The organism is Yoonia sp. (assembly GCF_017854565.1).
Lineage (GTDB): Bacteria > Pseudomonadota > Alphaproteobacteria > Rhodobacterales > Rhodobacteraceae > Yoonia.
Genome location: NZ_JAFMHJ010000026.1, coordinates 1 through 49074 on the forward strand (window position 1 = coordinate 1; position 49074 = coordinate 49074).

The window sequence follows — 49074 nt, forward strand, 5'->3', positions numbered from 1 at the left end:
TCAATCCCGGTTCAGCGTTTTATCCGCACTTTGAATATCCGCACGAGGCACATGTCATGCATCCTTCGACCATCCGCAGCTCGTAAGAGCCACAGGCCGAACAGGCCTTGCCACGTGGTTTGCCGTTTATTGCAACAACGCCAGCCTGTGGGTCCGACTTTAACCCCAGGCCTTCGCCGGCCAGAAACCCAGTCGAGATCATGTGCTTTTCGATCACCCCACCGATGGCCGCCAGAATTGAGGGGACGTATTTGCCCTGCATCCAGGCACCGCCGCGCGGATCGAACACCGCTTTGAGTTCTTCAACCACAAACGACACATCGCCACCGCGCCGGAACACGGCGCTGATCATCCGGGTCAGGGCCACGGTCCAGGCGAAATGCTCCATGTTCTTTGAGTTGATGAAAACCTCAAACGGGCGCCGGTGGCCCGCAATTACCAGATCGTTGATGGTGATATAGATTGCATGTTCCGAATCCGGCCACTTGAGTTTATAAGTCGCCCCATCCAATTCGGTGGGCCGGTCCAACGGTTCGGACATATAGACCACCTCGGCGCCCTCACTCCCGTCCCGGACCTGATCCGGGACCTCTGACGGGGATGCCTCCTCTGACACCGACAGGACCGACCCTGTCACGTCGTTGGGCCGGTACGTAGTACAACCTTTGCAGCCTTGATCCCACGCCGCCATATAGACATCTTTGAAATCATCAAAGCTGATGTCTTCGGGGCAGTTGATGGTTTTCGAAATGCTGCTGTCGATCCACTTTTGCGCGGCGGCCTGCATGCGGACGTGATCCAGCGGGGCCAGCGTTTGGGCGTTGACGAAATAATCGGGCAACGGCGCATCGCCCTTGAGGTCGCGCCACATCTGGACGGCATAATCGACGACCTCTTCCTCCGTCCGCGACCCGTCTTTTTGCAATACCTTGCGGGTATAGGCATAGGCAAAGACCGGCTCGATCCCCGACGACACATTGCCTGCATAAAGGCTGATTGTGCCCGTTGGCGCGATCGACGTCAAAAGCGCATTTCGTATGCCATGCTGACGGATCGCGTCCCTTACATCTGCATCCATGTGCTGCATTGCACCGCTGGCCAGGAACTTGTCCGCGTCGAACAAGGGGAACGCGCCTTTTTCCTTGGCCAAATCGACCGACGCCAGATAGGCGGCGCGGGCGATCGCGTGCATCCAGCGATCGGTCTGACGCGCCGCTTGTGTGGTTCCATAGCGCTGACCGACCATCAACAGCGCATCAGCCAGACCGGTAACGCCCAGACCAATCCGGCGCTTTGCCTTTGCTTCGGCCTGCTGTGCCGGCAGCGGAAAGCGCGAGACATCCACGACGTTGTCCATCATCCGCACCGCTGTCGCGACCAGATCAATCAGTGCGTCTTCATCCAGCGTCGCACCCGCGCCAAACGGGTCAGCAACCAGCCGCGCCATATTGATAGAGCCGAGCAGACAGGCGCCATAAGGCGGCAGCGGCTGTTCGCCGCAGGGGTTCGTCGCGGCAATCGTTTCGCAATAGTTCAGGTTATTCATCTGATTGATGCGGTCGATAAAGATCACGCCGGGTTCCGCGTAATTATAGGTGGATTGCATAATCGCATCCCACAGGTCGCGCGCCCGCAGGGTCCGGTAAACTTGCCCGCCAAACACCAGATCCCATGACCCATCCGTCTTGACTGCGTCCATGAAGGGATCGGTGATCAGGACGGACATGTTGAACATGCGCAGCCGGGCGGCATCGGATTTGGCGGTGATGAAATCCGCGATATCGGGGTGGTCGCAACGCATTGTCGCCATCATTGCGCCCCGGCGGGACCCGGCGGACATGATCGTGCGGCACATCGCGTCCCACACATCCATAAAGGACAGCGGGCCGGACGCATCGGCGGCAACGCCTTCGACGGCAGCGCCTTTGGGGCGGACCGTGCTGAAATCATAGCCGATACCGCCGCCCTGCTGCATGGTCAGCGCAGCCTCTTTGAGCATGTCAAAGATGCCGCCCATGCTGTCGGGGATCGTGCCCATGACAAAGCAGTTGAACAGCGTCACCGACCGTGCGGTGCCCGCCCCCGCAGTGATCCGACCTGCCGGCAGATATTTGAAATCCGACAGCGCGTCATAGAATTTACCTTCCCAGCCCTTTGGGTCAGCCTCGACGGTCGCCAATGCGTGGGCGATCCGCCGCCACGTGTCTTCGACGGTCTCATCAATGGGCGTCCCGTCCGCCTGTTTGAAACGATACTTCATGTCCCAGATTTGTTCAGCAATCGGGGCGGCAAAACGTGTCATAACGGCGTCCTTGGTATGGGGTCAGTGGCATGTGCAGGGTGCTATCTGTGACAGCATGCGCGGTCCGGGTCAAACGAAACCGGGCCTGTTTTTCCGTTTGCAGTCGCGACGTATCGCCCTACTTTCAGAATCGCAGCGCACACTTTACAAAGCGCTATTCATACTACATCTGGGGTCGCAATTTGGCAACGCACATAAATCTGGTAAAGCTCTCGGTCGGAACCGAAGATATCGGCGATCTTGCCGCATGGCAGGCCAGCAGGCGTGCGCAGACCGATGACGGCCTGCCACGTCACGTCACCCGGATGTGGCCCAAACGCGACGCAGAACTGTTGGACGGCGGTTCGATCTTTTGGGTGATCAAAGGCGTGATCATGTGCCGCCAGCCGATCCTGCGGCTGGACGCATACATCGGCGGCGACGACATTCGCCGCTGCGCCATCGTCTGCAACCCCGGCCTGATCCGGGTCGAAGCGACGCCAAAACGGGCGTTTCAAGGCTGGCGCTATCTTGCCCCAGCCGATGCACCCCGTGATTTGCCCGATGCGCGCCAAGACGAAGAGGCGCTGCCGCCTGAACTGTCCAAGGCGCTGGCGGCGATTGGCGTGCGCTAGGTCCAATCTACGCGACCGCCTCGGGCCAACAGCAAGCCACTCGCGCAAGGAAAAACTGTGTGCCATGATCGCGGTCAGGAGGAGACCACATGACACATTTCCCAAGCCCGCATGCCGATATTGCCCTGACAGATCAATCCATTACCCAGCGCGTGTTCGCGGGACTGGTGGACCGCCCCGACGAGGTGGTGCTGACCGATGGCCCCACCGGGCGCACGATGACCGCAGCGGATTTCATGGATCAGGTGAAACGGCTTGCCAGCGGGCTGACGGCGGCCGGTCTGGGTGCGGGACATACCGTCGCCCTGATGGCGCCCAACCTGCCGGAATACTGTGTTATTTTTCATGCGGTTGCTTGGGCCGGGGGCACGATCACCACGCTGAACCCAACCTATACCGCCAGTGAAGTGCGCCACCAACTGGCGGATTCCAAGGCTGAAATACTGATCACGATCCCTGATTTTCTGGCCACCGCGCTTGAAGGCGCAGGCGACATGGATGTGATCGCGATTGGCACGCCCGCGTTTGCGGCCCTGATGGGGGACCCAATGGACGCGCAGGTCCCGGTCGATCTGGATATGCACACTGTCGTGCTGCCCTATTCATCGGGCACGACGGGGTTGCCCAAGGGCGTAAGGCTGTCGCATCGCAACCTTGTCGTGAACGTGGATCAGATTATCGCAGCGGGCGATTTTCAGCGCGGCGAGGTTGCCGCCGGGTTCCTGCCCTTTTTTCATATCTACGGGATGACCGTGCTGATGAACCTCCACCTTGCCGGTGGTGGGGCTGTGGTCACGATGCCGCGTTTTGACCTGCCGCTTTTTTTGCGGATTTGTCAGGATCATAAATCGCGCCGGATGTGGATCGTGCCGCCCGTCGCGCTGGCCTTGGCCAAGCACCCGTTGGTTGATGCCTATGATCTGTCATCCTTGGAACAGGTGTTTTCGGGGGCGGCCCCATTGGGTGCGGAGCTGTCAAATGCGGTGGCCATGCGGCTGAGATGCATCTCGTTGCAAGGATACGGCATGACCGAACTCAGCCCGGTGTCGCATATATCACCCGTCACAGCGGCCCGCGCGGGTGCATCGGGGTTGGCGACCCCAAACACCACGTGCCGGATCATCGACATCACGACCGGTGCGGACCTGCCTGCCGGGCAAGAGGGTGAACTGTGGATCAAGGGCCCGCAGGTGATGCAAGGCTATCTGAACAACGCAAGGGCGACTGCGGAAACCATTACTGATGACGGTTGGCTGCGCACCGGGGACATCGCAGTGATCGACGCGGATGGCTATATGTTTATCGTGGATCGACTGAAAGAGCTGATAAAATACAAGGGATTTCAGGTCGCTCCCGCCGAGCTTGAGGCGACGCTTGTTGCGATGGACGGGATTACCGATGCCGCCGTCATCGGCCTGCCCGACGATGCGGCGGGTGAGATGCCAATCGCCTTTGTCGTGACCGGTGATCCGGGCCCCGATGCAGACGCGATCAACGCCCATTTTGCCAAATGCCTGTCGCATTACAAGCAATTGCATCAAATACATTTCGTCGACACGATCCCGAAATCAGCTTCTGGCAAGATATTGCGGCGGCTGTTGCGCGACCAGATCAGCCGCCCCTGACACGACAGGTCACAGCCAAGCGAGCGTTGCCGCTGCAAGCACGATATAGCGGGCGCCCTTGGCGATGGTGACCAAAAGAAAGAACGGGACAAGCGGTTCGCGCAGCACCCCCGCAACAATGGTCAGCGGGTCGCCCACAATGGGAAGCCAGCTTGCCAACAGCGACCAGCGGCCATAGCGCCGATACCAGATTTCGGCGCGGATCAACTGGTGCGGCGACACCGGAAACCAGCGCCGATCCCGAAACCCCAGCAAGAAACGGCCAAGGACCCAGTTGATCACCGCCCCCAGAACATTGCCGACGGTCGCCACGATCAGCAGGCCGACAACCGGCCTGTCACCCGCGATCAGCAGGCCGACCAGCACCGCCTCTGACTGCATGGGCAGGATCGTCGCCGCGATCAGCGCCGCCGCAAAAAGGCCGATATAGGCGATCATCCGCGACCGCCGCGCATCATATCCCCAACTTTGACTGCAAATCCTTCAGCTTTGTCCGCTGTGCATCCGTCCAGTTATTGCGGCGCCCGCGGAACAGGGTCGCCTGCGACGCATGGATCAAACCATCGCCCAGAATTTTAAGGCCATTGGCGCGCAGCGTCTCGCCGGTCGAGGTGATATCGGCAATCGCCTCGGCGGTTTCATTCTTGACCGTGCCTTCGGTGGCGCCTTGGCTGTCGATGATCTGGTAATCCGCAACGCCGTGTTCGCGCAGGAATTCCCGCACCAGCCGGTGATATTTCGTCGCAATCCGCAGCCGAAACCCGTGGCGCGCCCGAAATGCCGCCGCCGCCGCATCCAGATCATCCAACGTATCGACATCGACCCACGCCTGCGGCACCGCGATGATCAGGTCAGCCCCGCCAAAGCCCAACAACGCCAGTTCAGCCACCCGCAGGTCCCAATTCGCCAGCTTTTCGCGCACCAGATCGGACCCGGTCACCCCCAGATGAATATTGCCCGCAGCCAATTCGCGCGGGATTTCCCCCGCCGACAGCAGCACCAGTTCAAGCCCATCAATCCCGTCCACAGCGCCCGCATATTCGCGTTCCGACCCCGATTTGCGCAGGGTCACGCCACGGGCACCGAACCAGTCAAACGTCTTTTCCATCAACCGGCCCTTGGACGGCACACCCAGCTTCAGCATCACTTTAACCCCAACGCAAGATCGGGCCGGATCACACCGCCCACCGCGGGCACCGCGCGCCCCTGCCCCAACCGCGCGGTCAGCGCGTCATAGCGCCCGCCGGTCGCTACCGGCGGCAGGTCGGGACGGTCTGTCGCGTAAAACCCAAACACGAACCCATCGTAATATTCCAATGATGTGCGGCCGTAGCTGCCCTCAAACTCAAGCGCGTCTATGTCCACACCGCGCGCGTCCAGCGCATCAAGCCGCGCCTTCATCCGCGTCACAGCATCGCCAATCGCCGGCATATCCACCACGATATCACGCAGCGCGCTCAGTACATGGGGCGCGGTTTCGCGCAGCGCAAGGATCGCATCAATCAACCCGATTTCATCGCCCGAAATGGGCGGTTCAGCGGCATCGGCCCGCAGGGTCGCGATGCGCGCTGCAACCTCTTCCCGGCTGCGCAGCCCGATATCGGGGCCTGCCTTGGCAAATGGATCATCCGCAGCCAGCAGGGCCGTGCGTGTCGGCGGGGCTTTGGCCTGCCCGCCAAAACGGTGCAACAGCGCCTTGAACCGCCCGGGCCGCCAGATGTGGCGCAACAGGGCCGCCTTGCGCGCATCCGTCGTGCGCAGCCCCGTCACGGCGGCGGTCAGAATGCCGATGTCACCCGTCGATGCCCGTACCGGCAAACCCGCCAGCCCCGCAGCGATCACCGCAAAAACCTCGGCATCTGCCGCCGCCGGGTTCTGGCCGTCAAAGACTTCGTAGCCGACCTGCACGAATTCATTCGCGCGGGTCTCGTCGGAGTCTTGCTTGCGGAACACCTTGCCCGAATAGGTATAGCGCGCCGGATCAGCACGGCTTTGCATATGCATTTGCACCACGGGGACGGTAAAATCGGGGCGCAGCACCATTTCACCGCGCAACGGATCGGCGGTCAGATAGGCGCGCGCGCGAATATCCTCGCCATAAAGGTCCAGCAGCGTGTCAGCGGGTTGCAGCACGTCGGCCTTGATGATCTGCGCGCCTTGGGCGGCAAATAGATCGCGCAGGCGCCGCGCCTCGGCCAGAGTTTCGGGGCTATTCGGCATCAGCTTTGACGATCCAGAATGGCGCGCACCTTGGCGATCAGATCACCGCGCGGCACCTCATACTGGCTGGGCCGGTCTTTCCATTCTTCCAGCGTGGCGTTCTTGGCAATTTCCGCACCTAGGATCAGGTCCTTGATCTGCACGACACCTTTTTCAAACTCGTCCCCGCCCGCGATAATCGCGATAGGAGAGCCACGCTTGTCAGCATATTTCAACTGGTTACCGAAACTCTTGGGGTTGCCCAAATACACCTCGGCCCGGATCCCCGCGTTGCGCAGATCGGCCACCATACCCTGATAATCCGCCATGCGATCACGCTCCATGACGGTCACAACGACCGGCCCAAGCGGCGGCGCCTCGGTCGTGCGCTTGGCCCGCAGCGCCGCCAGCAACCGGTCCACCCCGATGGACACGCCCGTCGCAGGCACCGTCTGCCCGGTGAACCGCTTGACCAGATCGTCATAGCGCCCCCCGCCCGCAACCGAGCCAAAGTTGCGCGGCCGCCCCTTTTCATCAGTGATCTCAAAGGTCAGTTCGGCCTCGTAAACGGGGCCGGTGTAATAACCAAGGCCGCGCACAACAGACGGGTCGATGACGATGCGGTCGGCGTCGTATCCTTGTGCAGACAATAGCGCCACGATTTGCTCGAGCTCCGAAACACCTTCCAAGCCGATCAATGACTGACCGACAATTCCACGAAGATGCTTTACTGTGTAAAGATTTTTAACCCAATTGGCTTGTTCAGTTGGTTTCATGTCGAGCATGTAAGCAATTTCAGGATTGCCAAGAAGATACACGTCACGAAGAAGTCTTGCGTACTCGTCTGAAGACGATTCAGCGATCTTCACCTGCGCATGGATTTCTTCGCTAATCCGGTCACCCGCCTCGACAAAGAGCATGATATTTTCGACTTGTTCAGCGCTCAACCCAGCACCTTTCGTGAAATCTCCACTCTCGTCCTTGCGGCCTTCACCCAGCAGTGCACGCACGCCATCCGGTCCTAACCGATCCAGCTTATCAATCGCGCGCAGCACGATGCCGCGCTCGACTTCCTTGTCGTCGCCCGACAGGCCCGCGACCTCCAACACCCCATTCAACACCTTGCGGCTATTCACCCGGATCACATAATCGCCCCGGTCGATCCCCACCGCCTCCAGCGTATCGGCCAGCATCGCGCAAATCTCGGCATCTGCGGCCACGCTGGACGCGCCAACGGTATCGGCATCACACTGGTAAAACTGGCGAAACCGCCCCGGGCCCGGCTTCTCATTCCGCCAAACTGGCCCCATCGCATAACGGCGATAGGGCGTCGGCAGATCATTACGGTGCTGGGCATAAACGCGGGCCAACGGCGCCGTCAGATCATAACGCAGGGCCAGCCACTCATTGTCTTCCTCCCACGCAAACACACCTTCGTTCGGGCGGTCCACATCGGGCAGGAACTTGCCCAGCGCCTCGACCGTTTCCACGGCGGATGTTTCCAGCGCATCAAAGCCATAGCGATGGTAGACCCCGGCGATCGTGGCCAGCATCGCGTTCCGCTCGGTCACGTCCGCGCCGAAATAATCCTGAAACCCCTTTGGCGTCACTGCCTTGGGGCGGGGTTGCTTTTTATCCTTGGCCATCTGGGTCCTGCCTTCGCTGGTCTGCGACGCCGTTTAACGCGGCTATGGGACAGGGGCAATGCAGTCCTTTGTTTCAATACGCGACGCCGCGCCTGCAACCGCGCACCGCTTTGCATTTCTTATGTCCCAAAATACTCAAAAATCACCAGATCACATCCGTGAACACCAGTCTTTTCGATGGCCGCAAAGCAGTATACAAACAGCGCATGACAGACATGATGCACCTCGAAGAACAAATCGCCCACCTGACCCGTACGGTCGAAGATCTGTCGGATATCGTTGCCAGGCAGGAAATAGATCTCGCGCTGGCGACACGGCGATTAGCCATATTGATGGCGCGCGAAGCCGGTCGGGAACTTGATGCGGGCGGCACCGTACCGCTGGCAGACCAGCGCCCGCCGCATTGGTAACTTGGCCTAGTTGGGGCGCAACATCATCTGCGCCAATACGCCACCTTCAGCCGCTTTCAGCCCGACACGTGCCAATGGCCCAAATTGGGTGACATCGTTTTGCATCTCTGGAAACAGGGCGAATAGCTCGTTGCGTTGCGCATCTTCCATGCCGGAAATGTCGACGTGACCGGGGTGAAAGCTTTCACAGGCCGCCCCCTCGGCAAAAACGATCTCATGACGATCGAACAGGATATGGAAATAGGTGACACTGCCACCTTCGCGCCGGACAACCCGGCTGTCATCGACAAGATGCTTGGCTGCCACCAACACTTCGCTCTCGCCAAACAAAAGTTCGGCCTGCCAGCCCTGCAACAAAACGCGGTGTTGCGGTGACAGCACCAGCGTGCGCGTATTGTCCAAAACGCCCGCAGCGATCGAAACAGGTGCGAATTTGCCAATGGCATCCACCGTCCGCGACCCGATCCAACGGATCGGCTGCAAGCCGTGATCAAGCGTCTGCACCAGATCGCCCAGGTGCAAATCCTGCACTGGAATGTCACCCCGGTTGGTCTGGATCATGGTATCGCGCGCAAAACAAACGATATCGCCCGAGATATTGCTGATACCAACGGCGCCTGTCCTGATTCCACTGCTACCCCCAGAGATGGTGATGACAACGCTGACAACCGGCGCATTGAACGTCACTGTGATCGAATCCGCCGCACCCGGCCCATCAACCGCATTGCTCGTTGCGCCGTTCGCCTCGACCGTGTTCGGGCTGGTTTGGACGTGGTTGGTGGTCAGATTTGTGAACACGGGAATCACCGGATTACCGTCTGCATCCAGCGCAGTGATCGTGACCTGATCATCCCACGCACCCGCATTTGCATCAAGGTCAAGGATTTCAAACGTCAGGTTATCGACGGAGTTACCAAAGTCCAACTGCACGCCAGAACCTTGACCGGCGGGCACGTTCTGGGAAAACAGAACACCGCCGAAATTTCCAAAATAGCGTGGATCATTGGCCCCAGCGGTACTAAACGCCGTTGACGTAAACGATGTATTGTCCGCACCATCGAAAATGGTCGTGGTCCCGTCGGGACTTGAAAAAGTGGTCCAGTCAAATAAAAACGGCATCGTAACGCGTCCAACTCAGTATGTTCAGAAACCTTTTAGCCACAACATTGTGCCATTAGTAGGGAAAAATAACCCCGTTTGCCCTGTACAAAAGGATACCCACGCCCCACCTTTGCCACACAATGAAAGATCAAGGTGCCCTATGCCCGTTGTCACGCTGCCATTTGATACATCTGAACGCTTAAAGGATCGTATCCAGCATCTGGAAAAGACCCAAAAAATCAAACTTTTTCCCGCGACGGACGTCGTGATGGCGTTGGTTTTCACCGCCGCCGAGACCAAAGAGTTCGGCGGCGACGAAGGCGCGGCTATGGTGCTGGCGATTGATGACCTTGCGGCGCTGGGCGATATCATCCCGGAGATCGAGGATGGGCGGCGCAACTATTGCATCATCCGCAATGATCGCGCCATTGCCCGCCTGGATCCGTTCCACTAGGCGTCCTGCACCTCGATCACGCCGGTCAGGCTGCGTAGCGCGCCTTTGATTTGCGGATTGACCGGGAAATCCTGACCCAGATCCAGCTCGACCTCACCGGGCAATGCGGGGTCCATCAGGCAAAAATACACCGGGCCCCGCCCCGCACGCACACCGTCGCGCGCGGCGTTTTCAAGGATGCTGGCGACCGAGCCGATCGCGTCGGGTCCGTCAATGAACACCCGCAATCCCGCACTGCCTGCGTCGGCGACGGCTGCGTCGATTGGCGACACCGACCGGCCCAACAGTTTGAGCTGATCGCTTTCCATCGTCGCCTCGACCTGCACGACGACCTGCGATCCGGTCTCGAGATGTTCGCGCGCCACCTCGAGCGTATCCGAGAACATCGTGACCTCGTATTGCCCCGTCGGGTCAGACAGCTGCACAAAGGCGAAACGATTGCCGCGCGCTGATTTGCGTTCCTGCCGCCCCGAAACGGTGCCCGCCATCTTCACAACACAGGCCCCGCGTTCGGCCTTTGCCATCACCTCGTCCAGGGTCAGGACGTTCTTGCGTCTCAACGCCCCCATATAGTCGTCAAGCGGGTGACCGGACAGGTAGAACCCAATTGCCTTGAATTCCTCGGCCAGCCGCTCGGCGGGCAGCCAATCGTCCCCACCCATCAGGCGCGGTTCCGGCAAATCATCGCCCGCGTCGCCAAAAAGCGACACTTGGCTCGAGGACTTTTGATCGTGGATCGCCGCCGAATAGGCGGTCAGCGGATCAAGGCAGTTCATCACGCGGCGGCGGTTCGGGTCCAGCACATCAAACGCCCCCGCACGTGCCAGCATTTCCAACGGCCGCTTGCCGATCCGTTTCAGGTCCACCCGGCGGGCGAAATCAAAGAGATTGACAAAGGGCTTGCCCTGCCCGCCCCGGACGTGATCCGGGGCCTCCCCCCGGGTCACGCCCGGGACAGGGTCACCGTGACCATCACGCCCTTCGACAATCAGCTTCATCGCCTCGACGCCCACGTTTTTAAGCGCGCCCAGCGCATAGACCAGTTTCTGGTCCTGAACGTCGAACATCGCCTGCGACCGGTTCACGCAGGGCGGGGTATAGGCGATGCCCAGCCCCTTTTTCACCTCTTGGAAATAAACGGCCAGCTTGTCAGTCAGGTGGATATCGCAGTTCATCACACCCGCCATGAATTCCACCGGGTGGTTCGCCTTGAGCCATGCCGTTTGATAGCTGACGACCGCGTAGGCCGCAGCGTGGGATTTGTTGAAGCCGTAGTTGGCGAATTTCTCCAGAAGGTCGAAAACCTCGGCTGCCTTTTTCTTGTCGACCCCGTTTTCCATCGCCCCTTTTTCGAATTTCGGGCGTTCCTTGGCCATTTCTTCGGCGATCTTTTTACCCATCGCCCGGCGCAGCAGGTCAGCACCGCCAAGGCTGTATCCCGCCATCACCTGCGCGATTTGCATCACCTGTTCCTGATAAACGATAATCCCCTGCGTTTCGGCAAGGATATGGTCAATCGACGGGTGGATGGATTCCAGATCCTTGACCCCGTTCTTCACCTCGCAATAGGTGGGAATGTTTTCCATCGGGCCGGGGCGATATAGCGCGACAAGCGCCACGATGTCTTCGATGCAGGTTGGTTTCATCCGTTTCAGGGCGTCCATCATCCCGCTGGATTCCACCTGAAACACAGCGACTGTCTTGGCGCTGGCGTACAGTTTATATGACGCCTCATCGTCCAGCGGAATCGCCCCGATGTCATACGCGAACCCCGCAGGCGGTTGATAAAGCGTGGTCCCGTCAGCGGCGATATTCAGCGTCCGCCCGGTTTTCCTGATCAGCTCCACGGCGTTTTGGATCACCGTCAAGGTTTTCAGGCCCAAAAAGTCGAATTTCACCAGCCCTGCCTGTTCGACCCATTTCATGTTGAACTGGGTCGCGGGCATGTCAGACCGCGGGTCCTGATAAAGCGGCACCAGTTCGTCCAGCGGACGATCACCGATCACGACACCGGCGGCATGGGTTGAGGCATTGCGCAGCAATCCTTCGACCTGCTGGGCATAGGTCAGCAGACGTTGCACGACCTCTTCGTTCTTGGCCTCTTCGCGCAGGCGGGGTTCATCGGCCAGCGCTTTTTCGATGGAAACCGGCTTGACCCCTTCGACTGGGATCATCTTGGACAGGCGGTCCACCTGACCATAGGGCATCTGCAACACGCGGCCCACGTCGCGCACAGCGGCCTTGGACAACAGCGCACCAAAAGTGATGATCTGGCCCACCTTATCGCGGCCATATTTCTGCTGGACATAACGGATCACTTCTTCGCGGCGATCCATGCAAAAGTCGATGTCGAAGTCGGGCATCGACACACGTTCGGGGTTCAAAAAGCGTTCAAACAGCAGGCTATAGCGCAGCGGGTCAAGATCGGTGATCAGCAGCGCATAGGCCACCAGCGACCCCGCACCCGACCCCCGGCCCGGCCCCACGGGGATGCCGTTATCCTTGGCCCATTTGATAAAGTCCGCCACGATCAGGAAGTAGCCGGGGAACCCCATGCCTTCGATGATGCCCAGTTCGAAATCCAGACGTTTTTCGTAGTCTTCAACGCTGGTCGCATGGGGAATGACCGCAAGGCGTGATTTGAGCCCCTCTTGCGCCTGCCGCCGTAATTCCGCGATTTCGTCATCGGCGAATTTGGGCAAGATAGGGTCGCGCTTGTAAGTCTTAAAGGCGCAGCGTTTTGCAATTTCGACTGTGTTTTCAATGGCCTCTGGCAGATCGGCGAACAGCGTCACCATTTCCTGCGCCGATTTGAAATAGTGCTGTGGCGTCAGACGGCGGCGCGGTTCTTGTTGGTCCACATAGGCACCATCGGCGATACAGATAAGAGCGTCGTGAGCCTCATACAGGTCGGTTTTGGGGAAGTAGACATCATTCGTGGCCACCAGCGGCAGGTCTTTGGCATAGGCCATTTCGATATGGCCGCGTTCGGACAAACGCTCTGCCTCGGGCAGGCCACCATCGCCGGGGTGGCGCTGCAATTCGACATAGGTCCGGTTGGGGAATGTCGCAGCGAGCCGGTCCAGCAACGCCTCGGCCTTGGGCCGCTGGCCCTGACGCAACAGCCGCCCGACAGGGCCGTCCGGGCCACCGCTGAGACAGATCAGCCCGGCGTTATACTGCGCCAGCGCGTCCAATGTGACCTGCGGCAACTGCCCGTCCCCCTTGAGATAGGCGCAAGAGTTCAGCTTCATCAGGTTCAAATAACCCGCTTCGTTTTGTGCCAGCAGAACGATGGGGGCCGGGTTTTCGGGCCGCTTGCCGGGATCGGGCGTGGTATAGCACAGGTCGATCTGGCAGCCGACGATGGGCTGTATCCCAGCCTTTGATGCCCCTTCAGAGAATTCCAACGCGCAGAACATGTTGTTGGTATCGGTCACAGCGACCGCTGGCATGTCCATTGATGCGGCCAGACCGGGCAGCTTCTTGACCGCCATCGCGCCTTCGAGCAGCGAATATTCGGTGTGGACGCGCAGGTGAATGAATCGGGGATGTTTGCTCATGGCGCCAAGGTATCGGATGCAGGACCGGGCACAAGATCACAATCCATCTTTCGGCCAGTTCGCGCCAATACTTATCATAATAGCTAAGTATATTGACAACCCGCCGGGCACGCCGGATACATCGGGTCATGACACAGCAACTTGATCGATTCTTTGGCGCCCTGTCGGACCCGACCCGCCGCGCAGTGATTGAACGGCTGGCCAGCGGCCCGGCCAGCGTCAGTGATTTGCACAGACCCCACGCGATGGCGTTACCGACGTTCATGCGCCACCTCAAGGTGCTTGAGGATACGGGCATTGTCCGGTCCGTCAAAAAAGGTCGCGTGCGGACCTGCCACATCGAGGCCGCCCCCCTGATCGCGGCGCAGGGCTGGCTGGCATGGCAGCGGCATCTGTGGGAAACCCGGCTGGATCAACTGGATCAATTTGCCCTGACACTGGAGCAGGGCAATGACTGACACGGCCCTTTCGTTCACCCGCGACCTTGCCGCCACCCCGATGAACGTCTGGCGCTGCTGGACCGACGCGGCCCTGCTGGAGCAATGGTTTGCGCCCAAACCCGTAGTCGTCACCGATGCGCTGATCGCGCCGTTTCCGGGCGGGCAGTTCAATTCGACCATGCACATCCCCGGCGTACCAAAGCCGGTGGTGGGGCATGGCTGCGTTCTGGTGGCAGAGCCGGGTCGACGCTTTGCTTTCACGAATATGATGACGGGTGGTTTTCAACCTGCCGACACCACGGGACCGGGGCAATTTCCATTCACTGCCGAGATTTTGATCGCCGCGCGCGATACGGGCTGCACCTATACCGCCATCGTCCGGCACCTGACCGCACAGGCGGCACAGGCCCATCGCGAGATGGGGTTTTTCGATGGTTGGGGGACGGCCACGGACCAATTGGATGCTCTGGCCGTTACCCTGCCATCAGACGCGTAGGGTGGATTAAAATCCACCTTACGATGCTGCAACCCTGAGCCACTGTCACCATGGCGGCGCAATTTCACTTGCCAAATCCATGCCACACCGCTTTCATGTACCGACAAAGCCGGGGGCAGATGTCTACGTCGCATCGACATCTGCCAGACCCCACATGAATCGGTAAGGCGGCAGGTTTACATCATGGACGTCACGTTTCTTCTCAACGGGGAAACCGTGCAGGTTGACGCGGCACCGACGCGCACCCTGCTGGATTGGCTGCGCATTGACCGTGCGCTTTGCGGCACCAAGGAAGGCTGCAACGAAGGCGACTGTGGCGCGTGTACGGTGGTCGTCACCGACGAAAACGGGGCCAAGGCGCTGAACGCCTGCATCCTGTTTCTGCCTCAGTTGCATGGCAAGGCCGTCCGCACCGTCGAAGGGATCAGCGGGCCGAATGGCGCATTGCATCCGGTGCAAGCCGCGATGATCGCCCATCACGGGTCGCAGTGCGGGTTCTGTACGCCGGGTTTCATCGCGTCGATGACAGCCGCCCACTTGCAAGGGCGCACCGATCACGACGACATATTGGCGGGCAACCTTTGCCGCTGCACCGGCTACGCCCCGATCATTCGCGCCGCACGGGCCGCCCAAGACGCAGATCCGCCTGAATGGCTGGACGACGATGATGCCGCAATGGCTGTCAGCGCCCAACCCTATGCCCCGGAAACCATTGATGCGCTGGCCAAATGGTATGCCGCACATCCCGACGCGACTTTGATCGCCGGGGCCACGGATGTTGGCCTTTGGGTGACAAAGCAGTTGCGGAATTTACCGCAAGTCGCCTTTCTTCACCGCTGCACGGACCTGCGCGGCATCGACATTGGCACCGACACGATCCACATCGGCGCCGCCGCGACGATGACCGAAGTCTATGCCGTGATGCAGCTTTATCATCCGTCTTATGCCCAGATGATCCGGCGCTACGGATCTGAACAGGTGCGCAATGCCGCCACGATCGGCGGCAATATCGCCAATGGCTCGCCGATCGGGGATAACCCGCCTGCGCTTATAGCGCTGGGTGCCACCCTGCATCTGCGCCACGGCGATGTCACGCGCGACATCGCCCTGGACGCGTTCTTTGTCACCTATGGCAAACAGGATCGCGCATCCGGAGAGTTGGTGACCGGCGTGACCATTCCCAAACACGCCCCCAATCTGCGCTGCTACAAAATCTCCAAGCGATTTGATCAGGACATTTCCGCAGTCTGCGGCTGTTTCGATATCATGGTCGGCAATGGCCGCGTGACGGGTGCAAGGATCGCCTTTGGCGGAATGGCCGGCACCCCACTGCGCGCTACGGCAGTCGAGACGGCACTGATCGGTCGACCCTGGACCGATACGACCATCAATGCAGCGGTCGCAGAATTCGCGGCAGACTACACCCCGCTGTCGGACATGCGCGCATCTGACCATTACCGCCTGACCGTCGCGCAGAATCTGTTGCGCCGATATTTCGCGGACAGCGCCGGACAGGCGACCACCGTGTTGGAGGTACGGGCATGAGCGTCGCCAAACCCCTGCCCCATGATGCGGCAAACCTGCATGTGACGGGCACCGCGCGTTACGTCGATGACATCCCCACGCCAAGCGGGACACTGCATCTGGCATTCGGTACATCACCCATAGCCAAGGGCACGATTACCGGGATGAACCTGGACAAGGTGCGCCAGTCCCCCGGCGTTAGGGCCGTTTTGACCGCGCAAGATCTGCCCTTTGCCAACGATGTCTCGCCCTCGGCCCATGATGAGCCGCTGCTGGCCACGGGCACAGTACACTACTGCGGCCAACCGGTTTTCCTCATCATTGCCGACAGCCATCTGAACGCCCGCAGGGCTGCCCGGCTGGGCGATATCAGTTATCATGAAGACACCCCGGTCCTGACGATTGACGCGGCCCTTGCCGCCAACAGCCGGTTCGAGGACGGCCCGCGCATCTGGACCAAAGGTGATGTTGATCACGCCCTGTCGCAGGCCCCGCATCTGGCGCGGGGCACGATCGACATGGGCGGCCAGGAGCATTTCTATCTCGAGGGACAGGCCGCCCTTGCCCTGCCGCAGGAAGGCGGGGACATGCTGGTCCACAGCTCGACCCAGCACCCCACCGAGATCCAGCACAAAGTGGCCGAGGCGCTGGGCCTCCCGATGCACGCCGTGCGCTGCGAAATCCGGCGGATGGGCGGTGGTTTCGGCGGCAAGGAAAGTCAGGGCAATGCGCTGGCCGTCGCCTGTGCTGTGGCGGCCCGCCTGACAGGCCAGCCCTGCAAGATGCGCTATGACCGCGACGACGACATGATGATCACCGGCAAGCGACATGATTTCCGGATCAGCTATGTGGCGGGATTTGATGATACAGGCAAGCTGACCGGCATTGAGTTTACGCAGACGACCCGCTGCGGCTGGGCGCTGGATTTGTCCATGCCGGTGGCTGACCGGGCGATGCTGCACGCAGATAACGCCTATCATCTGCCAGCCGCACGGATCACGTCGCACCGGCTGAAGACCAATACCCAGTCTGCGACTGCATTTCGTGGCTTTGGCGGGCCGCAGGGTGTCTTGGGCATTGAACGGGTAATGGATCATATTGCGCAGATACTTGGGGTTGATCCGGTCGCCGTGCGGCAGCGGAATTACTATGCTGGGATGGGTACAGGGGGGCTGTCTGCCCCCCGCGCGACGCGCCCCCCCGAGGATATTTCCGCTCAGAAGAAGCAAAGCGGAGCCGGGCAGGACCGTAAGGTGGATCTTGATCCACCTGCCCCGCAGCAAACACCCTATGGCATGCCGGTGACCGATTTCATTCTGCATGAGCTGACCGATGCGCTGCTGACATCGTGCGCCTACCACGACCGCCGCGCCGCCATCGCGGATTGGAATGCCCGCAACCCGATCCTCAAAAAGGGCATCGCGTTCAGCCCGGTGAAATTTGGCATTTCGTTCACCCTGTCACACCTCAATCAAGCGGGTGCGCTGGTGCATGTGTATCAGGACGGCTCGGTTCATATGAACCATGGCGGGACCGAAATGGGGCAAGGGCTGTTCCAGAAGGTGGCACAGGTCGCCGCGGCGCGGTTCGGGATTGATGTCAGCGGGATCAAGATCACGGCCACCGACACCGCAAAAGTACCCAATACCTCGGCCACCGCTGCGTCTTCGGGGTCCGACCTGAATGGTATGGCCGTCGCAAACGCCTGCGACACTATCCGTGACCGGATCGCGGCATGTCTGGCCGAACTGCACCAGACCACCCCCCAAGAGGTGCGCTTTGCCGATGGTCAGGTTCGCATCGGGGTCACGTCCATGAGCTTTGCCCAAGCTGCGATGATCGCATATCAGAACCGGATCAGCCTGTCGGCCACCGGGTTTTACAAAACCCCCGGCCTGAGCTGGGACCGGATTGCGGGGACTGGCACCCCGTTTTACTATTTCGCCCAAGGGGCCGCCGTCACCGAGGTCGTGATTGACACGCTGACAGGGGAAAACCGAATTTTGCGCACTGACATTCTGCATGATGCGGGTACGTCGCTCAATCCCGCGTTGGATATCGGACAGATCGAAGGCGGCTATGTGCAGGGCGCGGGCTGGCTGACGACCGAGGAACTGGTGTGGGACAGCAAGGGCCGGCTGCGCACCCATGCCCCATCGACGTACAAAATCCCTGCCTGTTCGGACCGGCCGGATATCTTTAATGTCGCCCTTTGGGACGCACCGAACCCCGCGCAAACGATCTATCGCTCCAAGGCGGTGGGCGAGCCGCCCTTCATGCTGGGCATCTCGGCGTTTTTGGCCCTGTCGGATGCCGTGCGCGCCTGTGGGCCGGGCTATGCCGACCTGCAGGCCCCCGCCACCGCCGAACAGGTGCTGGCCGCCGTGCAAAGAGTGCGCGCATGAGTTTCGATCTGCACGCGCTGCATGCTGCTGTCGCGGCGCATGGTACGGTCGCCCGGATCGTGATCACCGGGGTCGCCGGATCGGCCCCGCGCGGCACGGGGACGGCGATGCTGGTCTGGGCAAGCGGCCAATCGGGCACCATTGGAGGCGGGGCGTTGGAGCTGGAGGCGACGCAAGCCGCCCGTATGCTGCTGACAACGCGCGGGGCCACCCGCCGCCAATATCCGCTTGGTCCAACCCTTGGTCAGTGCTGCGGCGGCGCGGTCACGCTGGTGACCGAGGTGTTTGCGGCGGCAAACCTGCCAACGGCTTTGCCTTTTGCCCGGCGGATCAGCGGCAAGCTGCCACGGCCCAACGCCAAGACATTCACCGACAAGGATGGTTGGCTGATCGAAACGGCCCTGCCCCAGCCACGGCCATTGTGGATTTACGGCGCGGGTCATGTGGGCCGTGCGCTGGTGCATGTCATGGCCCCGCTACCTGATTTCGCAATCACATGGGTTGATACACATGCCGACCGTTTTCCCCTGACAGATGTCACCACGGTGGTTGCGACGGACCCCGCACAGGTGGTCAGACACGCGCCCCGCGAAGCGGCTCATCTGATCCTGACCTATAGCCACGCGATCGACCTAGCCCTGTGTCACGCGATCCTGTCGCATGATTTCAACAGCGCGGGGCTCATCGGATCGGCGACGAAATGGGCTAGGTTCAGATCCCGCCTTGCCGCTTTGGGCCATGCCCCTGCCCAAATTAGCCGCATTGCCTGCCCGATTGGTGATCCTTTGTTAGGCAAACATCCCGCCGCCCTTGCGCTGGGCGTCGCAACCGCAATGATTGGCTCTCAGAATCGTCGCAGCAAGGACCGCACCGCATGACCGACCCATTGTTGCGCTTGTCCGGCCTGACCAAGGCCTATCCCGGTGTCGTCGCCAACTGCGACGTGTCGTTCGATATCGGCAAAGGCGAGGTGCATGCCTTGCTGGGCGAAAACGGCGCGGGGAAATCGACGCTGGTGAAAACCATCTACGGATTGGTGAGACCTGACAGCGGGTCGATGACGTTGGAAGGGCAACCGTTCCAACCCGCAGAGCCGCGCGCGGCCCGTGCAGCCGGGGTCGCCATGGTGTTCCAGCATTTTTCGCTGTTTGACGCGCTGAATGTCGCTGAAAACATTGCCCTCGGCATGGAAAACCCGCCACCTCAGAACGCCGTCGCGGCACAGGTGCGCGCGGTATCCGACCAATACGGCCTGCCGCTGGACCCGACGCGCATCGTCGGTGAGCTTTCGGCGGGCGAGCGGCAAAGGGTCGAGATTATCCGCTGCCTGCTGCAGGACCCCAAGTTGCTGATCATGGATGAGCCGACATCGGTGCTGACCCCGCAAGAGGTCGCGATCTTGTTTGAGACATTGCGCAAGCTCAGCGCCGAGGGCACAGCGATCCTGTATATCTCGCATAAGCTGGAAGAAATTCGCAGCCTTTGTGACAATGCAACTGTGCTGCGGTTGGGACAGGTCGTGGGCACCTGCGATCCGCGTGCCACATCCGCACGCGACATGGCCGAGCTGATGGTCGGATCTGTGCTGCATGTGCCGCAAAAGGCGGATCGGCCTGCCGGTGACATCATCTTGTCACTGGACGGCCTCAGCGCGAAGGCCCCGCATCAATTTGGCACGGCGCTGCGCGACATCACGCTGGAGGTCCGCAAGGGCGAGGTGCTGGGCATTGGCGGTGTTGCAGGCAACGGGCAGGACGAACTGGTTGCAGCCCTTTCGGGCGAGATGCGCACCGGCGCTGGGATGATCCGGTTCAAAGGTGACAGCATTGGCCAACTGCCCCCCAACGCGCGACGCAAGATCGGCCTGCTGGCAGCCCCCGAGGAACGGATGGGCCATGCAGCCGCCCCGGATATGAGCCTGACCGAGAATGCAATCATGACGGCGATGACCCGGCAGAAACTGACCAGCCGGGGGTTTGTGCATTGGGCCAAGGCGCGCCGCTTTGCCCAAGGCGTGATCACGGCTTTCGATGTGCGCACGCAGGGGCCGCAAAATACCGCCCGGTCGCTGTCGGGGGGCAACCTGCAGAAATTCGTGATTGGCCGCGAGATCATGCAAGACCCTGATCTGCTGGTCGTCAATCAACCGACATGGGGAGTTGATGCATCGGCGGCTGCCGCGATCCGGCAGGCGCTGCTGGATTTGGCCGCCAAAGGCGCGGCTGTGATCTGTATCTCGCAGGATCTGGATGAGCTGATGGAAATATCTGACCGATTTGCCGCGCTGAACGAAGGGCGGCTATCGTCGCCGCGTCCGGCGGCGGGGCTGACGGTAGAGGAGATCGGCCTGATGTTGGGCGGCGCCCATGATATGGAGGTGGCGCATGTTGATGTGTAGGGCCGCCTCTGGCGGGAGTATTTCAGGACATAAGAAATTGGGTGTTGGCGCATGATGATATTGGAAAAGCGGCAGCAGCCATCCCCCATCTGGTCACTTGCGACGCCCGTTCTGGCCGTGATCCTGACGATGATTTGTGGTGGGTTGCTGTTTGCGACGCTTGGCAAGAATCCGTTTGAGACGATCCGCACGATTTTTCTTGATCCGCTGTTTTCGGAGTTCGCGTGGTATTACCGCCCGCAGCTATTGATCAAAGGCGCGCCGCTGGTGTTGATTGCGATCGGTCTGTCATTTGGGTTTCGGGCAGGCATCTGGAACATCGGCGCCGAAGGGCAGTATATCGTGGGCGCGATTTGCGGCGCAGCCGTTGGGCTGGCGTTTTATCCGGCCAATTCGGCCCTCATCTTTCCGCTGATGGTCATGGCCGGTGCCTTGGGCGGGCTGCTGTGGGCGATGATCCCCGGTATTTTGCGGGTGAAGTTTGGGACCAATGAAATTCTTGTATCGCTGATGCTGGTCTATGTGGCCGAGCAGTTGCTGGCCTCCATGGCGCTGGGCGCGCTGCGTAACCCCGAAGGGATGGGGTTTCCGGGGTCACGCAACCTGTCACAATATCCATCGGCGGCCAATCTGGAGCTGATCGCGGGCAGCGGCATGCATTGGGGTGTCGTTGCCGCCTTTGTCGCTGTGATCTTTGCCTACATCACGCTGTCGCGGCACGTGTTCGGATTTCAGGTGCGCCTGTCGGGGCAAAGCCCGCGCGCGGCCAGGTTTGCAGGGGTCAACCCCGGCCTGCTGGTCCTGATCTGTATGGGGATTTCGGGCGCGCTGGCGGGCCTTGCCGGGCTGTTCGAGGTCGCTGGCCCCGCAGGCCAGATCAGCATTGATTTCAACGTGGGCTACGGGTTCACGGCGATCATCGTAGCGTTTCTGGGGCGGCTGCATCCGGTTGGCATCTTGCTGGCGGGGGGGCTGATGGCGCTGACGTATATCGGCGGTGAAATCGCGCAATCCAATCTTGGCTTGCCGGGGGCGGCGATCCAGTTGCTGCAAGGGATGCTTTTGTTTTTCCTGCTCGCCGTGGATGTCCTGACGCATTACCGCGTGCGGTTTGGCAAAGTGGGGGTGGCGTAATGGACCTTTCATCTATCAATCCCGTTCTGCTTTTCGCCTCTCTTATGGTTGCCGCCACGCCGATCCTGCTGGCCGCGATTGGCGAACTGGCGGTTGAGCGTGCAGGCGTGCTGAACCTTGGGGTCGAGGGGATGATGATCACTGGGGCCGTGTGCGGGTTCATCGTGGCGGTCAACACAGGGTCGCCTTGGCTGGGGTTCGTCGGGGCGGCGGTTGGCGGCGCGATGCTTGCACTGCTGTTTGGGCTGCTGACGCAGGTGCTGCTGTCCAATCAGGTGGCGACGGGCCTTGCGCTGACGCTGTTCGGGCTGGGGCTTTCGGCGCTGATGGGCCAGGGTTATATCGGGATCAAAGCGCCCGGTTTTCCAGATTGGCACATCCCGCTGTTGGGCGATATTCCGGTCATTGGGCCGATTGTTTTTCAGCATGATCCGATGGTCTACATGGGCCTTGCGCTGGTTGGTGCCGTCTGGGCGTTCCTGAAATACAGCCGGACCGGGCTGATCCTGCGGGCTGTGGGCGAAAACCACGAGGCGGCCCATGCGCTGGGCTATCATGTGATCCGGGTGCGGGTGCTGGCGATTATGTTCGGCGGGGCCTGTGCGGGGCTTGGCGGGGCGTATCTGTCGCTGGTCCGGGTGCCGCAATGGACCGAAGGTATGACCGCCGGTGCGGGCTGGATCGCGCTGGCCATCGTTGTCTTTGCCAGCTGGAAACCTGCCCGGCTGTTGCTCGGTGCCTATTTATTTGGCGGGGTCACGGTGCTGCAGCTGAATTTACAGGCGGCAGGCCTTGCGATCCCTGTCGAATACCTTTCCATGTCGCCCTATCTGGCTACCATTGCCGTTCTGGTTATTATGCGCGCAGGACGGGCACCGGGGTCACTGGGCCAATCTTTCCATGCCTCACGTTGAGGCGCTTTCAAGACCATCAAGGGGATGTTTATGACGATGAAATCAGTACTGGCCGGGGCAACGCTTGCGCTTGGCCTTAGCACGGGCGCCTTTGCGCAAGATACAACCAAGGTCGGCTTTATCTACGTCGGCCCCGTCGGTGACGGCGGCTGGAGCTATGAGCACAACCAAGGACGGCTTGCCCTCGAAGAACACTTTGGCGACGCCGTTGAAACCGTATTCGTGGAAAGCGTGCCCGAAGGTGCCGATGCAGAGCGGGTTCTGACGCAGATGGCGCTGCAAGGTGCTGACCTGATCTTTACCACGTCGTTTGGGTATATGGACCCGACCCTGAACGTTGCGGCGAAATTCCCGGATGTGAAATTCGAACATGCGACCGGATTCAAGCGGGCCGACAACCTGTCCACTTATTCCGCCCGTTTCTATGAAGGGCGCGCCGTGCAGGGGCATATCGCCGGGCAGATGACCGAAAGCAACATCGTTGGCTATATCGGGTCCTTTCCGATCCCCGAGGTGATCCGCGGCATCAACAGCGCCTATATCCACGCCAAAGCCGTGAACCCTGACGTCGAGTTCAAGGTCGTCTGGGCCTACACATGGTTCGATCCTGCCAAAGAGGCCGAAGCAGCCACAGTGCTGATCGAACAGGGCGCTGACGTGATCCTGCAACACACCGACAGCACCGCGCCACAGGCAGCAGCGCAAGCCGCAGGCAATGTGATCACGTTTGGCCAGGCATCCGACATGGCGGCCTTTGCGCCGTTGCCGCGCGTCTCGTCGATCATCGACAACTGGTCACCTTATTACATCGCCCGCACACAGGCGGTCATTGATGGCACATGGACCAGCACGGACACATGGGATGGCATCGGGCCCGGCATGGTCAAGATCGGCGAAATTTCCGACGCCGTACCTGCCGACGTCAAAGCCAGTGCCGAAGCCCTGCGCGACGCAATCGCATCAGGCGAATACCACCCGTTCACCGGCCCGCTGAACAAGCAGGACGGATCGGTCTGGCTGGCTGACGGCGAAACGGCCGATGACGGCACATTGGCAGGCATGAACTTCTACGTCGAAGGCCTGTCCGGCGTCATCCCGCAATAAGCGGCCAGAAATGCGATCAAGGCCCCGCCACTGGTGGGGCCTTTTTCGTTGACCTGTCACGTCATCACGTTGTGGCCGCTGCATCCGACGCCGGACAGCGACAACCGCGCCACCATAAGAAATAGATCGCCGCGGCCGTGCAATCCAAAGCTGAAGCACTGCAGATTAGTGATGCGCGCGACTCATTTCACCACATTGTGTGCCGACCGCCGATTGTGGCGAACGCTGGGCATTTGTAGTGCAACTGATGCTAACCGACCCCCAAAAGCAGGCCCGCAAAACCGGCCAAGGTAGATTTTTTTGCCCCCCGGAAAAGCAGCATAAAAAAAAAACGGGCGCGGGAAAATGTGGCGGTAGCCAAGAATATCAAACTTTTTTCGCTATTTTTTTGATTTTTCCGTCGATACGGCAGAAATTTGGACCGAACCGCCGGAAACGCGCCGGACGGCACACCGCAGGGCTGCCGCCCCGAACGGTCCAAATCGAACCCGGGGAACGGCTGGCCGAATGGCCGATTTGCGAAATTTTACATTGGGTCACATTGGCATCATTTCGCCTCAATTTCTGCACAAATTTCGATCAATTTGAGGTCGGTCGCACAGGTGTTCCTGCGCAAACAGCTGCAAACAACAGCCTTGATTATCTTTGGTTAAATTGGTGCGCAGAGCATAAATGGTAAGTGAATGGAGAATAGAGATGACTTTAAAAGTCCTTTCAAATAAACGTAATGTCGTGTCCGCGCTGGCACTGTCGGCGGCAATGCTGACGCCCGCGGCAACATGGGCCGGTGAGGTTACGCTGAAATCAGCGGACGGCACCGTAAACCTGATTGGTGAATTTATCGACTTCGCCGACAACAACTATGTCATCCGCACAGGGCTGGGTGATCTGCGGATTTCTGCTGCCCGCGTTCGCTGCGAAGGTGAATCCTGCCCTGACTTCGCATCGACGACCGCCGACGTGCGCTTCGCCGGTTCCGATACAGTCGGCGAAGGTGTGATGCCGCTTCTGCTGTCTGGTTACGCCGCATATCTGGGCGCCGAGGCGACGGTCACCGCCACAGGTGCCGACGACGAGATCCTTGCAGAACTTGTCGGTGAAGAAGGTTTCGGCGATCCCGTTGGCAGCTACCTTGTCACGTCTACCGGTTCAGGCGATGCGTTCCGCACACTGCTGAGCGGCACCGCGCAGGTTGGTATGGCCTCGCGCCGCATTACCCCGGACGAAGCACGCGCCCTGCGCGATGCCGGTGCAGGTAACATGGTCAGCCCATCGCAAGAACACATCATCGCGGTCGATAGTCTGATCGTGATCACGAACCCGGAAAACCCTGTCACCCGCCTGACGATGGACCAATTGCGCGGCATCTATGGGGGGCAGATCACCAATTGGTCCGAAGTCGACGGTGCCAATCGCCCGATCAAAGTATCTGACCGCCCCGAGAGTTCGGGTACAGGCGCCGTTTTCCGCGATCGCGTCTTTGGCGACAACGCCCCGGCGACACTCAGCAGTGCGACAATCATCGCCAGCAACAACGACACCGCCGCCTTCGTCAACGAAGATCCTGACGCGATTGGCTTTGTCGGCTACGCCTTCCAGCGTGGCGCACAAGCGGTCAAGCTGGTCAACGAATGCGGACTGACGATGTCGCCCGACGCTTTCTCGGCGCGGACAGAAGAATACGCCCTGCAGCGTTTCTTGTATCTGTACAGCCGTGAAGACATGGCCGAAGACGCCGCAAAGGCATTCCTGGACTATTCGACCTCGGATGATGCCGACGAAGTCATAGCAAAGGCGGGCTTTATCGACCTTGGCGTTGATCGGCGCCCCCAAGAGCTTGACGGCGACCGTGCCCGACAGTTGCTTGACCCCAATGTCGATGCCTACGAAGGCGGGATCATGCGCGAAATGCTGTCGCAAATGGTGTACTACGACCGCCTGTCGACAACCTTCCGCTTCCGCACCGGCTCGCAGGCACTTGACCCACGCGGTCTGCTGAACCTCGCGCGTCTTGCCGACTACCTCGAGAAACAGCCAGAAGGCACCAAGATCCTGTTCGTGGGCTTCACTGATGATGTCGGCGCGTTCGACAGCAACCGGGATCTTTCGATTGCCCGCGCCCAGCAGGTCATGGCGACGCTCACGGAATTTTCGGCGGGTCGTCTGGACGGTGTCCAAATGGCGTCGGCAGGTTACGGTGAAGTTGCGCCGTCCGCCTGTAACACCACCGAGAACGAGCGTCGGATCAACCGCCGTGTCGAAGTGTGGATTCAGTCCGAGTAATCGCTGAAATACGGCACCGGGCGTCAGGTTTTGACGCCCGGTGCCCCATGACAACAGAACGTGGGCGCAAAGGTGCCCATCTGCACAGTGTAGCCGCGCCCGACGATCCAGAGCCCGTTTGTCAGAACCGTTTATTGACGACAAACAAGGTTTGCGACCGCTCTGGCCATTAACCATCAAGAAAATCTGGCCCCCGTTTTGAGGGCATACTCCTCAGGTTTGAAAAGTTAGGAAAGCCGATGTTGGTGCTCAACACCGCAAAACAGTCACACACATACCATAGCCCAGAAGTCAGCGCACCGAACGCGCGGACCGCAGGCGCCATCCCTTTGTGGTGCAATGGACACAAACTCAACCGCCGACATTCTTGATGTGAGGTTGGCGTGATAAATAAGGAGAGAGAATTGAAACCCTCAATAACAGCAGGCTGGTCGCGATTGACCACGGCACTGATCATCAGCGTGGGGTTTGCCACGCCGATGCAGGCACAGGCCCTGACGCCCGAACAGCTACAAATGATTCAATATCGCGAAGACACAGGTGCCAGCCAACGCATCGACTTGTCCGGCAAACTGCGGATGCTGAGCCAGCGCATACCGGCAGCGGCCTGCAATTATACCGCCGGCATCGAAAGCGCGACAAGCAATACGGTCATGAATGCCGCGATTGCCGAATTTGACGCCATCATGCACGCGCTCGAGTTTGGCGATGAAACCCTTGGGGTCATCGGCGTCGAAGAGCGTCGCAAGACGATCGTCGGCTTGGGCAAATTGCGCGAACTATGGGAGCCGATGCGCGACACCGCCAACCAGATCGGAACCGGTGGTGGCACCGCCGAAACAGTGGCCACCCTGGCCGAGCAAAGTGCCGACGTGCTGAAAATGGCACAACGCATGGTAAGCGAAATATCGGGACAGTATTCCGACCCGACCGCGCTTTTACAAAGTGATGCGATCACAATCGACATCGCCGGACGCCAGCGCATGCTGACCCAGCGTATGTCGAAAAACGTCTGCCTGATTGCATCGGGCATGACCGTCGTCGCCGCCATCGAGGAATTGAACGACGCCGCACAGATGTTCGATATATCGCTTGGCGCGCTGCGTAGCGGCATGGACGACGCAGGAATCGTTCCACCGCCGACGGCTGACATTTCAGCCGGCCTTGCCATCGTCTTGGCCGACTGGGGCACGATCCAGCCCATCGTTGCGCGTGCGGCCGCAGGCGAGGTGCTTGATGATGAACAACGCAGCATCATGTTCAACGGCGCGAATACGATGACCGGCCATATGAACACCGTTGTCGGCATGTACTCTGACGCATCCAAGATGGAGCTTTAGCGGCTCTTATTCCTAAGAAATGCCGCGCAGCGCTTGCCGTTGCGCGGCATTTTTGTGCCCGGACCTAGCCAAACACACCGCCTGTCTGCAAGACTGGATATCTGCAAGACTGGCCGAAAAGGACCGCGCAATGACAAATACCCTTGCCCTGATGGGCGTCAAAGGTGGCCCGGCGATCCGTCCGGGGTCACATATGCCCACGTCGATCCTGCTGCGCTTGGGCGGCAAGACGATCCTTGTCGATGCGGGTCTGGGCGCCACCCGTGGCGTCTGCGATCAAGGCGTGCCGCTAACCGGCATCGACATGATCTTTGTCACCCACCTGCATTCCGATCACTACCTTGAACTTGGCCCGTTCTTTCATACGGCCTGGACCGCCGGGCTGAACCGGCCCATTCGCGTGATCGGGCCAAAGGGGTTGGATGCCTATTGGGCGGGCTTTGTGCAATCCATGTCCTTTGACATCGACCTGCGGATACGTGACGAAGGGCGCTGCGATTTCGCCAGCCTTGCCCAGATCAGCGTGCTGGCCGACGCGGCCACCTACGACGGGATCACGGTCCGCGCGCTGCGCAACGTCCATCCGCCCATCACCGACAGCTATGCACTGCGCTTTGACGCGGGCGGCACATCGGTCGTTCTCTCAGGCGATACCGCCTATATGCCCGAAATGGCCGATTTCGCACGCGGTGCCAATCTTTTGGTCCACGAGGCGATGCTGCGCGATGGCGTCGCGGCGCTGTGCGCGCGTATGACCAATGGTGATGACCGCCTGCGCCACCACATCCTGAACAGCCACACGGACGCGACGGACGTGGGCCGGATTGCGCGGGATGCCGGGGTCGGGCAACTCGCCCTGAACCACTTTGTGCCCGACGGCGATCCGGATTTCACCGACACGCATTGGAACGATGCCGTGCGGGTGCATTGGGCGGGACCGCTCCACCTTGGCAAAGACGGGATGGTCATCCCGCTTTGAAACGCAAAAGGCGCGCCAGTTGCCCGGCGCGCCTTTCTGCGATGTCCGTCGACCTAGTGCTTGTGCTTGACGATCTCGCCAGACTTCAAACGGCTGAAATAGCTGTTCATCTCGCGCTTCACGATTGGCATCAGGAAGTAGAGCGCGGTGATGTTCACCACGGCCATCGCAAAGATCATCGCATCGGAAAAGTCGATCACAGCACCCAACTGGGCTGCCGCACCGATCACGATGAACACACAAAAGATCAGCTTGAAGATCAGCTCTTTTGTTTTGCCCTCACCCACCAGATAGGTCCAGGCCTTGAGGCCATAGTAGGACCAGCTGATCATGGTCGAGAATGCGAACAATACGACCGCAACAGCCAGCACATAGGGGAACCAGCTAAACCCGGTGGCAAAGGCCGCCGATGTCAGTTGCACACCCGATGATCCGTCAATGGTCTGGATCGCCGTGCCTGCTTCGTTCAGGACAAAGTTGCCCGTCGCAGGATCAACGACCAACACGCCAGAGATCGTAATCACCAGCGCCGTCATCGTACATATGACCACGGTGTCGATGAACGGCTCAAGCAAGGACACGACGCCCTCGGTCACAGGTTCCTTGGTCCGCACGGCAGAGTGTGCGATGGCCGCCGAACCCACACCAGCTTCGTTCGAAAACGCCGCCCGCTTGAAGCCCTGGATCAACGCGCCGACGAAACCACCCGCAACACCCAGACCGGTAAACGCACCTGCCCATATCTGGCCAAAGGCCCAGCCGATCTTGTCGTATTCCACCAGCAGGATGATCAACGCGGCACCGACATAGAGGATACCCATGAACGGCACGACTTTTTCAGTGACCTGCGCGATGGATTTGATACCACCCACAATCACGGCAAAAACCACCGCAGCAAAGATCAGGCCGGTGATCCAGCCCGGATAGTCCCCGACAATCCCCGAAATCTGCGCATGGGCCTGATTGGCTTGGAACATATTGCCCCCGCCCAAAGCCCCCAAGATACAAAAGATCGAGAAAAGAATAGCAAGCGCACCACCACCGGGCAAATTCCGTTCCTTAAAGCCCTTGACCATATAGTACATAGGGCCGCCGGAAACCGTGCCATCAGCATATTCGTTGCGATACTTCACACCCAACGTACATTCCGTGAACTTGGACGCCATGCCCAAAAGACCGGCAAGGATCATCCAGAACGTGGCACCGGGGCCACCGATCCCGACAGCCACCGCCACACCGGCAATGTTACCAAGGCCGACAGTGCCCGACAGCGCCGTGGTCAGCGCCTGAAAATGGCTGACCTCGCCCGCATCGTTGGGGTCTGAATAGTCACCCTTGACCAATGAAATCGCGTGCCCAAACGCGCGGAACTGGATCGCACCAAAGTAGATGGTGAACACGGTCGCGCCGACCACCAGCCACATCACGATCCACGGGAAACTGGCCCCCGCAACCTCGAATGGCAGCGGTGCAAAGATTAGGTTGACGAACCAACCGGTCGAGCTGGCAAAAATCTGATTGACGCGATCATCAATCGACATCTCTTGCGCAACAGCCGCCACAGGCGAAAGGGCGGCCAATGTGGCCGCAGCAAATATTTGTTTTTTCATGTCTCTACCCCTTATGGAATGATCGTCACAGGGACCGAGGCCGAAGCCACCAATCGACCTGTCACGCCACCAAAAATGCGTTCTCTCAAACCGCGTGTGCCAACGCGACCGATGATGATCTGCGCCGCGCCACGCTCTTTGGCGATCGCATCAAGAATTTCGGACGCATCCCCATGCTTGACGATACCGACCACATCAAAGCCTTCCGCCTTGGCGGCGGTCACGGCAGGGTCGACCACGCGGCTATGGGCCAGCTCGATCTCTTCTTCGCGGCGCTTGTGACGCTGCTCATTTTCTTCGGGGGTTTGAAAACTGAATGGCGACCATTCAATCACATAGCAAAGTGCGATCGTGCAGTCCCCAACAGCCTTGGCGCGGTCTTGGGCAAAGGCAAGCGCCCGCGCCCCCGCGTCAGAGCCGTCAAGGCCGACGACAAATGTTGTCTTACTCATAGCAATGTCCCTGTTGTTATTTTCGCGGTTTGGCGGGGTGGAAACCCCCGCTCAGATGCGGCTTCATCCGGCCACTGCGTGCAATTATACGCAATTCGGCCCAAACCAGTTAATAAACTTTTGACGTTGCGTCAGTACGGTTTAATTTCCTGCCCTCCCGGCTATAAACAGCCAAAGTAGTCCGCGTATAGGATTTTAAAAGCCAATTGTCCCGCCCCGCACTTGCGAAAAGTTGTGGCTCGTCGCCAACCCAAATGCACGCTAAAGTCGGGCGATAACACGACCGGCACGGTATTTTTCCGTCCGGTCGCCGTGATTGAAAAGGCCAAACATTTGAAACTGACCCTGCCACCGCCACAGATTACCCTCTACAAGGACGGCCTGCAAAGTCACGACAAACTTGACCGCAAACCGCTCGCCGACAGGCTATCCAAACTCTTGGAATCCATCGACGACCCACTGGTCGTGGCGCTTGACGGCGGGTGGGGCAGCGGCAAATCGGTGTTCCTGCAATGCTGGGTGGGTGAGCATCTAAGGGAGAAAAGTCACACCGCCACCACGCTCTATTTCGATGCGTTCGAAAACGACTATCTGGACGACCCCCTGATCGCCCTGACCGGCGCGCTGACGGACAGGTTGACCCCTGACAGCCCAGCGCGCGGGGCACTGAAAAAGCTGCGTCTTGCTGCATATAAGATTCTCCCCTTGGCCGCGCGCCTTGGATTGGCGGCTGCAACTGCCGGCGGGACCGAAGCCGCTGGCGCAATCGGTGGCGCACTAATTAACCAATCTGCCAAGGACGTCGAAAAAGCCGCCGAAGCCTACTGGAAACGCGAAGACGGTCGCCGCGCCGCCATGCAACAATTCCGCGACGCGCTAAAGGCCCTGACCGAACCGGACAACGACGGCACACCACAAAAGAAACTGGTCATCGTCATCGACGAACTCGACCGCTGCCGCCCCGACTATGCCCTGCAATTGCTAGAGGTCATCAAACACTTCTTCGCCACCCCCGGCGTTCATTTTGTGCTTGGCGTCAACCTGCACGAACTCGCCAACAGCGTCCGCGCGCGGTACGGTGCGGGGATTGATGCGGAGAGATATTTGCATAAGTTCGTGCAGATCAGGATGCCGATCCAACCACGTGGCTATAGCGGTCAGGTGCAGTCTATCTACCTTAAGCACTTCGAATACGTTTGCGAAACATTGAAGATAGATGCAGGTACATTCAGCTATTTCCGTGACTATCTTCAACTGCTCGGACCTCACGCTCATCCTACGCTACGTGATATGGAAAGGCTGGGCTCGCTAATCGCTACCACCTCTATGAACCTATCAGAACAAGGCGATGCCCGTGATTTCCTTGGCGGATTGATGATCATTCAAGTTCTGCGACCGTCTTGGATCGAATTGGCCCGACAGAGCGACATGCGTTACAAGTTCATCGCGGAATTATTCGACTGGAATGGCAATTCTTCGAGCCTCCAAAGGGCAGAATACCTTCGACATCGCTGGCAGACGTATCTGGATGGCGTGGAAGCACTCTCGGCTGATGAATTGTCCCGCTACGCAACAAACGAATGGAGAAATGCGAAACCTGAAATGGTCGCTCGGGTAATCGCCCAGCACCTCGACGCCTTCGCACTCCCCAACTGACCCCCTCCCCTTGCCTGCGCGCCTCTCAGCTTTTAAGTGATGCACAAGCTTTATCAAAAGGAACTGCCACCCATGGCCAGCAATCAATTCGTCTATTTCATGGACGGCGTCTCTAAAACCTATCCCGGCGGGAAAAAGGTGTTTGAAAACATCCGCCTGAATTTCCTCCCCGGCGTGAAAATCGGCGTTGTCGGCGTGAACGGCACCGGCAAATCGACCCTGATGCGGATCATGGCCGGTCAGGACAAGGATTTCGTCGGCGAAGCATGGGCCGCCGAAGGCGCGCGCGTGGGCTATCTGCCGCAGGAACCCGAACTGGACGCGACCCTGAGCGTGCGTGAAAACGTCATGCTGGGTGTGGCCGACAAAAAGGCGATCCTTGATCGCTATAACGAAGTCGCCATGAATTATTCCGAAGAAACTGCCGATGAAATGGCCACCCTTCAGGATCAGATCGACGCGCAGAACCTCTGGGACCTCGACGCGCAGATCGACATCAGCATGGAGGCTTTGCGCTGTCCGGCGGACGATGCCGATGTGACCACGCTTTCGGGCGGTGAAAAGCGGCGCGTCGCGCTGTGCAAACTGTTGCTTGATGCGCCCGACATGCTGCTCTTGGACGAACCGACCAACCATTTGGACGCCGAAACCATCGCATGGCTGCAACAGCACCTGATCGACTACAAGGGCACGATTTTGATCGTGACCCACGACCGCTATTTCCTGGATGCGATCACCGGCTGGATTTTGGAACTCGACCGTGGGTCGGGCATCCCGCACGAAGGCAATTATTCCAGTTGGCTGGAGGCCAAGGCAAAGCGGCTGCAACGCGAAGCCAAGGACGATAAATCCAAGCAGCGCACGCTGGAGCGCGAATTGGAATGGATGCGGCAAGGCGCGAAGGCCCGGCAGGCCAAATCCAAGGCCCGGATCAGCGCCTATAACGACCTCGCCAATCAGTCCGAGCGCGAAAAGATGGGCCGCGCCCAGATCATTATCCCCAACGGCCCGCGTCTGGGGTCCAAGGTGATCGCGGTTGACGGTATGAAAAAGGCCATGGGCGACAAGCTCTTGATCGAAGGGTTGACGTTTGATCTGCCCCCCGGCGGCATTGTCGGTGTGATCGGTCCAAACGGCGCGGGTAAATCCACGCTGTTCTCCATGCTGACCGGGCAGTCCGAACCCGACGAAGGCACGGTTGAATATGGCGACACCGTGAAGCTGTCCTATGTGGACCAATCGCGCGATGCGCTGGCCGCCGACGCCACCGTCTGGGAGGAAATCACCGGCGGTGCCGAAATCATTCCGCTGGGCGACGCGCAGATGAACAGCCGCGCCTACTGCTCGGCGTTCAACTTCAAAGGCGGCGACCAGCAAAAGAAGGTCGGCCTGCTGTCAGGCGGTGAACGCAACCGGGTCCATATGGCCAAGCTGCTGAAATCCGGCGGCAACGTGTTGCTCCTCGACGAACCGACCAACGACCTTGACGTCGAAACGCTGCGCGCGCTCGAGGACGCATTGGTCGATTTCGCCGGCTGCGCCGTGGTCATCAGCCACGACCGTTTCTTCCTCGACCGGATCTGCACGCATATCCTAGCCTTCGAAGGCGACGCCCATGTCGAATGGTTCCAAGGCGGGTTCACGGATTACGAAGAGGACAAGAAGGCCCGGCTCGGCGCAGACGCGCTGGAACCGAAGCGGATGAAGCACAAGAAGTTTGTGCGGTAGTCCAGAATGTGGAAAAGTGGAGTGACCGCGTTGGTATTCAGCCAATTACCTTCTGTCGGTCACTCCTATTGCTATCAAGGCACGGGATTTGACTTTGCCAGTGCAGTTAATAAGTCGTTAGATTATCTGCTATGCCTACATAACGAACAGGCCAACAGCCTGAACGAGCAGGCGAGGATCATCAACGGCAATTCAGATTTGATATCGCAAAATGCCCGCATCTTTAATGATGCCATGGATCGACAATCCAACATCAAGCGCGCTTTGGACAGTCTTACATTTCTTGTCACCGAGATGGATCGGGACCAATCACGTTTGCGAAATACGCTAGAAGACCTTGAAGCTCGCATATCGGAACTGGAATACGGGCGATAAAGTGGGCGGCTCATTTGCCAAACCACCAGGGTCAGCCCGACCCATCAGTCGGGCAAGGTCGGCGCGCGATGACATCTGTAACAAAAGGGCCGCCATCAGCACCGCCCCTTCACGTTTGCGTAGCTGGCATGTCAGGTTCGCGCTCAACGCGCTAGGCTGATCGGGCAACCAAAAACAAGGACACACCATGCGGCTCGTCATTGCCATCGCGATCGGGTTCGCGGCTGCCGCTGCGGCCTATGCCCTGAAACTGCCGCTGCGATTCGGGGCACATCCGTTCTGGGCCGACCAAGCGCTGCTTTGGGGTGCCGCAATCGGCGCGATTCTGGCCCTGATCACATCCCGGACACACTACAGCCTGCGCGTGTTAAGCTTTACCACCCTGACCGCTGGCGCCTACGCCGTGGCCCACATCGGCAAAATGCGCTTTGCGGCATCCTACGCCGAAAACGCGTTTGCTGGGCAAATGTGGTTCTTTGGCTGGCATGCCGTGTGCATCTTTGCGATGGCAACGATTGTGACAACCGCCTACCGCCCGCGCAGGGGGGCCTGATGTCACCCCGCTGCCGGGTTTCCAAGCGGTAGATATTCCGCCGACGCGCAGGTAACCTTAAATATACACTTGATTTTTCCTGCGTTAGCGGCCACATGGGGGATGCAGACGTTATCCTTCTCGACCCACTGTTTTCCTTCAAGGCTACAGTCTATCGATATTGCACTGACTAAGCCAAGCTGTCGCAGTTCCGCGGACAGCATTGATACTAAAGGAAAAACACGATGGCTACTGGCACCGTGAAATGGTTTAACTCTACTAAAGGCTTCGGCTTTATCGCTCCCGATGGTGGTTCCAAGGACGTTTTCGTTCACATCTCCGCTGTTGAGCGTTCCGGCCTGACTGGCCTGAAAGACGACCAGAAGGTCACTTTCGACATCGAATCCGGCCGTGACGGTCGCGAATCTGCGATCAACCTCGCACTCGCGTAAATCGCGCTTGAAAAGAACGGGTTGCGCAGCATGATGCGCACCCACCTCCCCGGCGGTTGTCTGCCGAGATAACGACCCCCCTGAAAATTTATTGATTTTGTGACGACTCGTGGCATCCTGCCAGAGCGACGTTAACCTATCGACCACTGTATGCTTATCGGCCCAGTCTATCGATCCGAGTTTGACCGAGCCGGACCGCTGCAATTACGCGAGCGGAAAAAAATATAAGGAAGACAAGGACATGGCTTCAGGCACTGTCAAATGGTTTAATACCACAAAAGGTTTTGGTTTTATTGCCCCCGATGGCGGTTCAAAGGATGTGTTTGTGCATATCTCTGCCGTCGAACGCTCCGGGCTGACCGGCCTCAAGGATGATCAAAGGGTCAATTTTGACATCGAAGCAGGGCGTGATGGGCGTGAAAGCGCGATCAACCTGACTTTAGCTAATTAATCAGCACCTTAAATTACGAAAAGGGCGTCACCTGCTGACGCCCTTTTTTGCAGTGACGCCGCCGCATCACGCCTGTCGTCTTGCGCGCCTCAATCCAGACCGACAGCTTGCGCCAGGCCGTCCTGGGCGTCCGTGACCAGTTGTAAAACACGTGGCCCGATAGCCGCAACGATCACCGCGACCCCCTGCGCGTTGGGGTGGATACCATCGGCCTGCATATAGTCTGCGATGCCGGCCTGCGTTCCTGCCGCCATGCGCACCCCGTCAAAGAAATCAGCATAGACCGACACCCCATACTTTGCAGCAAGATCGCCATACATCTGATCGAATTCTGATTTATAATCAGGGCCATAGTTCGATCCCGATTTCAGCCCCACCAGCAGCACATCAACCCCGGCGGCTTCCCCCTCGGCCAATATACCGTCCAGATTTGCACGGCTCACCGCAGGGTCCAGCCCGCGCAAATAGTCGTTTCCGCCCAGCGCCACGATCATCGCGTCAACCTCGGGCGTCAGGGTCCAGGTGACCCGGCTTAGCCCGCCCGCCGTCGTGTCACCGGACACGCCCGCATTGATCAGCGTCACATCAGCGCCCTGCGCATCCAGCCAGGACTGCAGCTGCGGCACAAACCCGTCGCCCTGTCGCAGCCCGTACCCGGCAGTCAGACTGTCGCCCAGCGCCGCAATTGTCACAGTTTCAGCATGCGCGGCACCGGTTGTTAGCAAAACCGCGACAGTTAGGTTGCGAAGCCCGTAAACTGCCCCATATCCAACGGATAGTCCCCGATCAAAGGCCGCCCGCATGACCGACCCCGTACTGACCATTACCAACGCCAACCTATCGCTCGACGGCAACGCCGGGCGGGTGGATATCTTGCATGATGTCTCGCTGACAGTGGCGGCAGGCGAAACGTTGGGCCTTGTCGGGCCTAGTGGGTCGGGCAAATCATCGCTCCTTATGTTGATGGGCGGCTTGGAACAGGCATCGTCAGGCACGATCATGGCCCTGGGCCACGATTTGACTGCGATGAACGAAGACCAGCTCGCACGCTTCCGCAGGGATAATATGGGGGTGGTGTTCCAATCTTTCCACCTGATCCCGACAATGACCGCATTGGAAAACGTCGCGACCCCGCTGGAACTGGCCGGCGCGCCCGATGCGTTCGCGCGGGCAGAGGCGGAATTGCACGCCGTGGGCCTTGCCGACCGCATGAACCACTACCCCAATCAGATGTCGGGCGGCGAACAACAACGGGTGGCGCTGGCGCGGGCATCGGCACCGCGCCCACGCATCCTGCTGGCGGACGAACCCACCGGCAACTTGGACGAAACCAATGGTCAGGCCATCATCGCGTTGCTGTTTGACCTGCGCGACCGGCATGGCGCAACCCTGATCATGGTCACCCACGCCAACGAACTGGCCGCGCGATGCGACCGGATCATCCGCCTGCGCGACGGCCGCGTCGATGACGCGATGGCAAAGGCCGCAGAATGACGCTTCGCATCGCGTCACGCCTTGCCGCCCGTGAACTGCGCGGCGGTCTGCGCGGGTTTCGCGTGTTCCTCGCATGCCTTGCCCTTGGGGTCGCAGCGATTGCCGCCGTCGGGACCGTGCGCGCCGGGATCGAGGCCGGATTGACACGCGACGGTGCCGCCCTTTTGGGTGGCGACGCCGAGGTTGGATTTACCTACCGCTTTGCGCGGGACGAAGAATTGGCGTGGCTGCAAACCATCGCCGAAACAGTCTCGGAAACCGTTGATTTCCGGTCGATGATCGTGGTGGATCGCGCCGGTGGCGCCGAACGCGGCCTGACCCAGATCCGCGCAGTCGACAACGCCTATCCGCTTGTCGGCGCTGTTGAACTTAACCCCGATATGCCCCTGCCAGACGCGCTGGCCGATCATGGTGCCGTGATGGAACGTGTGCTGGCCGACCGATTGGGCCTTGCCCCCGGCGACAGATTTCGCCTTGGGACGCAGGATTTCACCCTGCGCGCGATCCTTGACCGCTATCCTGACAATGCCGCCGGCGGCTTTGGCCTTGGCCCCCGCACGATCGTGTTGACCGATGACCTTGCAAATGCGGGCCTGCTTGCCGAAGGGACGCTGTTTTCAACGGAATACCGGCTTGACCTGCCGCCCGGTGCCGATCTGCAAACGCTGGAAGACGCGGCCGAGGCGCAGTTCCGTGAAACCGGTCTGCGCTGGCGCGACAGTCGCAGGGGCGCTGGTGGTGCCGCGCGGTTCGTCGACCGCATCGGTGCGTTTTTGATCCTTGTGGGCCTGTCCGGCCTAGCGGTCGGCGGTGTCGGTGTATCGGCAGCCGTGCGGTCGTATCTGGCAGGCAAGACCGGCGTTATTGCGACGCTGAAAACCCTTGGCGCGACCCGTAAAATCATCTTCCAGACCTACTTTATCCAGATCGGCGTCCTGACCCTGCTGGGTGTCGCCCTTGGCCTGATCATCGGGGCCGGCATACCCGTGCTGTTCGCCCCCCTGATCGAGGCGCAGCTGCCGATCCCGGCGGTCTTTGCCATCTACCCCGGCCCCTTGATCGAGGCGGCAATTTACGGGCTGCTGGCCGCGCTTATCTTCACCCTCTGGCCGCTGGCCAAAACCGAAGACATCCGCGCAGCGACCCTGTTCCGCGATGCGTTCGCTGCGTCGAAAACCCTGCCCGCGTGGAAATACCTGATCACCATGGCGGTGCTGATTGCCGTGTTGGTCGGCGCTGCGATCTGGTTCTCCGGGACCGCCTTCCTGACGCTGTGGACCGCAGGCGGCATTGCCGGGTCGCTGGTCATTCTTGTCGTCGCCGCCACGATCATCCGCTGGATCGCCCGCCGGTTCAGGATCATCGCGCGGGGGCGTCCGGCGCTGCGGCTCGCACTGGGGTCGATCGGCGCGCGCGGCGGTGAATCCACTTCGGTCGTGCTATCGCTCGGGCTTGGCCTGACGGTGCTGGCCGCCGTTGGCCAGATTGATGGCAACCTGCGGCAATCCTTTGCCAATGACCTGCCCGACGTCGCGCCCAGCTATTTCTTTGTCGATATCCAGCCCGACCAGATCGACGGGTTCCGCGACAGGCTGGCCAGCGACAGCGCCGTCAGCCGGGTCGACAGCGCGCCCATGCTGCGCGGGATCATCACCCGGATCAACGACCAACCGGCCGAAGAATTTGCCGACGGCCACTGGGTCGTGCGCGGCGACAGGGGCCTGACCTATGCCGACGCCATACCCAAAGGCACCGAAGTCACCCAAGGCACGTGGTGGCCCGAAGGCTATGACGGCCCGCCCCAAGTCAGCTTTGCCGCAGAAGAGGGCGCCGAAATCGGCTTGGCGCTGGGCGACACGATCACCATCAACATTCTGGGACGCGACATCACCGCGACCATCACCAGCTTTCGCACCGTCAGCTGGGACGAGGCCGGCATCGGCTTTGTGCTGGCCATGAACGAGGCGGCCCTTGCAGGCGCACCCCATAGCTGGATTTCCACCGTCTACGCCGAACCTCAGGCCGAGGCGGCGATCCTGCGCGATCTGGCCACCGCATACCCCAACATCACCGCAATCCGCATCCGCGACGCGATTGATCAGGTCGTTGAACTCGTCACCGGCATCGCCGCAGCCACACGTTACGGCGCGTTGATCACGCTGATCACCGGGTTTCTGGTGCTGATCGGCGCGGCGGCAGCAGGCGAACGGGCCCGCACATTCGAATCGGCGGTGCTCAAAACGCTTGGCGCATCGCGCGCGCGCATCATGACCAGCTTTGCCCTGCGCGCCGCCCTTCTGGGCCTTGCCGCTGGCGTCGTGGCACTGGGCGCGGGCATTCTGGGTGGTTGGGCGGTATCGACCTTTATCATGGAAAGCGACTTTACCGTGATCTGGTCAAACGCCCTGCTGATCATCGGGGGCGGCGTGATGGCATCGTTGCTGGCGGGTCTCGCCTTTGCATGGCGTCCGCTGGCGGCCAAACCAGCACGGGTCCTGCGGGCACGCGAATGACCGATCCCGCGTTCTTTGGCTATGGCAGTCTGGTCAACCTCGCCACCCATACCTACGCCGACCTGCGGCCCGCGCGGTTGCAGGGCTGGCGGCGGGTCTGGCGCCAGACGCACCTGCGCCAGATCGCATTCTTGTCGGTGGAACCCGACACAAACACCGCAATTGACGGGATCATCGCCCGTGTGCCCGGCGCCGATTGGGCCGCCCTCGACACCCGAGAGGCCGCATATGACAGGCACGATGTCAGCGCCACCGTTCTGCACGAAGGCCCGCCCGCGACCACGGCCATCTATCAGGTCAGCCCCCACCATATCGCACCGCCCGGTGCCAACCATCCGATCCTGCTCAGCTATCTTGATGTCGTCGTGCATGGCTATCTGGCGGTCTACGGGGTGCCCGGCGTGGCAGATTTCTTTGCCACGACAGCCGGCTGGGACACGCCCATCCTGAATGATCGCGCGGCACCGCAATACCCGCGCCATCAGCCGATGACCCCGGATCAAACCGACCTCGTGGACCGGTATCTGGCGACCTGTCAGGTTGGCGCGGCGGGTTAGCCCAATGTGGGCTTTGTTTGCAGCAGCGGCATCAGGTCCGCCATTTCGGGCCCACGTTCGCGGCCAGTGACGGCCTTGCGCAGCGGCATGAACAATGCCTTCCCCTTGCGGCCTGTTTCCTCTTTTACGACTGCGGTCCAATGCGCCCAGGTCTCGTGGGTGTAGGGCGGACTATCGAGCAAGAAGAAAGCCTTTTCGATGAACGCCGTGTCCTCATCATCGACCAGCGGCGCGGCGCCATCGCGGAACATCGCCCACCATGGCGCGACATCATCCAGCTTGCTGATGTTGTCGCGCACGACGGCCCAGAACGCAGGTGCCAGATGATCGGGCACGCCCGCCTCTTTCAGCGTATCGGCGACATCCGTGTGGTCCAGCGTCGCCAGATAGCGCGCGGTCAGCGGCACCAGATCAGCGGCATCAAATTTCGTCGGGGCTGAGCCGAATTTCGACAAATCGAACGCGGCGACAACCTCTGTTATGTCATTGCGCAGTTCGACCGGGTCAGACGAGCCAAGCCGCGCCATCAGCGACAACACCGCCTGCGGTGCGATCCCCTGTTTGCGCAGATCACGCAGGGCCAACGTCCCCAGCCGTTTCGACAGCGCCTCGCCCTGCGGACCGGTCAGCAGCGAATGATGCGCAAAATTAGGCACTGTCCCGCCAAGGGCCTGAATGATCTGGATTTGCGTCGCCGTATTGGTCACATGGTCCGACCCGCGCACAATATCGGTGATACCCATTTCCACGTCATCGACAACCGATGCCAGCGTATACAGGATTTGCCCGTCATTCTTGAAAAGAACCGGATCGCTGACGGACGCGGCATCAATCGAAATATCACCGATAATACCGTCTTCCCATTCGATCCGCTGCTGGTCCAGCTTGAACCGCCAATGCGACCCGCGTTCCGCGCGCAGCACATCCTTTTCCGCCTCGGACAGCACAAGTGCCGCGCGATCATATACCGGCGGCTTGCCCATATTCAGCTGCTTTTTGCGCTTCAGGTCCAGCTCGGTCGGGGTTTCAAAGCATTCGTAAAGCCGGCCCATGTCGATCAGCTGTTGCTTGGCCTCCAGATAGCGGTCCATGCGCAGCGACTGCCGCTCCATCCGGTCCCACTTGATACCCAGCCATGTCAGGTCCTGCTTAAGGCCCTCGACATATTCATCTTTCGACCGGATCGGGTCGGTGTCGTCGATCCGCAGGATGAATTCGCCACCGTTCTGACGCGCAATTGCATAGTTGAACAAGGCGGCGCGCAGGTTGCCGATGTGTATCCAACCGGTGGGCGAAGGGGCGAATCTGGTGGTGGTCATAAAGTCATCTCCTGTTGGCCAACGCCCTTCTCATAATGGCTGCGGTTTGTCCACCTTCGGTGCCCCTGCGGTGCGTTTATCGGCCAGTCCCGGCACCGGCAAACGCCAGACCAATGCGGCGATCAGCAGGAACGAACAGGTCGAAAATAAAATCGCCAGCGACAGCGCATGCGAATACACCGCCACCGGGTCGGTCGCACCGGGCAATTGCGCCTTGAGCGTGGAAAAGAAAACCTCGCCCATCACCGCCAGCCCCAGCGCGCCACCCACCTGTTGAAAGGCCTGCAGCGCCCCCGACGCTGATCCCGTATCGCGCCCCTCGACATTGGCCAGCACCGTCTGGAACAGCGGCGATATCCCCGTGCCCAGCCCGATCCCCGCGACAATCAACGGCAGGATCAGCGCGCTGCGCGACAGCACATCACCCGCGCCGGGAACCGCGAACTGCAGGCCGATCATGCCAGCAGCCAGACACAAGGCCCCCACCGCAATCCGCCCCCGCGGCCAGCGCACACCCATCTTGCCCGATGCCACCGACGCCAGCAGCACACCGATCGAAAAAGGCAACGTCGTCAGCCCCGATTGCAGCGGTGTCATTCCGTTGCCGACCTGCAAAAGGATCGCCAGCGTCAGGAAAAAGCCCGGAATCCCCGCAAAAACCAACATCACCAGCCCCGTGCCCATCATAAAGCTGCGATTGGCAAACAGGCTTGCCGGGATCAGTTGCGGCGCATTCCGGCGCGCTTGGGCGCGTTCCCACATCACAAAAACCACCGCCATCGGCGCAGCCGCCAGCATCATCAGCCAGCACCACCACGGCCAGCCGACCTGCCGCCCTTCGATCATCGGGAACAGCACCAGCAGCAATGCGGCCCCCGCGATCAGCACGCCAACAAAATCAAGCCGCAGATCCGCGTTGCCCGGCAATTTGGGCACATAGCGCAGAGTGGCCGCGACAGCGATGACCCCGACGGGGATATTGACCAGAAAAATGGGGCGCCACCCCAGCCCCCAAAAATCGCCGGCAATCAGCAACCCGCCCAAGACCGGCCCCGTCACCGCAGCAAGCCCTGCCGAAAGACCAAACAGCGCAAACGCCAATCCACGTTCTTTGGGCGCAAAAAGCGCGGGCACAATAGCCAAGGTCTGCGGGATCATCATCGCCCCGCCGATCCCCTGCACGACACGCGCGCCGACCAGTTCAAGGATACCGGGCGCCGCACCACACAGGGTCGATCCCACCGTAAACACGCACACGCCCGCCAGAAACATGCGCCTGCGGCCCAAAACATCACCCAACCGCCCCATCGGCAACAAAAACAGCGCAAAGGTCAGAATATAGACCGCAACAACCCATTCAATCTGGCTATCGGTGGCGTCAAACGCCTCTTGCATGCTGGGCAGGGCCACATTGACGATGGTGACATCAATCAGGTTGATGAAATTCGCCATCAGCAGGGCGGCCATCGCAAGCCAGCGACCAGCGTGCGGGGTATCAGGGTGTGTCATTGAGATTTGTCCGGTTTGCTGCGGCCTGGCGCATCGTCAGCCGCCTTTGTCCGTGACTTAGCGGGTGATGCGGCCAAGTCACGGACAAACGGCATTTCGCGGCAGCCCGTTACCGAAAGGCCGGCCCATGCGCCCATACCGTCAGCGACAATCGCGCACCGCGCGTGACGGGCGTGACCCGGTGCAGAACATAGCTTGGAAAAATCGTGACCGTACCCCGCGCGCTTGCCGCACGATGCACCTGCGCCGAGGGCATGATCTCAAGCTGGCCACCGTCGTAATCGGCAGGATCGGACATTTGCGCCACCATCGTCAGCTTGCGTTGACGGGCAAAGGGGCCGTCGCCAATATCGGCATGCCAGTCAAAATGCCCCTCCCGGGCGGCATCATAGCGCGCAATCTGCGGGCTTTCGTGAAACGCGCTCAGGTCGAAACCGAATTGCCGGTTGGCACCGCGCACCAGATCGATGATCCGGTCCATTACCCACTCTGCGCCCGGAATATCGTCGGTCCAGACCAGATCGGCACGGCGCAGGTTATGGTCGCGCGCGCGGCCGACCAGCCCCGCATCCTGCGCTGGCGCCGCCGCCGCCAAGCCGCTCAGGCGGTCGCAATCCACGGCGGAAAATCCTTCGGGTGTCGTATGCAGGCTGATCATCAAGATAACTCCGGTCGGGGGCGGTCCTACAGATAAAAAGACCCGGAGCAAAGCGCCGGGCCTTTCATGTTCATCTCGCGGCTTAACGCAGGACGCGCACAATCGTGCCTGTCTCTGCGTCCACCAGCACCGTCAGATCGTTCACGTTCAGATACCGAAACTCCGGCTGCGCGGGCACATCGTACATCGCGACCTCGGCGGGAACACCGGCCCCGACGACAACTTCGCCGTTCAGATAGATGGTTTCGACCGGGTTGCTTGTCACGAAAACAAGGGTTTCCTCGGAAGGTTCAACCGCCGACACCGCAGCGACTGTCCCAAGGATACCACCGACCACGATCCCGCCGACCGGTCCACCGACTGCAAACGCGACAAGCGAACCCATGGTCGCACCGGCAGCCGCCGCTTTGTTCTGCTCGGCTTGGGTCGCGTCCTCATCCGGGACTGTGACAGTGGTCAAAGACAGCGTGCTTGGGCGATTGATCAGCGCGACAGGCTTTGTGTCTTCTTCCACATAAAGATACGTGGCCGACGCCCACGCAGTCTGGCCATCGAAACTGATCTGGCACCAACTCACGTCCTCAAGACAGCCTTCGATGATCACGGGCTGGTTCAGTTCCAGCACACCAACGGACGGGGCGAACTCACTGGGCGTGATGCGGGCCGAGATTTCCGCACCGGCGCGCGCTTCTGCGGATTGCGCAAATGATGGCGCGGCAACAGTCATCGCAATCGCCGAAGCGACGCCAAGGGTAAGAATTTTCATTGGATATTCCTTTCGATCCGCAAGGGCGCTGGCCTGATGTTCAGGGGCGGCCTATGCAGACGGACTACACCTGTGCATGGGTCGGACCGATTATAAGGCCGCCCTGCCCACCCGGTCATGTCCTCGGCTGTATTCCGCTGCAACTGATCCCGACGGCAGGACCCTAGCCGTTATCGCGCCAGCGGTTCACAATCGGATAGCGCCGGTCAAGCCAGAACGCCCGGTGCGACAAACGCGGCCCCGGCGCAGACTGGAACCGTTTGTATTCACTGATATAAATCAGATGCTCGACCCGCTTGACCGTCGCATGGTCATAGCCCGCCGTGACGCAATCCGCGACCGATGCATCGCGATCGACCAGCATCTCAAGTATGCCGTCCAACACGTCATAGGGTGGCAGGCTGTCGTCATCGCGCTGATCCGGGCGCAGCTCTGCCGACGGTGGTTTGTCGATGATCGCCGCCGGGATCACCTCACCGGCAGGCCCTTGCATCCACGCCCGGTGGTTTTCATTGCGCCACCGCGCCGTTGCAAAAACCCGCGTCTTATACATGTCTTTGATCGGGTTATACCCGCCCGCCATATCGCCATAGATCGTGGCATAGCCCACCGCCACCTCGGATTTATTGCCGGTCGTCAGCAGCATCTCACCAAACTTGTTGGACTGCGCCATCAACAGCAGCCCCCGCAGCCGGGACTGAATATTTTCTTCGGTCAGATCGGCAGGCAAATCACCAAACAGCGGCGCAAGCGCTTCGGTCACGGCGGCGCGCGGGCCTGCGATGCTGATGCTGTCATAGGTGCAGCCCAGCGCGTTGGCCGCAGCGGCGGCATCATCCAGAGACCCCTGACTGGTGTATTCCGACGGCAGCATCACGCAGCGCACGTTGCCCGCGCCCAGAGCATCGACCGCGATCGCTGCGACAATCGCGCTGTCGATCCCGCCCGACAGGCCCAGCAGGACCTTCCTGAACCCGGTCTTGCGCATATAATCGCGCAAACCTTCGACCATGACACGGTAATCTTGCGCGATGTCATCGGGCAATGTGGCCTTGTCGCCCGGCACGGCCTCCCAGCCCTGATCGGTCTGCCGGAAATCGACATGCGCGATGGCGGTATCAAAAACCGGCAACTGCAACGCCAACCGCCCGCCCCGGTTCAATACGAACGACCCGCCGTCGAATACCTGATCATCCTGCCCGCCAACCATATTCAAATACACCAGCGGCACATCGTTTTCGACGACACGCGCGACCATATTATTCATGCGGATCGGGAATTTCCCCCGGAAATAGGGCGACCCATTCGGCACCACCAAAATCTCGGCACCGGTTTCAACCATCGCCTCGCACACATCGGGATACCACGCATCCTCGCAGATCGGGCTGCCGATGCGGGGACCGTCGCCAATCACATAGGGCCCGGCGATATCGGCGCTCTTGAATAGGCGCACCTCGTCAAAGACGTTGAAATTTGGCAGAAAATGCTTGCGCATCGTGGCGGTTACCTTGCCGCCTTTCAAAACGAAATACGCGTTATACAGCCGGTCTTCTTCGGGCAGCGGGCCACCGATCGCCATGGCAGGCCCGTCAGCGCACGCCACGGCAAGCGCGTGCAGCTGGCGCATGGCATCCGCAACAAATCCCGGCTTGCGGACCAGATCCTGCGTTTGATAGCCCGTGATGAACATCTCGGGCAGGGCCACCATATCCGCGCCCGCATCGCGTGCCTGTTGCCACGCATCGCGCGCCTGTGCTGCGTTACCGGTGATGTCGCCCACGGTGGGATTCAGCTGCGCCATCGTCAGACGAAATGTTTTTGTCATAGTTTTGTCCCAATGCCTTGCCAAGGATGTAGCAGACTGACGCGCAGTGGAAAGTCGATTGGTCGAGATTGCAATTGTAGATGGCAGGCCCGCTTAGGCGTTGTCAGACTGCAGACCCTCAATTAGGCTATCATTGCCAAGATTTGATCGGAGAGATGGATGAGTATGTTTGGATTACCCAAAGGCGTGGCCGCGGCCCTTCTGGCATTGGGGCTGGCTGGCGGAGCATATGCGCAGACAGTCCAGACAAAACAATACGATGATGGCGGTGTCTACGAAGGGACCTTTATCAACGGAAAGCAAGACGGAACCGGGACTTACACCCTGCCCAACGGCTACCAGTACACCGGCGAATGGTCCGACGGTGAAATCCGCGGCCAAGGCACCGCGCGCTTTCCCAACGGCTCGATCTACGAAGGCAGCTTTGCGGCAGGCAAACCCGAAGGTCAGGGACGAATCACATTCGCGGATGGCGGCACCTTTGAAGGTGACTGGGTAGATGGCAACATCACAGGGTCCGGGATCGCCGAATACGCCAACGGCGTCGTCTATCAGGGCGAATTCCGCAACGCCATGCACCACGGCACCGGCGTCATGACCAGCCCCGATGGCTACGTCTACGACGGCCCGTGGATCAACGGCGTCAAGGAAGGCAAAGGGCGCATCACCTATTCCGACGGCGCCATCTACGAAGGCATGCTCAAGGCTGGCGAACGCGATGGCATCGGCACGATGACCATGGCCGACGGCCTGATTTACACCGGCGACTGGGTCGATGGGCAAATTCAGGGCTTGGGCAAACTTAACCAAACCAACGGCGATGTCTACGAGGGCAATCTGGTTGCCGGTCGGCGCGAAGGTATGGGCAAAGTCACCTATGCCAACGGCGACACCTACACTGGCACATTTGCCGATGATCGCCGTGACGGCACCGGCACCTTCCGCGGCACCGATGGGTATGTCTATGCCGGCGATTGGGTCAACGGCCAAATCGAAGGCACAGGCGAAGTCACCTATCCCGACGGCTCGGTCTATCTGGGTACATTCGCGGCCAATCTGGCCGATGGTCAGGGCAAGATCACCTATCCTGACGGCTCCAGCTACGAAGGCGATTGGGACAATGGCGTGATCAACGGCACCGGTCTGGCCAACTATAACAATGGGCTGACCTACGAGGGCGAATTCCTCAACGCCAAAAATCACGGTCAGGGCAAAATGACCTATGCCGACGGTTACGTCTACGAAGGGGAATGGGCCGAAGGTCAGCGCAACGGCAATGGCCGGGCAGTTTATGCCGATGGCACCCTGTATATTGGCGAATTTCTGAACGGCCAGCGCCATGGCAAGGGCGCAATCACCCTGCCCGATGGGTTTGTCTACGTCGGTGACTGGGCTGACGGTGAAATCAACGGCGCAGGTATCGCCACCTACGCCAACGGTGACATCTACGAAGGGTCGTTCGTGCGTGGCCGCCGCGAAGGCGAAGGCACGATGCGCTATGCGACCGGACAAGAAAGCGCGGGCATGTGGTCCGACGGCGCACTGGTGTCGGAAACCAACGACGCCAATTAGCCCCGTCCATATCCAACGACAAAATGCGGCCCCGCCATCTGGCTGGGGCCGTGCCGTTCTGCAGGACGTAGACCTCTGAAACCTGTCAGCTGAAAAGCTGGCGGGTTTTTGTTTTCACACCCAAATTTCGACGAAATCTTAGTTTTCAGTGCGTAAGCTTACCGGAAGCTCGAACTTCCCGTGAGTGGCATCATTTTGTGCCATTGAAAATTTCGTGTCTGGCCGCTTTGGCCAGAATTATAAGTGAGCAAGCTCTTGCCGAAACTAAGTGGACTTAGCATTGGATCATATCAACGACTTCTTCGATGATAGGAACCGAGCATGGTGCGTCCATTGTGGCAGGGGGTTGGCAGGCTTAACGACGAACCGGGATCATGTTCCCACCAAGGGGTTTTTGAAGAAGCCATGGCCACCTGAACTTCCAGTTATTACCATTTGCGTGGAATGCAACACAGGCTTCTCCTTAGACGAACAATACGTGGTCTCATTCCTGAGCAGCGTGATCTCGGGAACAACAGAACCCGGGAAGCAAATCAATGCCAGCGCGGCGAGAGCCATGAAGAAGAGTCCGGCGCTGAGGGAGACAATTAAGCAGTCTAAGCAAGAGTATCGTCCTATGGTAAGCGACGGCCGCGCCCCATTAATTTTCGCCTTGTTGTCGGTGGTGCGGTCAA

43 protein-coding genes are annotated in these 49074 nt (G+C 59.9%); 28 read left to right on the forward strand and 15 right to left on the reverse strand.

The genetic code is table 11. The annotated features are described in order from the left end of the window. Nucleotides 1-19: 19 nt before the first annotated feature. Complete coding sequence (locus QZ196_RS11280) at nt 20-2302, reverse strand: adenosylcobalamin-dependent ribonucleoside-diphosphate reductase (protein WP_296426468.1); 2283 nt, start codon at nt 2300-2302, stop codon at nt 20-22. A 182-nt stretch (nt 2303-2484) separates the two neighbouring features. Here QZ196_RS11280 and QZ196_RS11285 point away from each other — a divergent pair, with 182 nt between their 5' ends. Together QZ196_RS11285 and QZ196_RS11290 are read left to right on the forward strand one after the other, a co-directional pair. Beyond that, nucleotides 2485-2916, forward strand: coding sequence for a DUF1489 domain-containing protein (locus QZ196_RS11285; protein ID WP_296426469.1), 432 nt, complete (start codon nt 2485-2487; stop codon nt 2914-2916). Between the two features lie 89 nt (nt 2917-3005). Further along, the gene (locus QZ196_RS11290; RefSeq protein WP_296426471.1) at nt 3006-4541 is read left to right on the forward strand and encodes an AMP-binding protein; all 1536 of its coding nucleotides are present in this window, start codon (nt 3006-3008) and stop codon (nt 4539-4541) included. A gap of 9 nt (nt 4542-4550) precedes the next feature. Here QZ196_RS11290 and QZ196_RS11295 read toward each other — a convergent pair whose 3' ends face one another. The 4 genes from QZ196_RS11295 to hisS are packed head-to-tail and all read right to left on the reverse strand — an operon-like array spanning nt 4551 to nt 8386. Further along, on the reverse strand, nt 4551-4979 hold the full coding sequence (locus tag QZ196_RS11295) for a YqaA family protein (RefSeq protein ID WP_296426473.1): 429 nt from the start codon (nt 4977-4979) through the stop codon (nt 4551-4553). A 16-nt stretch (nt 4980-4995) separates the two neighbouring features. Continuing rightward, nucleotides 4996-5688 carry an ATP phosphoribosyltransferase gene (gene hisG, locus QZ196_RS11300; protein WP_296426475.1) on the reverse strand — a complete coding sequence of 231 codons (693 nt, stop codon included), beginning with the start codon at nt 5686-5688 and terminating at the stop codon, nt 4996-4998. Continuing rightward, the gene (locus QZ196_RS11305) at nt 5685-6761 is read right to left on the reverse strand and encodes an ATP phosphoribosyltransferase regulatory subunit (protein ID WP_296426477.1); all 1077 of its coding nucleotides are present in this window, start codon (nt 6759-6761) and stop codon (nt 5685-5687) included. The genes hisG and QZ196_RS11305 overlap by 4 nt, the downstream gene beginning before the upstream one ends. Then, nucleotides 6761-8386, reverse strand: a complete 1626-nt coding sequence (gene hisS / locus QZ196_RS11310; protein WP_296426479.1) for a histidine--tRNA ligase — start codon at nt 8384-8386, stop codon at nt 6761-6763. Before hisS ends, QZ196_RS11305 begins: the two co-directional genes overlap by 1 nt. A gap of 206 nt (nt 8387-8592) precedes the next feature. Here hisS and QZ196_RS11315 point away from each other — a divergent pair, with 206 nt between their 5' ends. Further along, entirely contained in the window at nt 8593-8796 is a 204-nt protein-coding gene (locus QZ196_RS11315; protein ID WP_296426481.1) for a SlyX family protein, read from the forward strand. A 6-nt stretch (nt 8797-8802) separates the two neighbouring features. Here the strand turns inward: QZ196_RS11315 and QZ196_RS11320 are convergent, their stop codons facing one another. After that, the gene (locus tag QZ196_RS11320) at nt 8803-9915 is read right to left on the reverse strand and encodes a Hint domain-containing protein (protein WP_296426483.1); all 1113 of its coding nucleotides are present in this window, start codon (nt 9913-9915) and stop codon (nt 8803-8805) included. A gap of 142 nt (nt 9916-10057) precedes the next feature. On the opposite strand from QZ196_RS11320, the gene QZ196_RS11325 reads away from it, so the two are divergent. After that, on the forward strand, nt 10058-10351 hold the full coding sequence (locus QZ196_RS11325; protein WP_296426484.1) for a hypothetical protein: 294 nt from the start codon (nt 10058-10060) through the stop codon (nt 10349-10351). On the opposite strand, the gene dnaE is transcribed toward QZ196_RS11325, so the two are convergent. Beyond that, entirely contained in the window at nt 10348-13914 is a 3567-nt protein-coding gene (gene dnaE, locus QZ196_RS11330) for a DNA polymerase III subunit alpha (protein WP_296426486.1), read from the reverse strand. The two genes, QZ196_RS11325 and dnaE, sit on opposite strands and share 4 nt — an antisense overlap. 128 nt (nt 13915-14042) lie before the next feature. Here dnaE and QZ196_RS11335 point away from each other — a divergent pair, with 128 nt between their 5' ends. From QZ196_RS11335 to QZ196_RS11395, 13 genes are all read left to right on the forward strand, one after another. After that, nucleotides 14043-14372, forward strand: coding sequence for a metalloregulator ArsR/SmtB family transcription factor (locus QZ196_RS11335; RefSeq protein ID WP_296426488.1), 330 nt, complete (start codon nt 14043-14045; stop codon nt 14370-14372). Then, the gene (locus QZ196_RS11340) at nt 14365-14850 is read left to right on the forward strand and encodes an SRPBCC domain-containing protein (RefSeq protein ID WP_296426490.1); all 486 of its coding nucleotides are present in this window, start codon (nt 14365-14367) and stop codon (nt 14848-14850) included. The genes QZ196_RS11335 and QZ196_RS11340 overlap by 8 nt, the downstream gene beginning before the upstream one ends. Before the next feature lie 183 nt (nt 14851-15033). Further along, nucleotides 15034-16395, forward strand: a complete 1362-nt coding sequence (gene xdhA, locus QZ196_RS11345) for a xanthine dehydrogenase small subunit (RefSeq protein WP_296426492.1) — start codon at nt 15034-15036, stop codon at nt 16393-16395. Then, on the forward strand, nt 16392-18779 hold the full coding sequence (xdhB, locus tag QZ196_RS11350) for a xanthine dehydrogenase molybdopterin binding subunit (protein WP_296426493.1): 2388 nt from the start codon (nt 16392-16394) through the stop codon (nt 18777-18779). The genes xdhA and xdhB overlap by 4 nt, the downstream gene beginning before the upstream one ends. Then, complete coding sequence (gene xdhC / locus QZ196_RS11355) at nt 18776-19657, forward strand: xanthine dehydrogenase accessory protein XdhC (protein WP_296426495.1); 882 nt, start codon at nt 18776-18778, stop codon at nt 19655-19657. The genes xdhB and xdhC overlap by 4 nt, the downstream gene beginning before the upstream one ends. Next, nucleotides 19654-21177, forward strand: coding sequence for an ABC transporter ATP-binding protein (locus QZ196_RS11360; RefSeq protein ID WP_296426497.1), 1524 nt, complete (start codon nt 19654-19656; stop codon nt 21175-21177). The genes xdhC and QZ196_RS11360 overlap by 4 nt, the downstream gene beginning before the upstream one ends. Nucleotides 21178-21228: 51 nt before the next feature. Continuing rightward, nucleotides 21229-22311, forward strand: a complete 1083-nt coding sequence (locus QZ196_RS11365) for an ABC transporter permease (protein ID WP_296426498.1) — start codon at nt 21229-21231, stop codon at nt 22309-22311. Then, nucleotides 22311-23225 (forward strand): ABC transporter permease, encoded by a 915-nt coding sequence (locus tag QZ196_RS11370; protein WP_296426500.1) that lies wholly within the window; start codon nt 22311-22313, stop codon nt 23223-23225. The genes QZ196_RS11365 and QZ196_RS11370 overlap by 1 nt, the downstream gene beginning before the upstream one ends. 30 nt (nt 23226-23255) lie before the next feature. Continuing rightward, entirely contained in the window at nt 23256-24329 is a 1074-nt protein-coding gene (locus QZ196_RS11375; protein ID WP_296426502.1) for a BMP family ABC transporter substrate-binding protein, read from the forward strand. A gap of 199 nt (nt 24330-24528) precedes the next feature. Further along, nucleotides 24529-25008 carry a hypothetical protein gene (locus QZ196_RS11380; RefSeq protein WP_296426504.1) on the forward strand — a complete coding sequence of 160 codons (480 nt, stop codon included), beginning with the start codon at nt 24529-24531 and terminating at the stop codon, nt 25006-25008. A gap of 17 nt (nt 25009-25025) precedes the next feature. Continuing rightward, nucleotides 25026-26612, forward strand: coding sequence for a phosphate ABC transporter substrate-binding/OmpA family protein (locus tag QZ196_RS11385; RefSeq protein ID WP_296426506.1), 1587 nt, complete (start codon nt 25026-25028; stop codon nt 26610-26612). Nucleotides 26613-27016: 404 nt separating this feature from the next. Beyond that, nucleotides 27017-27952, forward strand: a complete 936-nt coding sequence (locus QZ196_RS11390; protein ID WP_296426508.1) for a type IV pili methyl-accepting chemotaxis transducer N-terminal domain-containing protein — start codon at nt 27017-27019, stop codon at nt 27950-27952. Nucleotides 27953-28082: 130 nt separating this feature from the next. Further along, complete coding sequence (locus QZ196_RS11395) at nt 28083-28931, forward strand: MBL fold metallo-hydrolase (RefSeq protein WP_296426510.1); 849 nt, start codon at nt 28083-28085, stop codon at nt 28929-28931. Between the two features lie 53 nt (nt 28932-28984). On the opposite strand, the gene QZ196_RS11400 is transcribed toward QZ196_RS11395, so the two are convergent. Both QZ196_RS11400 and QZ196_RS11405 read right to left on the reverse strand, forming a co-directional pair. Continuing rightward, a complete protein-coding gene (locus QZ196_RS11400) occupies nt 28985-30541 on the reverse strand; it encodes an alanine/glycine:cation symporter family protein (protein WP_296426511.1) in 1557 nt (518 codons plus the stop codon). 11 nt (nt 30542-30552) lie between these two features. Continuing rightward, nucleotides 30553-30993, reverse strand: coding sequence for a universal stress protein (locus QZ196_RS11405; protein WP_296426513.1), 441 nt, complete (start codon nt 30991-30993; stop codon nt 30553-30555). A gap of 333 nt (nt 30994-31326) precedes the next feature. On the opposite strand from QZ196_RS11405, the gene QZ196_RS11410 reads away from it, so the two are divergent. The 6 genes from QZ196_RS11410 to QZ196_RS11435 all read left to right on the forward strand — a co-directional run bounded on the left by QZ196_RS11410 (nt 31327) and on the right by QZ196_RS11435 (nt 36187). Next, nucleotides 31327-32649, forward strand: a complete 1323-nt coding sequence (locus tag QZ196_RS11410) for a P-loop NTPase fold protein (RefSeq protein WP_296426515.1) — start codon at nt 31327-31329, stop codon at nt 32647-32649. A 72-nt stretch (nt 32650-32721) separates the two neighbouring features. Continuing rightward, the gene (gene ettA, locus QZ196_RS11415) at nt 32722-34377 is read left to right on the forward strand and encodes an energy-dependent translational throttle protein EttA (protein ID WP_296426517.1); all 1656 of its coding nucleotides are present in this window, start codon (nt 32722-32724) and stop codon (nt 34375-34377) included. Nucleotides 34378-34398: 21 nt separating this feature from the next. Next, entirely contained in the window at nt 34399-34752 is a 354-nt protein-coding gene (locus tag QZ196_RS11420) for a hypothetical protein (RefSeq protein WP_296426519.1), read from the forward strand. A gap of 187 nt (nt 34753-34939) precedes the next feature. Further along, on the forward strand, nt 34940-35305 hold the full coding sequence (locus tag QZ196_RS11425) for a hypothetical protein (protein WP_296426520.1): 366 nt from the start codon (nt 34940-34942) through the stop codon (nt 35303-35305). Nucleotides 35306-35529: 224 nt separating this feature from the next. Continuing rightward, nucleotides 35530-35736, forward strand: a complete 207-nt coding sequence (locus QZ196_RS11430) for a cold-shock protein (protein ID WP_296426522.1) — start codon at nt 35530-35532, stop codon at nt 35734-35736. A gap of 241 nt (nt 35737-35977) precedes the next feature. Continuing rightward, entirely contained in the window at nt 35978-36187 is a 210-nt protein-coding gene (locus QZ196_RS11435; RefSeq protein WP_296426540.1) for a cold-shock protein, read from the forward strand. An 89-nt stretch (nt 36188-36276) separates the two neighbouring features. On the opposite strand, the gene QZ196_RS11440 is transcribed toward QZ196_RS11435, so the two are convergent. Beyond that, nucleotides 36277-36990 (reverse strand): arylesterase, encoded by a 714-nt coding sequence (locus tag QZ196_RS11440; RefSeq protein WP_296426524.1) that lies wholly within the window; start codon nt 36988-36990, stop codon nt 36277-36279. On the opposite strand from QZ196_RS11440, the gene QZ196_RS11445 reads away from it, so the two are divergent. From QZ196_RS11445 to QZ196_RS11455, 3 genes are read left to right on the forward strand one after another with little or no spacing between them, the layout of a single operon-like run. Beyond that, nucleotides 36989-37681: an ABC transporter ATP-binding protein gene (locus QZ196_RS11445; protein ID WP_296426526.1), complete on the forward strand. Its 693-nt coding sequence runs from the start codon at nt 36989-36991 to the stop codon at nt 37679-37681. The genes QZ196_RS11440 and QZ196_RS11445 overlap by 2 nt on opposite strands. Beyond that, nucleotides 37678-40194: an FtsX-like permease family protein gene (locus tag QZ196_RS11450; RefSeq protein WP_296426527.1), complete on the forward strand. Its 2517-nt coding sequence runs from the start codon at nt 37678-37680 to the stop codon at nt 40192-40194. The genes QZ196_RS11445 and QZ196_RS11450 overlap by 4 nt, the downstream gene beginning before the upstream one ends. After that, nucleotides 40191-40751 (forward strand): gamma-glutamylcyclotransferase family protein, encoded by a 561-nt coding sequence (locus QZ196_RS11455; RefSeq protein ID WP_296426529.1) that lies wholly within the window; start codon nt 40191-40193, stop codon nt 40749-40751. Before QZ196_RS11450 ends, QZ196_RS11455 begins: the two co-directional genes overlap by 4 nt. Here QZ196_RS11455 and gltX read toward each other — a convergent pair. From gltX to QZ196_RS11480, 5 genes are all read right to left on the reverse strand, one after another. Further along, a complete protein-coding gene (gltX, locus tag QZ196_RS11460; RefSeq protein WP_296426531.1) occupies nt 40748-42070 on the reverse strand; it encodes a glutamate--tRNA ligase in 1323 nt (440 codons plus the stop codon). The genes QZ196_RS11455 and gltX overlap by 4 nt on opposite strands. A 30-nt stretch (nt 42071-42100) precedes the next feature. Next, nucleotides 42101-43579, reverse strand: coding sequence for an MFS transporter (locus QZ196_RS11465; RefSeq protein WP_296426532.1), 1479 nt, complete (start codon nt 43577-43579; stop codon nt 42101-42103). Nucleotides 43580-43688: 109 nt separating this feature from the next. After that, on the reverse strand, nt 43689-44237 hold the full coding sequence (locus QZ196_RS11470; RefSeq protein ID WP_296426533.1) for a 2OG-Fe(II) oxygenase: 549 nt from the start codon (nt 44235-44237) through the stop codon (nt 43689-43691). A gap of 82 nt (nt 44238-44319) precedes the next feature. Next, nucleotides 44320-45003 (reverse strand): DUF1236 domain-containing protein, encoded by a 684-nt coding sequence (locus tag QZ196_RS11475; RefSeq protein WP_296426535.1) that lies wholly within the window; start codon nt 45001-45003, stop codon nt 44320-44322. Nucleotides 45004-45166: 163 nt separating this feature from the next. Further along, on the reverse strand, nt 45167-46828 hold the full coding sequence (locus tag QZ196_RS11480; RefSeq protein WP_296426536.1) for an NAD+ synthase: 1662 nt from the start codon (nt 46826-46828) through the stop codon (nt 45167-45169). A 159-nt stretch (nt 46829-46987) separates the two neighbouring features. Here QZ196_RS11480 and QZ196_RS11485 point away from each other — a divergent pair, with 159 nt between their 5' ends. Together QZ196_RS11485 and QZ196_RS11490 are read left to right on the forward strand one after the other, a co-directional pair. Continuing rightward, entirely contained in the window at nt 46988-48400 is a 1413-nt protein-coding gene (locus QZ196_RS11485) for a 2-isopropylmalate synthase (protein ID WP_296426537.1), read from the forward strand. A gap of 280 nt (nt 48401-48680) precedes the next feature. Beyond that, nucleotides 48681-49074: hypothetical protein (locus QZ196_RS11490; RefSeq protein ID WP_296426539.1), on the forward strand; the 394-nt coding region annotated here is incomplete at its 3' end.

Bases quoted from the DNA above. Each gene is read 5' to 3' on its own strand.
- QZ196_RS11280 (WP_296426468.1), bottom strand. From the start codon at position 2,302: ATGACACGTTTTGCCGCCCCGATTGCTGAACAAATCTGGGACATGAAG.
- QZ196_RS11290 (WP_296426471.1), top strand. From the start codon at position 3,006: ATGACACATTTCCCAAGCCCGCATGCCGATATTGCCCTGACAGATCAA.
- QZ196_RS11295 (WP_296426473.1), bottom strand. From the start codon at position 4,979: ATGATCGCCTATATCGGCCTTTTTGCGGCGGCGCTGATCGCGGCGACG.
- QZ196_RS11305 (WP_296426477.1), bottom strand. From the start codon at position 6,761: ATGCCGAATAGCCCCGAAACTCTGGCCGAGGCGCGGCGCCTGCGCGAT.
- hisS (WP_296426479.1), bottom strand. From the start codon at position 8,386: ATGGCCAAGGATAAAAAGCAACCCCGCCCCAAGGCAGTGACGCCAAAG.
- QZ196_RS11315 (WP_296426481.1), top strand. From the start codon at position 8,593: ATGACAGACATGATGCACCTCGAAGAACAAATCGCCCACCTGACCCGT.
- QZ196_RS11320 (WP_296426483.1), bottom strand. From the start codon at position 9,915: ATGCCGTTTTTATTTGACTGGACCACTTTTTCAAGTCCCGACGGGACC.
- QZ196_RS11325 (WP_296426484.1), top strand. From the start codon at position 10,058: ATGCCCGTTGTCACGCTGCCATTTGATACATCTGAACGCTTAAAGGAT.
- dnaE (WP_296426486.1), bottom strand. From the start codon at position 13,914: ATGAGCAAACATCCCCGATTCATTCACCTGCGCGTCCACACCGAATAT.
- QZ196_RS11335 (WP_296426488.1), top strand. From the start codon at position 14,043: ATGACACAGCAACTTGATCGATTCTTTGGCGCCCTGTCGGACCCGACC.
- QZ196_RS11340 (WP_296426490.1), top strand. From the start codon at position 14,365: ATGACTGACACGGCCCTTTCGTTCACCCGCGACCTTGCCGCCACCCCG.
- xdhA (WP_296426492.1), top strand. From the start codon at position 15,034: ATGGACGTCACGTTTCTTCTCAACGGGGAAACCGTGCAGGTTGACGCG.
- xdhB (WP_296426493.1), top strand. From the start codon at position 16,392: ATGAGCGTCGCCAAACCCCTGCCCCATGATGCGGCAAACCTGCATGTG.
- xdhC (WP_296426495.1), top strand. From the start codon at position 18,776: ATGAGTTTCGATCTGCACGCGCTGCATGCTGCTGTCGCGGCGCATGGT.
- QZ196_RS11360 (WP_296426497.1), top strand. From the start codon at position 19,654: ATGACCGACCCATTGTTGCGCTTGTCCGGCCTGACCAAGGCCTATCCC.
- QZ196_RS11365 (WP_296426498.1), top strand. From the start codon at position 21,229: ATGATGATATTGGAAAAGCGGCAGCAGCCATCCCCCATCTGGTCACTT.
- QZ196_RS11370 (WP_296426500.1), top strand. From the start codon at position 22,311: ATGGACCTTTCATCTATCAATCCCGTTCTGCTTTTCGCCTCTCTTATG.
- QZ196_RS11375 (WP_296426502.1), top strand. From the start codon at position 23,256: ATGACGATGAAATCAGTACTGGCCGGGGCAACGCTTGCGCTTGGCCTT.
- QZ196_RS11385 (WP_296426506.1), top strand. From the start codon at position 25,026: ATGACTTTAAAAGTCCTTTCAAATAAACGTAATGTCGTGTCCGCGCTG.
- QZ196_RS11395 (WP_296426510.1), top strand. From the start codon at position 28,083: ATGACAAATACCCTTGCCCTGATGGGCGTCAAAGGTGGCCCGGCGATC.
- QZ196_RS11400 (WP_296426511.1), bottom strand. From the start codon at position 30,541: ATGAAAAAACAAATATTTGCTGCGGCCACATTGGCCGCCCTTTCGCCT.
- QZ196_RS11405 (WP_296426513.1), bottom strand. From the start codon at position 30,993: ATGAGTAAGACAACATTTGTCGTCGGCCTTGACGGCTCTGACGCGGGG.
- ettA (WP_296426517.1), top strand. From the start codon at position 32,722: ATGGCCAGCAATCAATTCGTCTATTTCATGGACGGCGTCTCTAAAACC.
- QZ196_RS11425 (WP_296426520.1), top strand. From the start codon at position 34,940: ATGCGGCTCGTCATTGCCATCGCGATCGGGTTCGCGGCTGCCGCTGCG.
- QZ196_RS11430 (WP_296426522.1), top strand. From the start codon at position 35,530: ATGGCTACTGGCACCGTGAAATGGTTTAACTCTACTAAAGGCTTCGGC.
- QZ196_RS11435 (WP_296426540.1), top strand. From the start codon at position 35,978: ATGGCTTCAGGCACTGTCAAATGGTTTAATACCACAAAAGGTTTTGGT.
- QZ196_RS11445 (WP_296426526.1), top strand. From the start codon at position 36,989: ATGACCGACCCCGTACTGACCATTACCAACGCCAACCTATCGCTCGAC.
- QZ196_RS11440 (WP_296426524.1), bottom strand. From the start codon at position 36,990: ATGCGGGCGGCCTTTGATCGGGGACTATCCGTTGGATATGGGGCAGTT.
- QZ196_RS11450 (WP_296426527.1), top strand. From the start codon at position 37,678: ATGACGCTTCGCATCGCGTCACGCCTTGCCGCCCGTGAACTGCGCGGC.
- QZ196_RS11455 (WP_296426529.1), top strand. From the start codon at position 40,191: ATGACCGATCCCGCGTTCTTTGGCTATGGCAGTCTGGTCAACCTCGCC.
- gltX (WP_296426531.1), bottom strand. From the start codon at position 42,070: ATGACCACCACCAGATTCGCCCCTTCGCCCACCGGTTGGATACACATC.
- QZ196_RS11465 (WP_296426532.1), bottom strand. From the start codon at position 43,579: ATGACACACCCTGATACCCCGCACGCTGGTCGCTGGCTTGCGATGGCC.
- QZ196_RS11470 (WP_296426533.1), bottom strand. From the start codon at position 44,237: ATGATCAGCCTGCATACGACACCCGAAGGATTTTCCGCCGTGGATTGC.
- QZ196_RS11475 (WP_296426535.1), bottom strand. From the start codon at position 45,003: ATGAAAATTCTTACCCTTGGCGTCGCTTCGGCGATTGCGATGACTGTT.
- QZ196_RS11480 (WP_296426536.1), bottom strand. From the start codon at position 46,828: ATGACAAAAACATTTCGTCTGACGATGGCGCAGCTGAATCCCACCGTG.
- QZ196_RS11485 (WP_296426537.1), top strand. From the start codon at position 46,988: ATGAGTATGTTTGGATTACCCAAAGGCGTGGCCGCGGCCCTTCTGGCA.